This is a genomic window from Paenibacillus sp. QJM3NY_38 (assembly GCF_056173265.1).
Genome location: NZ_CM149665.1, coordinates 390,687 through 448,357, shown reverse-complemented (window position 1 = coordinate 448,357; position 57,671 = coordinate 390,687). Strand labels below are relative to the sequence as shown.

General features: G+C 52.7%; 32 protein-coding genes (1 of these 32 only partly in view). 6 read left to right on the top strand and 26 right to left on the bottom strand.

The features are described 5' to 3' along the window. Window positions 1–180 precede the first annotated feature (180 nt). Genes AC0VZ8_RS01995 through AC0VZ8_RS01980 form a run of 4 tightly spaced genes read left to right on the top strand, consistent with a single transcriptional unit; the run spans window position 181 to window position 4,617 of the window. A complete protein-coding gene (locus tag AC0VZ8_RS01995; RefSeq protein WP_071219195.1) occupies window positions 181–1,071 on the top strand; it encodes a DUF8171 family membrane protein in 891 nt (296 codons plus the stop codon). After that, entirely contained in the window at window positions 1,064–3,022 is a 1,959-nt protein-coding gene (locus tag AC0VZ8_RS01990; protein ID WP_475485882.1) for an ABC transporter ATP-binding protein, read from the top strand. Before AC0VZ8_RS01995 ends, AC0VZ8_RS01990 begins: the two co-directional genes overlap by 8 nt. Then, entirely contained in the window at window positions 2,997–3,806 is an 810-nt protein-coding gene (locus AC0VZ8_RS01985; protein ID WP_475485881.1) for an energy-coupling factor transporter transmembrane component T family protein, read from the top strand. The genes AC0VZ8_RS01990 and AC0VZ8_RS01985 overlap by 26 nt, the downstream gene beginning before the upstream one ends. A gap of 34 nt (window positions 3,807–3,840) precedes the next feature. Further along, window positions 3,841–4,617, top strand: a complete 777-nt coding sequence (locus AC0VZ8_RS01980) for a PHP domain-containing protein (RefSeq protein ID WP_071219197.1) — start codon at window positions 3,841–3,843, stop codon at window positions 4,615–4,617. Between the two features lie 217 nt (window positions 4,618–4,834). Here the strand turns inward: AC0VZ8_RS01980 and AC0VZ8_RS01975 are convergent, their stop codons facing one another. The 12 genes from AC0VZ8_RS01975 to AC0VZ8_RS01920 all read right to left on the bottom strand — a co-directional run bounded on the left by AC0VZ8_RS01975 (window position 4,835) and on the right by AC0VZ8_RS01920 (window position 30,129). After that, window positions 4,835–9,787 (bottom strand): pullulanase, encoded by a 4,953-nt coding sequence (locus AC0VZ8_RS01975; RefSeq protein WP_475485880.1) that lies wholly within the window; start codon window positions 9,785–9,787, stop codon window positions 4,835–4,837. 438 nt (window positions 9,788–10,225) lie between these two features. Next, window positions 10,226–10,714 carry an IS200/IS605 family transposase gene (gene tnpA, locus AC0VZ8_RS01970; RefSeq protein ID WP_071223663.1) on the bottom strand — a complete coding sequence of 163 codons (489 nt, stop codon included), beginning with the start codon at window positions 10,712–10,714 and terminating at the stop codon, window positions 10,226–10,228. Between the two features lie 251 nt (window positions 10,715–10,965). Beyond that, window positions 10,966–13,644: a family 78 glycoside hydrolase catalytic domain gene (locus AC0VZ8_RS01965; RefSeq protein WP_475485879.1), complete on the bottom strand. Its 2,679-nt coding sequence runs from the start codon at window positions 13,642–13,644 to the stop codon at window positions 10,966–10,968. A 48-nt stretch (window positions 13,645–13,692) separates the two neighbouring features. Then, window positions 13,693–17,526, bottom strand: coding sequence for a DUF5722 domain-containing protein (locus AC0VZ8_RS01960; protein ID WP_475485878.1), 3,834 nt, complete (start codon window positions 17,524–17,526; stop codon window positions 13,693–13,695). A 131-nt stretch (window positions 17,527–17,657) separates the two neighbouring features. Further along, window positions 17,658–20,117: an alpha-L-rhamnosidase-related protein gene (locus tag AC0VZ8_RS01955; protein ID WP_475485877.1), complete on the bottom strand. Its 2,460-nt coding sequence runs from the start codon at window positions 20,115–20,117 to the stop codon at window positions 17,658–17,660. Then, entirely contained in the window at window positions 20,045–22,189 is a 2,145-nt protein-coding gene (locus AC0VZ8_RS01950) for an alpha-L-rhamnosidase C-terminal domain-containing protein (RefSeq protein WP_475485876.1), read from the bottom strand. Before AC0VZ8_RS01950 ends, AC0VZ8_RS01955 begins: the two co-directional genes overlap by 73 nt. A gap of 27 nt (window positions 22,190–22,216) precedes the next feature. After that, on the bottom strand, window positions 22,217–23,047 hold the full coding sequence (locus tag AC0VZ8_RS01945) for a carbohydrate ABC transporter permease (protein WP_119850413.1): 831 nt from the start codon (window positions 23,045–23,047) through the stop codon (window positions 22,217–22,219). Between the two features lie 12 nt (window positions 23,048–23,059). Next, window positions 23,060–24,970: an ABC transporter permease subunit gene (locus AC0VZ8_RS01940; protein WP_475487630.1), complete on the bottom strand. Its 1,911-nt coding sequence runs from the start codon at window positions 24,968–24,970 to the stop codon at window positions 23,060–23,062. A gap of 101 nt (window positions 24,971–25,071) precedes the next feature. Further along, window positions 25,072–26,742, bottom strand: coding sequence for an ABC transporter substrate-binding protein (locus AC0VZ8_RS01935; RefSeq protein ID WP_475485875.1), 1,671 nt, complete (start codon window positions 26,740–26,742; stop codon window positions 25,072–25,074). A 158-nt stretch (window positions 26,743–26,900) separates the two neighbouring features. Next, window positions 26,901–27,917 (bottom strand): LacI family DNA-binding transcriptional regulator, encoded by a 1,017-nt coding sequence (locus AC0VZ8_RS01930; RefSeq protein WP_475485874.1) that lies wholly within the window; start codon window positions 27,915–27,917, stop codon window positions 26,901–26,903. Window positions 27,918–28,383: 466 nt separating this feature from the next. Further along, a complete protein-coding gene (locus tag AC0VZ8_RS01925) occupies window positions 28,384–28,836 on the bottom strand; it encodes a hypothetical protein (protein ID WP_475485873.1) in 453 nt (150 codons plus the stop codon). Between the two features lie 105 nt (window positions 28,837–28,941). Continuing rightward, window positions 28,942–30,129, bottom strand: coding sequence for a SpoIID/LytB domain-containing protein (locus AC0VZ8_RS01920; protein WP_475485872.1), 1,188 nt, complete (start codon window positions 30,127–30,129; stop codon window positions 28,942–28,944). Window positions 30,130–30,469: 340 nt separating this feature from the next. Between AC0VZ8_RS01920 and AC0VZ8_RS01915 the strand changes: the two genes are divergently transcribed. Further along, window positions 30,470–32,386, top strand: a complete 1,917-nt coding sequence (locus tag AC0VZ8_RS01915) for a family 20 glycosylhydrolase (protein WP_475485871.1) — start codon at window positions 30,470–30,472, stop codon at window positions 32,384–32,386. Between the two features lie 111 nt (window positions 32,387–32,497). Here the strand turns inward: AC0VZ8_RS01915 and AC0VZ8_RS01910 are convergent, their stop codons facing one another. Further along, on the bottom strand, window positions 32,498–33,814 hold the full coding sequence (locus AC0VZ8_RS01910; RefSeq protein WP_475485870.1) for a sulfatase-like hydrolase/transferase: 1,317 nt from the start codon (window positions 33,812–33,814) through the stop codon (window positions 32,498–32,500). Window positions 33,815–33,967: 153 nt separating this feature from the next. Between AC0VZ8_RS01910 and AC0VZ8_RS01905 the strand changes: the two genes are divergently transcribed. After that, entirely contained in the window at window positions 33,968–34,843 is an 876-nt protein-coding gene (locus tag AC0VZ8_RS01905) for an AraC family transcriptional regulator (RefSeq protein WP_475485869.1), read from the top strand. Window positions 34,844–34,978: 135 nt separating this feature from the next. Here the strand turns inward: AC0VZ8_RS01905 and AC0VZ8_RS01900 are convergent, their stop codons facing one another. The 13 genes from AC0VZ8_RS01900 to AC0VZ8_RS01840 form a co-directional block, all read right to left on the bottom strand. After that, window positions 34,979–35,965: a hypothetical protein gene (locus tag AC0VZ8_RS01900; RefSeq protein WP_475485868.1), complete on the bottom strand. Its 987-nt coding sequence runs from the start codon at window positions 35,963–35,965 to the stop codon at window positions 34,979–34,981. Further along, on the bottom strand, window positions 35,965–36,453 hold the full coding sequence (locus tag AC0VZ8_RS01895) for an RNA polymerase sigma factor (protein WP_475485867.1): 489 nt from the start codon (window positions 36,451–36,453) through the stop codon (window positions 35,965–35,967). Before AC0VZ8_RS01895 ends, AC0VZ8_RS01900 begins: the two co-directional genes overlap by 1 nt. Before the next feature lie 555 nt (window positions 36,454–37,008). Continuing rightward, window positions 37,009–43,281, bottom strand: a complete 6,273-nt coding sequence (locus tag AC0VZ8_RS01890) for a 5'-nucleotidase C-terminal domain-containing protein (RefSeq protein WP_475485866.1) — start codon at window positions 43,279–43,281, stop codon at window positions 37,009–37,011. A 182-nt stretch (window positions 43,282–43,463) separates the two neighbouring features. Beyond that, a complete protein-coding gene (locus AC0VZ8_RS01885; protein ID WP_071219219.1) occupies window positions 43,464–44,417 on the bottom strand; it encodes an ABC transporter permease in 954 nt (317 codons plus the stop codon). A gap of 6 nt (window positions 44,418–44,423) precedes the next feature. Continuing rightward, window positions 44,424–45,479, bottom strand: a complete 1,056-nt coding sequence (locus AC0VZ8_RS01880; RefSeq protein WP_216534982.1) for an ABC transporter permease — start codon at window positions 45,477–45,479, stop codon at window positions 44,424–44,426. Further along, complete coding sequence (locus AC0VZ8_RS01875; protein ID WP_260066836.1) at window positions 45,472–47,004, bottom strand: ABC transporter ATP-binding protein; 1,533 nt, start codon at window positions 47,002–47,004, stop codon at window positions 45,472–45,474. The genes AC0VZ8_RS01880 and AC0VZ8_RS01875 overlap by 8 nt, the downstream gene beginning before the upstream one ends. Window positions 47,005–47,401: 397 nt before the next feature. Beyond that, a complete protein-coding gene (locus AC0VZ8_RS01870) occupies window positions 47,402–48,514 on the bottom strand; it encodes a BMP family lipoprotein (protein WP_216534984.1) in 1,113 nt (370 codons plus the stop codon). 377 nt (window positions 48,515–48,891) lie between these two features. Then, window positions 48,892–49,080 carry a hypothetical protein gene (locus tag AC0VZ8_RS01865; protein ID WP_220686864.1) on the bottom strand — a complete coding sequence of 63 codons (189 nt, stop codon included), beginning with the start codon at window positions 49,078–49,080 and terminating at the stop codon, window positions 48,892–48,894. A 376-nt stretch (window positions 49,081–49,456) separates the two neighbouring features. Then, the gene (locus AC0VZ8_RS01860) at window positions 49,457–52,357 is read right to left on the bottom strand and encodes a DUF4855 domain-containing protein (RefSeq protein WP_475485865.1); all 2,901 of its coding nucleotides are present in this window, start codon (window positions 52,355–52,357) and stop codon (window positions 49,457–49,459) included. Window positions 52,358–52,667: 310 nt separating this feature from the next. Next, window positions 52,668–54,212: an extracellular solute-binding protein gene (locus AC0VZ8_RS01855; RefSeq protein ID WP_475485864.1), complete on the bottom strand. Its 1,545-nt coding sequence runs from the start codon at window positions 54,210–54,212 to the stop codon at window positions 52,668–52,670. A 108-nt stretch (window positions 54,213–54,320) separates the two neighbouring features. Further along, window positions 54,321–55,187, bottom strand: a complete 867-nt coding sequence (locus tag AC0VZ8_RS01850) for a carbohydrate ABC transporter permease (protein ID WP_475485863.1) — start codon at window positions 55,185–55,187, stop codon at window positions 54,321–54,323. Window positions 55,188–55,372: 185 nt separating this feature from the next. Next, window positions 55,373–56,308, bottom strand: a complete 936-nt coding sequence (locus AC0VZ8_RS01845; RefSeq protein ID WP_113059096.1) for an ABC transporter permease — start codon at window positions 56,306–56,308, stop codon at window positions 55,373–55,375. Between the two features lie 174 nt (window positions 56,309–56,482). Then, window positions 56,483–57,671, bottom strand: partial view of an AraC family transcriptional regulator gene (locus tag AC0VZ8_RS01840; protein ID WP_475485862.1) — the 3' portion only. 1,037 nt of this gene lie beyond the right edge of the window; 1,189 of the gene's 2,226 nt are visible here — the last part of the coding sequence; the start codon falls outside the window, past its right edge; it ends in the stop codon at window positions 56,483–56,485.

Below are 57,671 nucleotides of genomic sequence, written 5' to 3'. Positions count from 1 at the left end.
CTACGATCAGTCTTCAGCGTTCGGTATGAACTCATCATACGCCGTGATTGTTATGTAAATTTTATTTCATTATCACATCTATGTAAAAAATATTACAATGCGTTGACATAGTACTCCGTTCATTTTAATAATCGCCTCCTATACTGATAACAAATCCATTCCCAAGGAGGCTTCTTTTTAATGGCAAGCAATTCACGGGTCTATACCCTAACGTCTTCGCAGAAAATGATGATTTTTGTGTTGTCCATGTCGCTGTACGGCCTATCCAACATGTTCACTGAGCTCATCCCCGCGTTCCGCCTGGGTCCGATCGAGCTGTCCGTCGAATATTTCGCGTTCATCCCCTTGACGCTCTGCATGCTGTTCCATCCTTTTTACGCGGCTGTGGGGGCAGCGCTCGGCGAGGTCATCTTCGGTGAACTCATGCTCGGACAATTCGGCGGCCTCGGCGAGCTGGAGAAGTTTCTTACCTTCTCCTTCGCCATGTACGTTGCCGGCCGCATGGTCAAAAATCCCCTCAATCGCGCCCAGGTAGGCATCGCCGCCATGTCGGGCGTCATCATCCATCAGCTGTGCAGCTCTCTGGTAGACATCGGCAAGGTCTGGATCGGCGTCGAGGAATTCGAAGCCGTACCCGGGCTTGCACAAAGCGTGGTGCTTGTCGAAGGCATCGGTTTCCTGAACGATGTGCTGTTCTCCGGCATTCTGTTCGCTCTTCTGCCTACATTATATCTGGTTCCAAGGTTGTATGGAAAAATCGAACCACTGCTCGGCATTAAACCCCGCCAAAAGCTTACCAAATACGAAGCTGCCGGCATCATCTCGCCCAAGCTGGTCCTGGCTGGAATCGCTTTGGCGCTGGTTGCCTTCGGAGCGGAATCCCTTTCGGAAACGGACTGGAACTTCGGCGAGTGGGACAGCGGATTTGCAGACCGGTTCGGCATCGGCGCAATCTGGATCAGCATCGGTGCAGCCGCCATCGTTGCCATTGCGGCCTTGACGTTCATGCGGGCCAGGAGAAACCGCGGTCTTCAAGAAGAGAAAATGTCGGAGAACCCGCCTTATGTCTAAACCGTTCGTTCATGACAACCCGGCAATCCGAATCGCAGGCGTCACCTTCGTCTATCCCGGTTCGGAGCAGCCCGTGCTAAATGAGGCGTCCCTGCATATTCGCCGCGGCAGCTTTACGGCGATCATCGGAGGAAACGGCTGCGGCAAATCCACGCTCTGCAAGCTGTTCAACGGATTGATTCCCCACTATTATGCAGGCGACTTCACGGGAACCGTTGAAATCTGCGGGGTTTCCGCCGAGAACCGGACAGTCTCCGAGTTGTCGCGTATGGTAGGGTATGTCTATCAGGATTTTGATAACCAGCTTGTCCGTCCGACGGTCATGGATGAAGCCAACTTCGCTCCGCTCAATTACGGACTCCCGGACTACCGGGCCATGGGCTCGAGGGCACTCGATATGTGCGGATTAACCCATCTGAAGGAGCGCTATATCTGGGAGCTGAGCGGCGGGCAGAAGCATCTGCTCGCCTTGGCGGGAGCCCTCTCGCTGGAACCGGACATCCTCGTGGTGGATGAGCCGGTATCCCAGCTCGATCCCCAACACGCCAGGCAGGTGTATGATGTGCTGCGCCAATTGAATCAGGTTCATGGAAAAACCATTATCGTGATTGAGCATCATACGGAGTTTATTGCCGACTACTGTGAGGAAGTGTGCCTGATGGAGCAGGGGAAAGTACTGTGGCAGCGCCCGGTCATCGAAGCGCTGAACAGCCTTGAAGATCTGGAGCGGCTGGGCATCCAGCCGCCCCAGGTGACCAAAGCAGCGGTACAGTTGTCTGCGATTCTGCTGAATGGCGGTATGGCTCCCCGCAGCCCGCAGGATGGACACTCGATAACGGTCGGCTCCGGCTCTCATGCTATGGGATTGCCCGGATATCAGCTGCAGCAGCCTTACCCTATTACGGCTGAGGAAGCAGAGGTCTATTTTGGAGAACTTCTGCAAAGGCACACGGATACCCCGTTGCTGTTTGATCATACACCAACCGGCGCGAGAGCTGACGATGCTTCACCGGCTGACACAACCGTGAAGAACCCGGATTCCGACCAGCACAGTCCTCGACAGGAGCCTGAAATAGAACGGCAAATGGAGCATAGCACGCTCGTACATTTTAACCGATCCGTACTGCGCTACCGAACGATTCATAAAGCAGAGCACGAGGTTCTCCGGGGCATTGATCTTCGCCTATATGAAGGGGAACGCATCGCGCTTGTTGGCAACAACGGCGCGGGCAAATCATCTCTTCTGAAGCTGATTGCCGGCATCGCCAAGCCTTCCGACGGCTCCGTCTCGATTATGGGTAGGAATACCAAGGATTTATCAATGGAGCAAATATCCGCTAACGTGGCTTATGTCTTCCAGAATCCAGAGGATATGTTCATTGAAGATAATGTGTATAAAGAAGTGGCCTATGGCTTAAAGAGCCGCCGCCTCCCGGAAGCTGAGGACAGGGTTCATCGCATGCTGACCCATTTCCGGCTTGAGCCTCTCAAGGAACGGGACGCCCGTCTCCTCAGCGGAGGCCAGCAGCGCCGCGTATCCCTGGCCATAGGAGCCGCCATGATGCCCCGGCTGATTCTGCTCGATGAGCCAACGGCCAATCTGGATATGTCCACTCGCGAGGAGCTGATGAATACGCTGCAGGAGCTGGAGGACCATGTCCGTACCGTTGTCATCGCCACCCATGATATGCAGCTAGTTCACGAATGGGCGACTAGAGTGATCGTCTTAAATCAAGGCGTCGTGGCCGGCGACGGCACCGTCTCCGAGATCTTCGCCGATTCGGAGCTCATTTCCCGGGCCGGTCTCGCACCGACCCAGATGATGGATTTATCGACAAGGCTGGGCGTCATGCCCCCAACCAGCTCGCCGGTCGAGTTTGCGCAGCATATGTACGGCATTATGAGCGGAAAGGAACTTCACCACCATGCAGTTAGTCCGCAACTGGTTTAACAAGATTACGATTGAACGGATTCAACTCGAGTTGATGAATACCGCCTACGGAAGCGGCCATGCCTCCCTTTCCCGGTTGGACCCTCGATGCATGCTGATCTGGTACCTGTTCTTCGCTATCGCACCCTGGTTCATCTCCAGCATCACCGTGCTGGCCGGATTGTTTCTGATGATGGTAGTTACCACCGTTCTGTCGCGGGTAACGCCGTTTATTATCATTGTGCTATGCCTGGGCTTGATCGGCCAGGTTGGCTGGCTGTTTATTGTGTCCCTCTTTTTCGGCGGGGACATCAGTTCCGCGCTACCGTTGCTGAAGCTCACCTTAAAGCTGTCGGTTGTATCGCTTGCGAGCATTACGGTCTTCTCCGGGATGGATCCCGAGAAAATCAGCGACGGTCTGCTTGCGCTCGGCATGCCTGCCGCCTTCTCATTCAGCTTGTCATACGGTTATCGGATTCTCCCCGTATTGTTCGAAGAATTCCGCAATGTAATGCTCTCTTACCGATTGCGGGGAAAAGCGCCAGAACGCCCGGGTTTTCTCTACTGGCGGCTCGCAGCCTATTATATAAAGCTGCTGGTGCTATCCTTCTTCCCCTTGATGCTGGCTACCGCCAAACGTTCCCGCACGACGGTAGAAGCGCTGGAGACCCGCGGGTTCTCCTATGGCATGAAGAATCCGGCCGCCAAGAAGCTGAAGCTGTCCCACCTGATCCTGTCCGCGAGGGATGTGCTGTTCCTGTCCGGGACGGCAGTATATACCGCATTATTGTTCTGGATCGGCTGACCTTACCACTGACTTATACAAGGAGTGTTCGAATATGAAAATTGATCTTCATACCCATGCCAAATTGTCCAAAGCGTCCGATTTCTCAAAAGTTTATTATGAAGAGATGATTCGGGAGGCGCTGGACAACGGCCTTGATGCGCTTGCTCTGACCGAGCATTTCAATACGCGCCATTTTGAAGAAGTGTACCAGCAGCTTGACCGGATGTTTCCCTACAATGGCGAATACTACGATGCAGACGGATTGAAAATCTTTCCGGGCATGGAAGTGGATATTCGGGAGACCGGTCACATTCTGCTAATTGGCCGGAAGGAGTATATTCTGGAGACCCGCCGCCAGCTGGATGGATATACAGAGAAGGGCTCCTTCATTCCCTTTGATGATCTGATGGACTTGGCCGAAGCCTTCCCGCTGCTCAAGATCGGTGCCCATCCGTTCCGGGAGAGCACGCCGCTCCACCATCTCACCCGCAGTCAGTTGAGCCGCCTGGACGCCTTCGATCTCAATGCCAAGGATATGTATCAATATGGCAGCGAAGCCAATCAAGATCAGGTTCAACGTTTCGCTGCCGATCTCGGCAAACCTGTTACGGCGGGAAGCGATACGCATCAATGCCTCCAATTCGGAAGCGTCTATAATGAGCTGCAAATGCCTTGCGAGTCCGCCGACGAGCTTAAAAGTGCCATTATGCAAGGCGCTTACCAGCTTCATGTCTCGGACAGCCTGCCCATTAAGGTCAAAGCCTCCGTCATGCTGAAAAAGCTCATGAAGGAGATCATCCGGCTCCAATCCCCCTCTGCCGTCATCTAGGTAAAGGTTGAAACTGCTCCAAAGTTCAAAAGGCACCCCCACTGAGTATTATCCATGTACATTCATGGACGAAAAAGGAGCCTGGGCATGTATCCATGTCCAGGCTCCTTGCGTTTCCGAAAGATTGTTATATTGCGACTCGATCCCATGTCATTCCCGCTGCAACCGGCCCTCTAACCCCATTCCAGCGTTGCGCGAATCGGCGGGATGGGCGGAATTACTGCAGCCGGTCCAACAGATTCAGCATGGCTTGCGCGCTTTCCGCACGGGTGGTCTTGGCTTGAGGCGTAAACATGCCATTCGCATGCCCCTTCATCAAGCCAAGAGCCAGGGCTTCATTCACCTCTTGGAGTGTCCATGGAGAAATTTGCTGCTTATCTTTCAGGTCCGGCGCTCCCTCTAAGGAAGAAGCGTCTCCCTTAGTCTGGTAAGCACGATAGAGCATGACAGCCAGCTCCTCGCGGGTGATCGCCGCGTTCGGTGCGAACGTCTCCTTGCCTCTGCCGTTCACCAGCCCGTGCTGGGAAGCCGCCGCAACCGCCGAAGCATACCATGCATCGCCGTCCACATCCGTGAAGGCCGCACCTTGCGTGCTTTCAAGGCCCAGGGCACGAACGAGCATCGCAGCGAACTGCGCGCGTGTCAGCGGCTGATGCGGATTGAATTTCGTATCGCCGGTGCCATTCACAATATGCTTGGCTGCCAGCTCTTTTACCGCTTGCTCCGCCCAATGGCCGGCAAGGTCGGCAAACGATTTGCCGTATTCCAGCACGGCATAGTAACTCAATTGACTGACCTCAGCCGTCAGCTGCCTGTTTACCGGCTTGCCGCCGGCATATTTCAATAGACCCGTATCCGAGATATGATAGATGCCGGCCAGCTCGCCATGAGTGGTGCTGTCGACAGGAAAAGCAATCGATACAGGTGCTACGAAATGCTCCAGCTTATATGCCTTGCCGTCTTTTGTACGGACGTTAAGATCCAATTCGTACATCTTGCTGCCCTGCTTCAGTTTAGCCTTCTCGACAGCAGCTGCTTTGGCTACGAGAGAGGCAGCTGTCTGCGATCCAACCTCATCCAGCTTAAACGAAATGACTGCATCCTTAGCCTGCTCGGCCGGTACGAGCTGGCGCAGCGCTTTGAGCAGTGCAGACGGAAGCTGTACCATCACGCCGTCCTGCTTCAGTTCCAGCGGCTTCGTCCCCAGGATGTCCCCTGCCGTCAGCGGCAGGAGAACTTCGATATCCTCGGCACCGAGCTGAATCGTCACTTTTTCTTGCCCGCCGCGCAGCGATTCTTCGTTAACAATCCGCTGACCTTGATTTGGCTTCGTTCCCGGATCGGCAGGCGGATTGCCGCCTGTTCCCCCGCCTCCGTTTCCACTGCCGGGGTTGCTGCCGTTGCCGCCGTCATCGATCTTAGCATTCATTTTAATCACAACGGCCGTCAGAGGTTCCAGCGTGATCGAGCCGGAGGTTAACGCGAAGCCGGACTTCGCTTTGACGCCGGTCGTGCCGGCTTCATCGTTATCGACCACCACCGTGCCGGAGCTCAGATCTTTGCTTAGCGTCAACGTTCTCGACTGGTTATCCGCATTAACGAACACATAATAATGGCCGGTTCCGTCCGTCGCTTTATTCTTATATGCAATGACCAGATCCTGCGCCTTTACTTCGGGAATCTGCAGCAGCGTTACGTTCGAATTCACCATCGACTGATCGCCGAGACGGAAAGCGTCGGACGATTTTCTTAACTCGATCAGTCCGGTCGTATATTCCCGCGTCTTGTTATTTTCCGGATATTTGGCTTCATCCGTCGCTTTCTCCCAATCGAACATGTTGATGGCGTCGGAGGAGTCGTAGGAATCATGGATGAAATAACCGAAGCGGTTTCCTGCCTCGTCCTCTAATTCATGGTATTTCTGCTCGGGAACCCCTGGGCCCAGCCATTGCTTGGTCCGCCCGTACTCCTGTCCTGCATGGAGGAACGCCGTTCCTTGAGAGGTCAAGGTGAGCAGGTTGCCCAGGCGAATGCGCTTATGGATCTCCAGATCATTCGCTGCAATCGACGGGTCCTTTTTGATGGACTGCGCAATAATGTCGTACAGCGGCAAATTGTCATGGGCTTCGATGTATTGAACCATGTCACCCGGATCGTCTTCCTTCGTGTTGCTCGGCTGCGCTTTGATATTGTTGAAAATGGTTTGGATGTCGCGCGCGCCGCCCGTAATGAATCGCGGCTCGCCTTCATTGCCGAAGCCGGATTTCAACTCGTTGCGGAACTCATCGGAGAAAACGCCGACGTCGTCCGTTTTGTCCATCCAATTCTGGTCCGCCCCCTTGCCTGCCAGGGAGGGATCCGACAAATGACCGCCGAACGTGACCCAGCCTTCGCCGATAAACAGCGCTTTCGGGTTGATGGCTGCAGCGGCATCATAGGCGTTCTGCACGGCTTCATAGGTGGCATCGCCCATCATGTCCCAGCGCATGCCGTCGATTTTGTATTCGTCGAACCAATATTTCACCGAGTCCACCATCAGCTTCTCGGCCATCTTGTGGTTGGTCGCCAGATTGTTGCCGAAGCCGCCGATGAAATTGCCGTTGGCATCCTGGAAAGCATAATAGTTCGGCACGATATCATTCAAGAAATCGGCCTTGGCCATATGGGTGTAGACCACGTCCAATACGACGCCCATGTCCGCCTCGTGAATGGCATTGATCATCGCCTTCAATTCTTTGATGCGAAGCTCGGGATCCGTTGGATCCTCGGAGTAAGCACCGTCAGGGGAGAAATAGCCGTGCGGGTCATATCCCCAGTTGTACTCATTGTCTTTGGCCGAATAATCCAGCTCCCTGTTTTTCATGGCCGCTTCGTCACCGTAATACCAAGCCATCACGGGCAGCAGCTGAACATGGGTGACGCCCAGGGACTTGATGTATTCGAGCTTCTCTTTGAACGCGTCGTAGGATCCCCAAGTCGCGTTATGCAGGTCATTCTCAATCGTCGGATCCGACGTGAAATCCCGGACGTGAATCTCCCAGATGATGGCGTCTTCCCGCTGCTCATAGCCCGGAATGTCCGCAAAATCCAAGCCGGCGGGATCCGTTTGACTCAAATCGACGATCGCGGCTTTGCCGACGGTATCGCCGTCCGGTCCAACTTCGCCCTTGGTGTTCACTCTGAATTGCGCCATGGATTTGGCATATGGATCCAGCACGGTTTTCGTCACGCCGTTGTTGGTCACTTCGTATTGATAGAAATATCCTCTAAAATCTTGGATGCCGAGGTCTCCTGGATTCAACTGAACCGACCATACCCCTTTGTCTCCCATTTGGAGGGCGACGTTGCCGATAAACTGCGTGGCATCATCCTTGCTGTACACATTTGCGGTGACTTCGGTCGCCGTCGGTGCCCACAGCTTAAGCTCGGCTCCTCCAGCCTGATAAGTCGCCCCGAGGTCATCGCCGTCGTAAGCGTACATCTCATCCAGCATTCTCCAGCCGGTGGAGGCGGATACGGTTTTTCCGGCGTAAGTTACGCTTAGCGGTATCTGATTCAGCTGAAATGATGCCGACACTTCGATGGTCGTGTTTCCGGTAATCTTTACGTTTTGAATGGCAACCGTATGGCCGTCCTTATCCTTAATCTGCAGCTCATTCTTCAGCGTATCCGCTTCCAAACCATCGGTCATGGTAAATCCGAGCTGGAGCTTTCCGGGAGCCAATACCTCGGCCGAGACCAACCCGGTAGGCACTTCCCCATACGGAGATGTGTAGACGGTGTTGTCGCCTTCTTGAATGAACAGATGCTGGTATCGGTCTACCAGGGTGAAGCCTTTGTCGCCTCCGTCTTTGCCGGCGTCTCCTTTGGCCGGATCCAGCACGAGGAAGTTAATCTTCTGGGCCCCCGGCTTCATCGGAACGTCCACGTATGCGCCATATCGGTCGGTTTGGCCTGATGGGAACATGGTAGCCCCCGTCGGCCAATCCTTCGAAGGCGCAGCGACATCGTCGCCCCATATCCACAAACCGTACGGATCGTAGTTCTGATCCTGCCGTTGATAGTGGATGCGCACGGTATCCGCCGGCAGGTCAACAGGCTCAAAGCTGTATACCGTATCGGAGCCTTCCTTGAGCCATACTTCGTTCATGTCCGGCGAGGCTAGGGTGAATTTCTTGTCGCCGCCGTCTTTATTGCCGCTGATGCGATCGACAACGACGATGCCGACTTTTTGGGCGCCGTCCTTGAGCGGAATGTCAACGAAGGCCCCGTAGGCGTCCTGCTGCCCGCCAGGGAATGGCGTTGCGCCTGCCGGCCAATTGGCGGACGGGGATGCGACGTCATCGAATATCCACAGTCCGACGCTCCCGTAATTAGCGTCAGCCCGGTTGTAATGGACGCGCAGATGGTTAGCCTGCACCGGCGTTCCCGGATCGGCGGGTACCGTGAAATGAGCGGCAACGCCGTGATTGGCCGCATCGTAGCTGAACGTAACCTTAACATCCTGCGGCAGCTGAAGCGACTCCCGATTAGCGGGGTGAACCGGACTTGCCGCATCGCTGCCCAAAGCGATTTGGTACTGATGATCCCCTTCGTACACGTCGGCCGTCACCGTGTATACATGGTCATAATCGGAATCTTTCATGATTAATCTCGCATCAGCAGGCGACCAGTCGGCCGCTTCGCCGATGCCCGATTGGAAGCTGCCGATCACTCGGGGAAGCTTATCCGCCTCGATCGGAGCGTAGTATGTAGAATCCGCGATCCGGTGAGTCCCATGATTGTAATAAAAGGTAACCTGGGAATCTTGAGCGAGCGTTATGAGGATGTTGCCATCCTTGTTTGCTCCGCTCGGATTGGAATAATGGGCGGAGCCGTAATTCTCGTCCCACTTGCCGTCGATCGCAATCTTGTATTCGTACGATCCCGCGGGCAAGCTGCCGGTAAACCTGTATTCTCCGTTCCCCATATCGTTCATGGTTGTCGCGGCGGCAGCCGGATCCCAATCCGCGCTATGGCCTAATTCGGATTGCAGAGTCCCCACCAGCGTAACCTGGCTTGGCGCGCTATTGGCATCGGCCGTTGATGGCGGAATGCCGAGCATGGAGAAAATCAGCGAAACAATCATGATGATGGACCAGGTTCGTTTGCTTGAAACCGTCATTCTCATGAAACAAATAACCTCCTTCTGTTCTTGGATTAGGTATAGCTGATACTGAGTTGATGCCAATCGCTGCGCAAACGATTGCATAAACAGGTTTGAGCTTCCATCAAGTAAAGTACGACAATTACTGACAAGAGTTAGAGAATATGTTCGAAATATAGAATAAAACAAAAATAGATGAAAGCGATTACAATGGAAACGTTTGCATCATTTATTGTAGTATCGAGTCTCCTTCTCGTCAACCACATTTTGACCTGTTTTCATGATGAATTTTGCGGCTCAAGCGGGTTTTCTCCAGCAACATCCATCTCTAACAAATCAAAACCACCCGTGTGAACGGGTGGTTTGCTCTGCGGCTGAAAGCCTTTGTTACTGGCCAGCCCTAAAGGGCATTGAATCGTTCGCCAACCGCACTACTTTTTCGGCTACCCCTTAAGGGGCCTTCTAGTTCTTCTTCTTTCGTTTGCTTCCTGTTTCTTCTCCTGTGAATGGATCTATATACTCTTCCAGCGTCATTTGCTCTGCAACCACGTCTTCTTGTAACTGATTTCGTATATACTCTTCAATCACTTTCTTGTTCCTTCCTACCGTGTCCACATAAAACCCTTTACACCAGAATTTTCGATTCCCATACTTATATTTTAAATTTGCATGGCGATCAAATATCATTAAGCTACTCTTCCCTTTTAAATACCCTATAAATGATGACACACTTATTTTCGGCGGTATACTTACCAGCATGTGTATATGATCTTTACATGCCTCTGCTTCTATAATTTCTACACCTTTTCTTTCACACAATTGTCTTAGTATTTTTCCTATATCTCTTTTCAATTTCCCATAGATCACTTGTCTTCTGTACTTTGGTGCAAACACTATGTGATACTTACAATTCCATTTTGTATGTGCTAAACTGTTCACATCAGATGCCATCTGATCTCCTCCTCGTGTTTTAAATTTGGTTGGCGAACCGAATTTATCTTAACACTTCGGAGGATTTTTTTTATACAACGCTTAAGCTATCCTGAACCATACGCATAGCGTATGGTTTTCTTTTTACAATAAAGGGAATCCGTCATCCAGATGACGGATTCCCCTACTAAGGTTTACATGCATGGTATGGCCGTTGCCCCTAAATAGTGCTTGGAATTGCTGAAGCTGGTCGGGCGCAAGCACAACGCTGCCTAATAGCGAACCGTTAACTCATAACGCCCGGACAGCAGCTCAAGTTCAAGCATGCTATCCTCCAGGCCGCAGCGGACGATGCCGTCCGGCATACAGCTTGAAGCTGATCCTCCCCATATCTCTACACCATCGACCAGAAGACTGGTAATGGGGCGGGAGCTCGGTGATGCCAATGCAGCGGTAGCGCTCATCGTGCAGGGCAGCTCAAGCCGCAGCAGGATGACGGTTTCGCTGACTCGCTCCCAGCGTACGGCGATCTTGCCTCTTACGGTCGAAACGGAAGCCTCGGCAAAGTCCAGATCCGGCGCGAAAAAGGGGCGAATTTGTGCCGTCGCGAACCCGGGAGCTCCGCTCTGAATCCCGCAGACATACTCCTGCAGCAAGCGGGCGGGATAACCGTTCCATGCATGGCAATGGGACTCGATATCATCCCAGCCTTCCCACATGGTCTCCGCTCCTTGTGCAATCATGTAGCCCCACCCCGGATCATCCGGTTTACTCAGCAAATGGTAGGCCTGATCCTGCAATCCCTCCTCGAACAAAAGACGGAGCAGCGGGAGCGACAAGACCGTCTTGCTCTCCCACGGCTTGCCTGCCACGGCCTTCAATGCAGCCTTCCGGTCTTTTGCCGGCAGCAGCCCCGCATATAATGCCAACGCATTAACGCCTTGATGGGTGGCAGTCGATCCCGAGCTGTCATGCAGCAGCTTGCCGGAGCCATCGTACAGCCCATTCAGGACGCTGACTTGCAGCTTCTCGGCATGGGCAGCATACGCTGCACGGTCATCTGCCCGGTTCAGCAAGGCCGCGGCTTCGGACAGAATGCGCAACGCCTGCCATGCCTTGATCTGCTGCACGGCCAGATATTCGCCTTCATGCTCGACCGTCGGATAGGGCCAATCGCTAATATGCCATCCGCGGCCGACCGGAATCAGGCCTGTTGCCGGCGATATCAGGGATAGATAACCCTCCATCATGACCCGGAGCGGTTCATAATATCGAGAGAGCAGCTCCGTATCTCCGCTAAACTGGTAAAGCTTCCACAGCAAGGTCGCATAATGCAGGTCCCATTCCGGGATTTGAATGAAAAAGTCTGGATGCTCGTAGTTCGATGGGAACACAAAAGGGAAGGAGCCGTCTTCCAATTGGCCGTCCGCAAAGTCCTGCAGCGTCTTATCCAATACCGAATAGGCATCGAAGTTATAGAGCAGCGTCTCGGCTTGGAGATCGGTATCCGCGAGATACTGTGCCTGTTCCCGATGCGGGCAATCGACCACCTGGCCCAGCACATTGTTGCGCTGCGTCTGCAGGCAAACGTCGTACAGCTTGTTTAAGAATTCAGACGAACACCGAAAATGCCCCGTCCGTGCCATGGCCGTACCCGCTGAGCAAATTCGCAGCTGGCCTTCCTCAATCGGTTGCGGATAGCCGGTAACCTCCACATAACGAAAGGCTTTAAAGCTGAAATCCGGCTGCCAATATTCAATCACTCCGCGTCCATGCATCGTATACAGGTCGTAATAATGATGCGAAGTCTCGTTGCATACTTGATGGACAACCCGCCCGCTGCCATCGAGCGTTTCGGCATACCGCAGCCGTACTATGACGCCTGCCATACCGGGCAAGGCCAATTGCGGCCAGCCCGATATGATTTTGCCAGCGTCGAATACCTGAATGAGCCCCTCTTCCCCATTTACGAACGACGGCTCCGCTGCCACGGATGGAATGATGGACTCCAGCTCTTCCGCCTCGGGGAGCCGCTGCCAATGGAGTGACCATTGCTGTACGGATGGATGAGCAAGAACAACCGAAGTACAGTGTTCCTCCCCAAAATCGGGTTGCAGCCAGTTCGGTTCCAGAAGAGCCGCGTCATAGTCCTCTATGGCCGATAAGCGGCGGTTCTGCTGACAAGGAGACCCGATGCGATGCGGAATCTGCCTTAAGGCCTGCCATGTCAGATCCGATACAACCAGCTGCTCCGTCCCGTCCTCATGCTCCACGTGCAGCTGGAGCAGCATTCCCGGCACACCGTTCACATAGTTCTGGCCGCTCCCGCCCAAATAATGAGCGGCAATGCCGATGCAGTTGGCACCGCTCAACAAGAGGGGGGCCACATCATAAGCCAAATAATATTTGCGGTGTGGCACCCCCGTCGGAGCGGGTGAACCATAGCCTCCAACCCGTTGTCCGTTAACGAACAATTGGAATACATGGTGGGCGGATACGAATATTTTGGCCCGCGCAATGGCTCCCCGGAGATCAAAGGATTTGCGGAAATAGGCAAAATCATTAAGCTTCATCTCCTCGGACCGCCAGATCCATTCAGCACTCCAATCGCCGGGAAACAAGCCCGTATCCCAATATGCCGGTACGCTTTCGCTTTCCTTACCCTGACGGTCCCAGACCGTAACCCGCCACCAGTAACGCGTATTGCTCTGCAGCGGCGGACCGTCATACAGAAGGCTTAGGCTTTGGCCACTCCGCCTGCCGCTGTCCCACACCAAATCCCTGTTAGAGAGACCTTCCGCGGAAAGGGACACCCACACCCTCACCCTGTAAGCCGCGAACGCCTCTCCGCGCCGATCGTTCTCCAGCAGCCAGGAAAAACGGGGAGAAGACACATCCAGCCCCAATGGATTCTCCAGACCATGCACAAGCGGTTTTTGTATCGTAAGCACGTTGCTTCTCCCCTTCCAGACTGTCTATCGGGCGTTAGAATCCATCCATCATGGATTCGAATGATCATGCGGCACGTTCACCTGGGTCACGGCCGCGGTTTCATTGTCGGCTTGATCCGTGACCGTATACGTGATCGTGTAGATCCTGCCGGAGTCTGCACCCGATCTTGCCGCGCGCAAGCTGAACGAGGTATCCATCGTGCCCAGCTCCGCACCCTGAATATCCTCCGCTTGCAGCTCCTCATTACTTGTAATGGAGGACAGCACGACGGAACCGATATCCGAGCCCGAATCGCTGGCGTCGACGAAAGCCGTGACCTGCACCAGCCTTTGGTTAGGCGGCCACAACTTAACCGGGTCCGCCGTTACGGTCGCCACGGGCGCGGTCTGGTCGATCTTCAAGGTCAAGGACTTGATGGAACCCGGTTCCCCGGCTGGACTCATCGTCCGATAGTCCAGCCCATGAATCCCGTCCGTATCCATGATCATTTCGGAACCGTACGTCTGCCATTCTCCGTCATTCACGCGAAACTGAATGCCGTAGCCGTCCGGCAAGCCATTCGCTGCCCCGAGCTTGACGGTTACCGGGCTTCGGTACCAGCCGTCGTTGCCATCCGGCTGCTCCGGCGTCAAAGCGGCGGTAAGCTCTGCCGCCTCCATGCCGTTGGCCAAACCGATGCCGTCCACATGGAAATATCCTCCTTGCCAATGCACCCGGCTTGCCGGCACAAGCCCGATTTTAATTTTGGTGATCCGGTCCTTATAGGCCCAATCCCCTAAGTCAACCGCCAGGTTGCTCCACTGCTTCGGCGGAACATTCCCCTCTGCTTCCAGCACATGCTGATCGCTGTACACCTTTACCTGAACGGTATAGGATTCGGCCGCAGGCCCGTTCGAAGGATTGATGCCAAAGAACAGGTAGGGTTTGCCCTCGGCATTCAGCGGCTCGTCGAACCGCTTGGCGATGCCTTTGCTGTCGCCCAGCTGCTCTCTGGTCATCACCGTAGCCTTGAGCGTTTGACTGCCGGTCCAGGTGACGGAAGCATCGGTTTCGACGCCAGATACATACTCTGCATGGGTCCAGCCCTCATCGCCGTTCTCAAAATCAAACTGCATTTCCGCCCCCTCCAGCTGCTCCGGAGGAAGGACAGCCGCTGGCGCCGTATCCGGTATCTCCCGCCGAGCTAGCTTGCCGGCATCGAAGGATGGCGCGATATCCTGCCAGTCGGCGATGCCGATGATCGGCTTCGCGAATTCCGTCACCTCCAGCGAACGTTCCGTATCGATATACTTAAAGACATCGTACACCAGCTTGTGCTCCGCAGGGATGCTGGCGCCCCTGCTCGTATCCGGATCATGCGTCCACAATCCGAGATTCAAGCCGTACTCTTCGGCATGGTCCACATGCCGGTGCAGAATGAAGGAGTCGATGCCGTCCAGGAAGTCCGTAATGTAATAGGCATACGCATAGGCTGCCGCCTGCAGCTGCTGGCCTTCCGGCGAATTGTCGCCGCTGTGGAAGCCCTGCTCCGACAGAATAATCCGGCGCGCCTCATCGCCGTACATGAACTTCGGCTGCTTCATGTAATCCACGAGGACGTGCAGGTTTTTAAACGTGATTTTCGGCGTATCGAACTGCTCGAGCGACTGCGGCGCAACCCAGGCTCTCGGATCGAACAGGTTTTCCGGGTAAGGATGATAAGCGATATGCCACGGAATGTCGCCCTCTGCAGCGATCTCCGCCTGAAGCGTATCGATGATCGATCGGCCGTCGAACGAGCCGATCTGCGTGGACGGCAGCTGCTGATCCCAGTTATGCGTCAGTGAAATATACACTCTGGCGTTGCTATAAAAGCTTTTTACGACGGTATTCGTTATTCTCACGGTCCGGGCATAGTCCTGAACGAATTCCCTGACCGTTTTATCATTGCCCATATTATACCAAGTCTCCCCGGCATCCACCTCGTTGCCAACGATGTAATTAACGGCTCTGCCGTACTTCTCGTCCTCGCGCGAGTAACGCTCCGCCAGGAAGGCTGTGATGGCTTTATAATACTTCGTCCCTAACTCATCCGTCGTGTTAAATGCATAGACGATGCCTTCCGTAGCATCCGGATGGAGCAAATACCGGTTAGGCGTGGTATCGTCCATTCCCCCCTTATACATGAGGAGGATCAGGGATACCGTCACTCCGTTATCGGACAAACTCTTGATGGAATTATCCCGCTCCTCGATCCAATCCTTCTTGAAGTAGAAAGTCTCCCCTTCGTAGGAATATTCGAACGTATTGGCCGGATTGACGGCCCCGTTCATGTACAGGGCACTATTGTAATCCACGTTCAGCGCCGCATGACTGATGCCGAGGTCCTCCGCATCGCCGACCATCTGCACCTGCAGCCCCTTCTTGCTCTTCGCCACAGGGAACGGATACGTATTCGGCGCAAGTATCTCGGTGTTGCTCACGTATTTGGCGCGATCCACGAGCTCCAGCGATCCGTCCGGAAGCATGGCCGCGACCGCAAATTTGGATTGCAGGCGGGTACGTCCCTCTTGCCCTGCCAGATCCAGCTCAAACCTAAATTGATCTTGTACCGCTTGCTCGGCAATCGGCTCTCTGTTCGCCAGATCCCTCTCGGATTCATAAGGCTGCAGCTCAAACAATTGGAGCTCTCCGCCTTCATAAAGCTCCGCTTCCCCAGGCTTCAGTGCACCCTCGATCACGATCCGATCCCGGGAGGCCGCGATCTCATGCCTCGTAAGCTCGCCGGGGAACACTTCAATCGGGGCCAGCTGCTTGAATCGAATCTGATCGATGCCGACTTCTCCCGTGCTTGCCCCTCCGCCATTCAGGAACGTCAACCGGAACTGCTTCAGGCTGCCGCTCCACTTCGGATGCAGCGACAGATTAAAATCTTGTTCAACGGATTGGCTGTTATTCGCTTCGATGTCGAACACCTCCGACTTCGTTTCATCCCAATCGGGGCTTTCCTCCGTCATCCATTCGACCTTCACTTTGTTGAATGGCGACTCGTTCCTCCATTTGACGCTTAATGTATTGTAATGATCGATATCCTGGATGATCACCGGAGATTGCAATACGGGAACGGCACTTGTCAGTGCCAATCGGAGCTCTCCGCCGGCTGCGTCCACCTCGGCGCCTTGGGCGGTAAACCCTTCCGTTTCCCCGTCCACGTTAAAATCCATGCCGATGGCGTTGGATCCGCTGAGATAATCGATCTGGTAATTGCCGCCCCAGAATTCGTATCCCGGATCGCCCGGCTTCAGTCCGCCGTGATCGAAGTTGAGCATGAACGCGAATTCGATCTTGGTGACGTAGTCCCGCTGGGCCCAATCCTTGACGGACACCGCCACTTTGCTCCAGCTGTTCGGATTGATTTGGGCAATGCTCTCATAGGAATCTTCGCCGCTGAACAGGGTAACCTTGATCAGATAGTCCTCCGTCTGCCACCCGTAGCAATTGGCCGCAAACGTCAGATAGTTCACGTCCGACAAGTCGAGCGGCTGATCGAAATCCCTGGATACCGTTCTCCATTCATAAGCCTTGACTTCATCCGACCATACCTCGAGCACATGGCTTCCCTCATATGGAGAATTCGGGCCGTTGGCATAACGGTCAGCGTAGGTGACTTTCTCCGCTCCCGCTCCGCTGGTCCATTTTCCCGGCTGGTTTACCGCATCGGGCTCGTTAAAATCGTCAATGACAATCGAAGGCGTGTAACCCGTCACGTTCAGCACATGGGGAGATGCCTTTAAATCCGGATCATACGTGCCCGCAAACACGATCCCGGAGGGATACGCTTGCAGGATGAGCGCCAGCAGGACGGAATACAGCAGCAGCCTTTTAAACCCCTTCAACTTCATTACGCTTGTTCCTCCTCAAAATGGATTCTGTTGATACGATTACCGCAGTTCGACGCCATTCACCCCCTTTCCAAACCCCTATTCGCTCGTCTCCAAGCCGATCGCCTTAATCTCTGATTCTAAGCACAAGCTCAGTCCCGTTCGATCGCTTTCACGGTAATTCCCTCCGGAACCGTCAGCTCGTATTTCAGCTTCCCTCCCTTCTCTCTCTTCCAGCTTGCTTCCATCATGCCAAAGCGCGTCGGTACAGCGCCTTCCGCCCAATCGAGATCACCGGCATGCGGGGCAAGATATACCTCCTGATCGCCGAGTCTGCTTAAATCAAGGCCCAACACGGATTGCGTCAAAATATAACTCGGCGATGCGCCCCAGCCGTGACTAAAGCTCACGGGAATATGATCAACTAAATAAGTTGGCGTATTGCCTTGATAAGCGCTCGGCACGGTACAGGCCGGCGTTGACGGATCATACGTCTCCCACCAGGTCGTCGCTCCCCTGTCCAGCATGCCGCCCCAATAGCTTCTTATGATTTCCAGGGCGCGGTCTACGCGTCCTTTGCTCATCAGCGTCTCCAGAACCACATGATAGAAAAAAGCGCCTTTTAACGGCGGCAGCTTTCCGCCGTCGTACCATTCGTCCAGGAAGCGGTCCTCTTCCGCCGGGTCCATCAGGCCGGACCATATCGCCGCAAAGTTGGTCTGAGCCGTGATCTGCTTCGATAATCCGTCCGATCCGATGCAATCCGCAAACACGATCTCGCCAGGGGGCCGCATCTGCTCCCTTATGGCAGCGCGAAGCCGGACCGCCTGGTCCTTCCACTGCCTTGCCAGCTCGGCGCGTCCGGTCTCTTGCGCCAGCTCCGCCGCCAACCCGAGCGCCTTGTAATAGAAGCAGGAGACGGCCGTCACCCGGTCGCGCCGGTCGATGTAATCGGCCCAGTCGATAAAGCACCACCAGCCAGGCCGGTTGGCGCCGGCAAACAGGCCATCCCGATCCTCCTGCAGCGCGAACCACGCCATCAGCCGTGTAATGGCCGGCCAGATTTCTTCCAGGAAATCGCGGTCCTTCGTATACCGCCAGTGGGAATGCACGCCGAACAACCAATGCGCGCAGAAATCGGGCAGCAGGAACGAGTTTCGTTCCGGGCCGGTACCGGGTATGGAGCCGTCGCCATTCTGAATCCGCGCCCCTTGCAAGAGACATTTGCGCAGCAGCCGATCATCGCCGAACGCGTGGTAGATGACTTTGCCCATGACCACGGCATCGGCTACCCAGAGCGCCTTCTCGCGCAGCGGGCAATCCTCCAGATGATCCTGGCTGTTCACCAGCGTCGTATACGCCCCGACCTCCCAAATCCGGTTCAGACGATCATCGCTGCAACGAAAAAAGCCGGATTCGTCAAACGGATAGTGGACGGATTCGACGCCGAAGCGCGATATCGTCAGCGCGGCCGGCGTCGCCTGTGCCGTAACCTGAAGGAAACGGAAAGCCCGGCGGCCAAAGGGCTTCAGCCGATTTCGCCCTTTGCGCAGGATGAAGGTATCGTACAATTGCAGCTCCAGCGATTCTCCGTACGACAGTTGGATCACGCCGCCCGCAGGCGCGTCCAGCTCCAGCTCGGGATACCCCACGATTTCGCTAGCAAAGTCATATACAACACCCGGCAGCGAGCCGGGCATGCTGGCATCAAGCGTCCAGCCTGTTGTACCTGCCGCTAACCGACCTGGATCTCTTTCTGTTTCCGCCGAGTCCTCTTGCAAGCCAAACGCTTCTTGACCCCGAGGGGCACGCTCCGGCGAACCGAACGCCTCCGTGCTGCCCCCACGATTCCAAAGCATGCCGGACTCCCCCAGGCTGACGCCGAAATTGGCTTCGGTCCGTACGATCGCGGCCGGAATGACCCATTCCCTGTGCAGCGGAGGAATCTCCCGCGGTAGCAGTCGCGGCCATGGCGAATCCGGATCCCATGCTTTGGCGATAACCACCGCCCCGCTCCATGAGGAATCGTCGTAAGCGGATTCCGCCCATCCGTCCTCCTGCTCCGCGAGATAAATTTCGCGGAATCCGTTCCACTGATGCTGGCGCGACACCTGGGCCATCCATCTTGGCGATCGCCGGACCTTCCAATCCGCATCCGTGGCGGCCACGGAGAACACTCCGTTCCCCTGCTCGATCTCAAGCTCGGCAATCAATCCCCCCGGCCCTTGCATCTGGCCTGTCACGATATCGGTCGAACCGAAATTGTAGGCGACGATGGCCAGCACATTCCTACCCACCGTCAACAGCGGGGTCACATCGATCTCGTCGTAATACTTCCACTGCTGATCGGCAGGTGAGGGGCCCCTCCCGACCACGGCCCCATTGACATAAAGCAGGTACTCCTGGTTGGCTGACACGTACAATCGGCCCGCCATCGGCGCTTTCTGCAAATCAAAGCTCCTTCTTGCTTCCAGATACACGTTGGCCGTATTCGGGGGGAAATCTCCCCAAATCCAGCTCGCTTGCCAGTGCTCTTTCATCATGCCCTCCCTGCCAGCTCGGCTTCCCCGATGCGAGCTGATTTGATCATGCGGCCATGCTCCAGCTTCCACTCCACCTTAATCAAGCCCCTGGGACTTGGAATCACGCCCCGTGCGGCCGTGAGCCCCCCGATGGCATGAGGCTCAAAAGCGATGCGGGCATAACCGGGCTCAAGCGCGCGAATCCCCAGGACATACCTGGCAATCCAGACCACCGGCGTGCTCGACCAGCTGTGGCACAGACTCATCCGATAGGAATCGTACGCGGTATACGTGGTCAGGGCATGGTGAATATCGCTGCTCGGCGTCAGCCTGATTCCCTCCCAGAAAGTGGTTGCTCCCGCATCCAGCATCGTTCCCCAGACCGTAGCGATAACCGCCCACGCCCGTTCATGCATGCCGTACTCCGAATAGCATTCCGCCAGCCAGTAGGCGGACAATGGCGTGAGCGGGTCCCCCAGCCGATAGTCGAGGAGAAATCTGCGTGCGCTGTCTTCTCCCACATACCCGCTCTTAATGCCGATGACCGAGGTGAGCAGCGCGTATGACGGCCCGATGAACTGCTCCTCCTTAAGCTCCGCTTGCGGTTCATCCCAATGGAGCCCGAGCTCCGGCATGTAATCCGCCAGCTGTTTCATTTGGCTCTTCGTCATGCCGTAAATCGCGTTCAGGCACGCCCACGATTCAGACGTCCCCATGGGCGACCATTCGATAAAGGAATGTGCCTCTCTGGCATCCGGCATGAAAATCCCGCTGCACGGATCCGCATTCGCCTTCACCCAAGCGATATGCCGCTGCAGATCCTCCCGGATTTCCCATACGAATTCCCGGTCTCCCGTCTCGAAGTAGTAATCCCATATGCTGCTGAGCCACCACAGCGTATAGGAGGGGAGATTGTTCATCCAATAGCCGTAAGGGGTCCGCCCCAGCTCCCGGAGCGACCGCTTCAATACCGAATAATCGTCCCAGAGCGAGTATTCGGTTTTGGCGGCCAGGTAAATATCGTAAGCCCAATTCAGGCGATCCCGTTTGATGCCGTCCCACAATCCGATTTGATGGCAGACCCGGCTGGTATGCACCGACACGTCATAGATGCGCTGCATAAGGTCGTTGTCCGTCTGCAGCTGCCCCGCTTGGTTCAGCGCGGCGCCGGCTGCCTCCAATCGGAGCTCGAGATGGAATGTTCCTCCATCGTCCCCGCTTACGTAAATTTGCACGTACTGCATGCCCTGGGGATTCGTTGCCGACAGGCTCCCCGGCGGAATCGCCAACCACTCGGTCATGCATCCGTCATAATGCCGCAGCTCCTGCAAGGATTCAGCGCCATTCCACAGCAAACCGATCTCGGAATCGCCGTGGTTGGTCACCTGCATCCGCACATTGAGCTCATGGGGCAATTCCAGCAGCAGCTCCGGCATCCGGCTCAAATCCAGCTCTTTCTGCTGAGTCCTGCGTTCCTTCCATTCCCCCTGCTTCAGAAGATGATAAAAAATATGCCGTTCATTCCGGGACTCCACTTCGCCTAGGACGATTCGCCCTCCGGCCGTTCCATTCATCTGAATTACACCATCTATGCCGCTGACCGCTTCCACTCCGGCTGCGGACATGACTCTTATGCCTTGGACAGGCTCGACCGCGATATCGCCGTATCCTCCGGCAATAAACCAAGGAGGCGCATGATCCAGGTCTCCAAAAGGCTCCTCGCCCCAAACGCATACCACCTCCGCCGGGCCGTCCCCGGCCTCCCAGGTATCATCCGTTGCCAGCCATAAGCCTTCGCTTCCGCTCAAGTAGGCGATGCATCCCACCGAGCGGTCATGCAGATGCATATTGATGGGATGCATCGGCATCGGCTCCGTATTACGGAGCTCGATTCGGAGCGTATAGGCTCCAGGCTCCAAACCGCCGGGGAGCCCCGCTACCGGATAAAATGCGGACGTGTGCCTGGCATGCTCCGGGAAGTGGCCGATCACGGCATCGTTCAGCCTGATCTCGGCTTCTCCCGTACAGGCGATTCTCATCTCAAGCTGCTCAACCGCTGCATGCAGAACAAAGGATTTTTCCAGTACGACATGCCGCCGACCCTCGCGTTCCCTGTGCCAGATCCAGCTGGGTATCTTCTCCGCTTGTCTGTGTATATTCATCCATCTCTCTCCATTTGGTCCGTCGTTTTATATTTTTAAAGCCCCTTGCGTAACGCCCTGGATGTAATACTTCATCCCGAAGCTGAACAGCAGTACTAGCGGAATCGCCGATATGATGTACGCCGCGAATTCCACGCCCATGTTGGAGATGCCGAACTGGTTCGTGAATTGCGTAAGCCCGACGCCGATCATCTGGATGCTGTTCGATTTAATGGTCAAAAGCGGCCAGATGTAATCGTTATAGATCCCGACGGACTGCATGATCATCAAGGTCATGAGAACGGGAACGGACAGAGGCAGCACCATTCTCGTGAACACCACGAACTCTCCCGCACCGTCGATTTTGGCGGCATCAAACAGCTCGTTGGAAATGCCCGCCATGAAGCTCCTGCACAAAAACGTGCCGAAAATCTGACCGCCCGCGGCCGCGCTGATAATGATGACCCACGGCGTATTCACCAGCCCCAGATTCGCATACAGCACGTAAGAAGGGATCAGCGTCATAACGCCCGGTATCATCATGATGGCCAGCATCAGCATGAACAGCACCTCCTTGCCGAGAAAGTCCTTCTTGGCAAAGGTATAGCCTGCAACGGCGGACAGGGCCACGACCAGCGTGCCGCCCACCGCCGCATAGAGCACCGTATTCAAGGTGTACCGCCAGATCGCCGCGAAGGCTTCCGCATAATTCGCGGTCTGCGCCGGGATGGGCATCGTCCAGATGCCTCCCAGAATCTGCGCGTTATTTTTGAAGGATGAAATCAGAGTGAAGGCGATGGGGGCGAGGGTCAACGCAACAAAAACGATAAGCAGCACATAAAGCGCCGACTGCTGAACGAGTCTAGCCTTTGCATTCATGCCGTTCCCCTCCTAATCCGTATTCGTTTTGATGAATTTCATATTGATGACCGTAATCACCATAATGATGGCGAACATGCTGACGCCAAGCGCCGACGCATAGCCCAGGTCATTGAATTTCGTTGCGGCAAAATACATCTGCAGCGCAGGTACATAGGTCGAGTCCGCAGGCCCCCCGCCAGTGACGATCAAGATAGAGCCGAAGTCCTGAATGATGCCGATCAGCGCGAGCACGATCAGCAGCTTGAATTGCCCTGCCAGCAGCGGCAGGTGAATCGCCCGGATAATGCGGAAGGATTTGGCGCCGTCGATTCTCGCCGCTTCGATCACTTCTTCCGGAATGGCGATCAGCCCCGAGTACATTACCAGCAGCTGCAGGATGCCGACGAACGGAAAGCCCATCATAATGATGGCCCACAGCGCCGTATTCGGGTCACCCAGCCACGGATGGCTTAGCGAGCCGAGTCCGATCATGCGCAGCAGCTGGTTCACAAGGCCGATGTTCGGATCGTACATGTCCTGCCAGACCAGCAGCATGCCGACGGATGGAATGACCATGGAAATGACGAAAAACGTGCGGAATACATACTGGGATCTTTTGTTTCTCAGATGATAGATCAGTTCCGCCACGATCAGCGGCGGAATGAGCGCCTTGAACAATCCGGTGACGATGAGGATGAGCAGATTGCCTACTCCCTTGGTGACGTACGGATCATTCGCCATGCGCCTGAAATTGTCCAGCCCGATAAACTCGCTTCGTGCGCCCGGGTTCCAGTCGTACAAAGAGTGAATCAAGCCGGAGAACGCCGGGATATACAGGAATATGATAATGAGCGTAAAGCTGGGGAGCAGCATGGCATACGCCAGTTTGCTCTTCCACAGCCGGTGAAGAATATATGGCTTCTTGCGCCACAGCCAAAAGAATAACAGTACCGTCAGCAGAACGAATACGATCACGGCCGCTACCTGTACCACGGTTTTGACCATGGCCGCCTGCTTGCCTTGCTCCAGCAAGGCCCCGACTTCATATTGGAAGACAGCTCCTTTGTCCGAGCCTGCGAAGAGTCGCGTGCCGTCTTTGCTGAACCGGATTTGCTGACCGGCTCCGGCCTCCTTCGTGCTCCACAACAGTTCGCCGCCTTGATTGGCCACGTAATAATTGCCAGAGTAATCCGCTACCCCGATAAACTCCCCGTCATGGGTGACATGAACGGAGGTCACTTTATCCTTGGTCAACAATTCGCCAAGCCTACTGCCCTCTGCCGAATAGAGGACCGCTTTATTGCTGGTCGTTCCGACCACCATCGTTCCGTTATCCGCAACGGAAGCATGAAGAATGTCGCCTTCCAGCGGCACCTGAAATTGCTGCTCACCGCCTGGATTGAACAAATAGGCGTACTGATTCGCGGCCCCGGCTGCGAGCCATTGCCCGTTCGGGGATACCGCCGCGCTCTTCACCGCGATGCCGATCGGAATTTCACGCAGCGTCTGTCCTTGTTCATCGAGCACATGCACCAAACTTTCGTTATGCAGCGTCACGAGAGCCAGCTTGCCGTCGGGCGTTGCCGACAGATTTTTGATCATTTTCTTAAAATCCCGCTTCCACATCTCCTTGCCGTCAGCGCTCAGCATATAGAGATGCCGGTCATCGGAGGAAACGAGCATCCGTCCGTCATTCAGAAGGGCGACACCAGTCACGACGTTGTTTGCCATGAATTCGAATCGCTGCGTGCCGTCACGCTGAAGAAGAATGGCACTCGCATTCTGCGTACCGACTGCCACCAGCTCGCCGTCTTCTGATATGGACAAGGCTTTGATCGTAAGGCCCTGCTCCATCGTCCAGATCGGCTCAGAGGCATGGATCGGCTGGGCATATAGAAACAGCAGCAGCGAAGCCAGCAGGCAGGAATATATTGTTCTCATCACCTTCGTGTTCACACTCCCTTCCATGCCAAGTGAACCCGCAGGACTCCTCCGATGAAGGCGAAGTCCTGCGCCTTACAGCCTTTTACAGCCTACTAATGCTACTGTCTGACAGGCGGCTGACGCTCCGGATTCTCGATATCGGAGAGTTCTTTTTTGCGTTCCTTGAGCATGGCTTCGAATTTGGCGTCAATATCCGCCTGGTACTGCTTCAGCAGCTGATCCACATCGATTTCATTGTTGAAGTATTTGGAGATCAGGCCGATATAGCTCTGCACGGATGGCTGATAGTCATGGAGTCCGCGGGCCAACACGTTGCCCGGGCTGTTCAGTCCTTCCGTGTTCCCGATCGCGTCAAACGATTCGAACGTCTTCTTCATTTCTTCCGGCAGCTCGATGTCGTTAAGCAGCGGCGCGCCGTTCAGGGAGGCGTCTTTGGAATTCTGGACGGCTTCCAGGTACACCTTATACCCTTCCGGGCTGGTCAAATACATCATGAAATCGACGTTCAGGGCGGTTTGCTCCGCATTCTTCTTCACGAAGCCGTAGAAGCCGGTGTAGATATGAATCGTTCTCGCCGGAGCCTGGACGAGCTTCCCTTCCATGGAAGGCATGTTAAAGAATCCGAAGTCGAAGGATTTCACGCCGCCGCTCTCTCCCGTTTTTTCCGCATCGGCAAAATCCTTCGGAAGCTGCCAATAGGAGGACGGAAGCGCGACCATGGTTGCGGCCTTGCCTGTCAGGAAGAGCTTGTAGGCCTGCTCCTCGGACATGCCCATGAAACCGTCCGGCGCGTAACTGAACAAGGTTTTCAGATTTGTCATGACTTCGCGCCAGGCCGGATTGCCCTCGACTTTATACGGGCCGACTTTGTTCTTAATGGCCTGGTACATCCGCAGCTCGTTCGTTGATACTTTGGAACGGGAATCGTTGTACGGGTCGCTCAGGTCGAACTTCCAGTTATCGTCGATGTTTGGCATGTACGTATAATCTTCCGGCTTTGATTTGATCAGCTCCACGTAATCGCGGAAGTACTGGTCCGGATAAATGCGCATGAGCCAGCCCGCCTGACCGCTCCACAGGGAGAGCGCGTTGCCGCCGATCGTGAACGGGATATAACCCGCCGCCTTCAGTTTGTCGTAGGTCGCGATGAGTTCATCGAATGTTTTAGGGGTATCGGTAATCCCCGCTTTCTCGAACATCTCTTTGTTGTACATCCAGAGGATTTGAACCGATTCAAAGTTAAGCGCTTGCAAAGTTTGCAGGTTAGGGTCATCCAGATTGACGCCCATGCCGTCCAGGTTGAAACTTTCCTTCCAGAGCTTTCCGGTATAGGGGTTCTCCGTCTCCAGCCAAGGCTTGAAGTCCACGAATTTCTGGTCTTCGTTCAGGTCGCTGTTTTCATTCGTGTTCACAAAATCGGCTTCCGGCTCTCCGGCGGCAAACTGGGCCTGCAGCCATTCGCGGTAGCCCTCGGCCGGCTTGATATCCACGACGACCTTCACGTCCGGATGCTTAGCCATGTAAGCGTCGGCTACCTTGCCCCAAACCTCGGCTGAGGCACCGCGCAAGGATATTTGGATCGTGCCGCCTTTAGGTTTTTCCGTATCTTCTCCGGCTGGTTCGGCTGGTGTTTTGTTATCCGTTGGGGTAGGCTGTTCGGATGGTGACGGGCTGGCGGTATTGGGTCCGCTGCTGGTACAGCCCGCTGCGATGATGATCATTAGTGAGGAAATCAAAATGAGGCTTACGATCTTTCTAAAATGGATCATGACGTTCACTCCCCTAAGCGTTTAATGAATTCGCTTACATTTATGTGAAGTCTTAGATGTCTAAATTGGACCCGCATCACTCCCTTCAAGGATAACAGGGTGCAAAAACGTTTTTGCACCCTTCAAAAAAAAGAATCGTCCAACGAAAATATCCGTTTTCAGGTCGATTCTCTTTCAATGACGGTACACGGCAAAACGATCGTCTGAATATCGTCAAAACGAATTTCGCCGTCAATCAGCTGCATTAACAGCTTCGCTGCTTCCAGGCCCATCTGCCGCATGGGCAGCTCGATCGATGTAATGGATGGCCGGGCCAACTGGGACACGGCCGTGTTATCGAATCCGATCACCGCCAGGTCCTCCGGCACCTTGTAACCCAGCTCCTGAGCCTTCTCGACGACGCGGGAAGCGATCACGTCGCGTCCGGCGATGATGGCGGTAGGACGCTCGACTCCGTTCAGCAGTTTTTCCGTTTCCGTATACCCGCTGTCTTCTTCGAAGGAACCGATCTCCACCAACCGCTCGTCGAACCCGTCGCCTAATTCCTCCATGGCCTGGCGGTAGCCGTTATACCGGTCCAGCGAGGCATCCACTTCCAGCGAGCATGGGGTGATGAGCGCAATCCGGCGGTGACCTTTGCCGATCAGATATTTAACGGCTTCATAGGCGCCCTGCTCGTTATCCGCATTGACGCTGTGACACACGCCTGGCATCGTCGGCCTCCCGAGCAGGACAAAAGGAAACCGGTTCTTGATCAGCTCCCCATACGGCTGGTTAATGGCCGCCCCCATCAGGATCAGTCCATCCGCCGATTGCTTGCGGTAGACGTCCAGCAGGTGATCCGCCAATTTATTCGTACTCGGCTTCTGAAAGGACAGCAGCAAATCGTAATTGTTGTCTCCCGTCGCCTCCCCAAGTCCCTTGACGACGTCGAGGAGAATGGTATTCTCCAAACCGTCCACCGTATCCTCGACCACCAGGCCGATGTTGTTCGTCTTCTTCGTGACCAATCCGCGCGCGGATTGGTTCGGCCGGTAATTCAGCTTCTCGATTGCATCGAATATCCGCTTCTTGGTCGCTTCCGCTACATGCGCGGAGCCATTGACCGCAAACGACACGGTACAAACCGCTACGCCGGCCTCCCGGGCGACGTCTTTTATGGTTGCTGCCATCATGATCATCCTTATCCAAAATTATAGGAAAACATTTGATTAGACTATAAATGCAGAGCTGTAAAACCGCAGAGTTCAAACCACTTATGTAAACGCTATCAGGTATTAGCCGATTACGGCGTTATCGCGTTGAAGAAAGAATCGCCGAATTGATGTTCTCGTGATACAAAACGTTTTTGCAAAAACGATTTGTATATAAAATACACCGGGTTATCGGCAGTGTCAATCCTGCTTTTTGTTCTTTTTTTATCTAATTCGTAATGAATAGCTCGTCCACGAACCGGTGTACGTTTGATTCAATCACGTTAATGCTTCTATATTCGCTAACTTGCCCCTGCTGTCGAATTGGGAAGTGTTGAAATGAAATAAAGGGAATCAGTCATTGGAATGGCTGATTCCCCACCAGACTCGTTTCAGGTATGAGCTTTCTTTGAAAGTTAATGCCGGATCTCCATACCGTTGAAATATCTTAATCCTCCAATGTATGCACATTAAACGTCTCGGTGGCTAACGATATACCGTCAATACCTAGTGCCTGAACATCTATATGGTTATGGAGTAATTGATCCTTGATATTCCATTCAAATGACCAGCCATCTTCTCCATCAATATCATATCCTATGAGTTTCCGTTCTTTACCAACCTCCGTACCGGTAGGAGCTGACCAAAATAAAACGGTGTCAGCATGTTGTGCCTCAACATAAATGGTTATTGTGTCGGCATCTCTAGGGACAACCCACCATCCATATTCCTCCTCGGCATCTGTATAGACCTTATCAATCATCACCGGTGTTTTGCTGATTCCGGAAGGACCATCTGAACTCACTTTGTCTGGAATTGTTTCAGGTTCCTCGTTGCGAGAGCAAGCTGATGTCAGAATCATGGTAAGGATAAGAATAAAAACTAATAACATCTTTTTCATATATATCCCCCTTGTGTGTAATTATCTTTGTTAGCATGCATACGGAGATTATTGAATACTTGGGTGAGCGATTGTTTGGTTTGTTTTATTGAAGAGCCGCTTGTTTTAGAAAACTTGAATATAACCACTACTTTTATCAGAAAAATTATAATAATATCCGAGGATCGCCTTGTAATTCCAATTGGGATAGTTTGTTGCTAAGTACTGTGTTCCATGTTGTGAAAGAATCCCTCCGCTTTCGGTCCCGCTTTGTCCTGAAGTCCCTGCTCGATACTGAGTATCGAAAACGACTCCATTTGAATTTCTCATAAAAATCCCATAAACATAATCAACCGCGGCATCCGTATTGGGATGGTTGGAGCCTTCGACGTATTTCTGATAATTGCGCCAATTATCAGTCAAATGGGCACCATGCTGTTTTGCTGGCTGTCTAGGATATGTGACGTTATACCAAGCATATGATTTTATAGCTACTGCCCCAGCTCTTAATGCTTCAGCTTTCCACCCTGCTATCCATTCATTAGGCAACACATTTTTCGCATAAGTATCAAAACCAAGTGTTTTATTTGTGCCTGTTGCTTCAATATGAAGTATTAGTCCGTTAGGAGGATTAGTAGCACTTTGCGGTGTTACTCCAATACTATCACTTGTGTAACTTTTTATAGGAATCAGCTCATTATTAAAATTCACAATTCTCCCTATCTCTTTTTGTTCAATTACATTCTTTGCTTTTTCTTCAGATATCGAATCAAATGTATAACCGAAATTTTTGAGCTTGTCAAAATTATAGACGTATTCATGGCCAATTATGTAGTCAGTGCTATTTAAGTTTCCAACTGCGATAAGCTCATACATAACACCATTATAGTAAAATTCATTTTCTTGGTGGACCTTATAATTAAAACCAATATAGAAATATCTAATATTATTATATAAGAATTCATCAAGTTCATTGAAATATGGTTCGATCTCTTTGATATGAATTTCTGGCAATTCTCTTATCTCGGAAATTGCAATTGAATCAACTGAAAGTATTCCAACACGATCTAGCAATTGTTGCTCACTTGGAAAGTTTGTCGGTTGTTTGTCTGGAGCATAGGATTTTACATAACCGTCCCAATCCTTATCATTAATGGAGCGAATGTATTGATAAATAACTTCTGGTATTTCTTTATTGGAATTTTCGACGTTTGAATTTGAAGCATACAATAAATTAGGGAAGACCAAAGCAAACATGAGTACAAGCGAAAACGTTAAGCTCGATATTGATATTAGCTTTTTAAATTGATACAAAGCAGTCACGCTCCTTTTATAAATTATCAAATCCAAGGTAAATAGTGTTAACTTTTATATTCACCTCTATTTTCTCCTAAAATTTTCCTTTCATATATTTAAACTCTTAAAGTCGGATAATAGTTACGCAATTTTTTTAAATAATTATTTCATATTGTCTTGTTATTCAATGCTTTGCTTGAGCTAGAAGTATAATAGATACAGCGTTTTTTCGAGATGAATTGGTAGACCGATTTTTGCAAACAAAGGATTGATTTCCAGCGGCGATTCCCATAACATTAAACATTATAATGATATAATGTTTAATGTTCGCAAAATCATGGATGCAGGGGGATTTCATATGAAATTTCGTTTCGAGGGCGCTGTTACGGATGTCACGCCAGGCATTGAGCTGCTGCTGGAGGAGCTTGGCGTCGAACTCGGGGAAAACGGCATTCCCGTTGAGGTAGCCTTGTCCGATGGCGATCTGGAGGTCGGCAGGGACCGAGACCGCGCCTATATTCGTTACGGACGAAAACATCAATTTTTCCGGGGACTCGGCTTGCTGGTTCAACATAGCCGCCAAAACGATACGTTCCACCTTCACGAACGCCAGCAATTTGACCAAATTGGCCCGATGTTCGACCTGTCCCGCAACGCCGTGCTGACCGTGGACAGCTTCAAGCTCATGCTGAATAAAATGGCCCTGATGGGAATGAACAGCGTGATGCTGTATATGGAGGACACCTACCAGATCGAAGGCGAGCCGTATTTCGGTTATATGCGCGGTCGCTACACGCAGGCGGAGCCGAAAGAGATGGACGATTATGCCGATCAATTCGGCATCGAGGCTTTTCCGAGCATCCAAACCTTGGCGCACCTAGAGGAGTTTCTGAAGTGGGAACCCATCAAGCATTACCGCGATACGAAGGGTGCCCTGCTCGTCGGCAGCGAGCTGACCGACTCCCTGATTGAACGGATGATCGAGGCCGCCAGCGCTCCGTTCCGCAGCAACAAGATTCATATCGGGATGGACGAAGCGGAGGAGCTCGGACGAGGTAAATATTTGGATCACAACGGTTACGTGAGCCGTTTCGACATCATGATCGCCCATCTGGACAAAGTCCTGGCTGCCGTCCGCAAGCGCGGCCTGAAGCCGATGATGTGGAGCGACATGTTCCTGAAGCTCGCTGCCGGCGGAGGCGGCGATGCGGCGTATTACGACAAGGACACCTCGATCCCGGAGGATATGGCCCGCCGCATCCCGAAGGATGTGGACATGGTGTACTGGGATTACACCCACATGGAGCCGGCGGACTATGAGAAGCTGATCGCCAATCACCGCCCGCTGGGCTGCAACCTCGTGTTTGCCGGAGCCGTCTGGATCTTCAACACATTCGGCGTCAACTACGGGTTGTCCCTGAACGCTTCAAATGTTGCGCTTCAAGTGTGCAAGCAGGAAGGAATCCGCGAGGTATACGCCACGATGTGGGGCGACGACGGCAACGAAGGAAATCCGTTCGCGGCGCTGCTCGGTCTGCAGCTTTATGCCGAGCATGCCTACTCGGAACAGGAGCCTTCCCCGGCTCAGTTGGCGGAACGGGTGAAATTCTGTACGGGCATCGATATGGAGGCGTTCCTCCTGCTGAAGGATCTGGACGAGATTCCCGGCCAGGAGCCAAACAACGCCAAGCAGAGCAACCCGTCGAAATTTTTGCTGTATCAGGATGTGCTCCTCGGGATGTTCGACAAACAGATCGAAGGCCTGGACCTCTCGAACCACTATGCCGAGCTGGAGCAAAACCTGCGCGCGAAGCGCGATAGCGCCGCAGAGCTCGACTATCTGTTCGAGATGCCGGAGAAGCTCAGTGCCGTTCTCAAACGCAAGAGTGAAATTGGCATTCTGCTGAAGCAAGCCTATGATGCCAAAGACACCGATACTTTGAGACATATGGCCAAGAACGTGCTCCCTGCCATCTCCAAAGCCGTGAAAGAGCTGCGCATTTCCCACCGCACGCAGTGGCATCGAATGTTCAAGCCCTTTGGCTGGGAGGTCATCGACATCCGCTATGGCGGCGTCATCACCCGCCTGGACACCGCATCGTTCCGCATTCTGGAATACGTGGAGGGACGGACGGCACGGATCGAAGAGCTGGAGCAGGAACGGCTGGTATTCAGCACGACCAACCGCGACAACCACAAGGGTGTCGGCTGGTGCAGCCATTATTACCGCATGGCTTCGCCGAACGTGTTCTACCATGTGCTGAATCCTTTTTAAGGGTTCCGGCTGGCCTTTATCAGTTCATACCAATCACAAAAGCATAATAAAAGCCCCGGTGCCGGGGCTTTTTTGCATTTATCGCTGAGGCTTGGATGATATATCTGATCCTCACTCAGGATCAGTCACTTCCTCATACCAGGCTCGCACATCCCGGCTAAGCCGTTCCACGATCTCCGGGTTACGGTCCGCCAGGTTGATGCGCTCTCCCGGATCCCTGGACAGATCGGACAGGTGAACCTGATCCGGAACCACGCGGTCGAAATCGAGTTTCCCGTTCAGCACCAGCTTCCAATCCCCTTCCCGGACAGCCAGCTGGCCTTGATACTCCCAGAACAATTGCTTATGCGGCGACGGCTCGCGCATTAACAGCATCTCCTTCAGGCTGCTTCCGTCCAGCGCAACGCCTTGAAGCGGTCCTGCCGCCGGATCGACGCCGGCCAGATCCAAAAAGGTCGGTGCGATATCCATCATAGCCGCCACCTCATCGCTCACTTGTCCGCCTTTCCAACCGCTCGGCCAGCTCAATATGGCAGGTTCGCGGATTCCGCCTTCGAACAGGCTTGCTTTATGCCCCCGGAAGATCCCCGCGCTTCCCCCGTAATACACGTCTTCCGTTCCGTCCAGCCAGTTCCGGCTCTCGGAGGACGGTCCGTTATCACTGGAGAAGAAAATGACCGTATCCTCGTAACAGCCGGCTTCCTTCAGGGCCTCCACGATCTCCCCGACGCCGTCATCCACCGCGGCAATCATGGCGGCCATGACCTGCCGATCCCAAGGCAAATGCGCAAACCGGTCCATGTATTCCTGCGGGGCATGCATCGGGTAGTGCGGCGCATTGTACGACGCAAACAAGAAGAACGGAGCGGCCTGCTCCCGCGACCGCTGGATGAAATCAACCGATCGTTCCGTGATCAGCTCGGTCATGTACCGGCCGTTCTTCCAAACCTCCGTTTCGTTCTCCCATAGATCATGCAAGGGGTTGACGCCATGGGCTTGGCCCCAATAAAAAATGTGCGAGTAAAAATCGACGCAGCCTGCCTTGAATCCGAAAAACTCATCAAACCCATGCGCATTCGGGCTGGTTTCCTCGGACAAGCCCAGATGCCATTTTCCATACAACGCCGTCCTGTACCCGGCAGGCTTGAGCGCCTTGGCCAACGTCACCTCGTCGGCAGGCAGTCCGTGCGAACCGCGCTTTGCCCCCAGAATCTCGCCGACTCCCGCTCGAACCGGATACTTGCCCGTCAATAATGAGGCTCGTGACGGAGAGCAGACCGGGGAATTCGAATACCAATTCGTAAAACGAATGCCTTCATCAGCCAACCCGTCCAGGTGCGGGGTTTTCACGGTGTCCGAACCGTAGCATCCAAGATCTCCATAGCCTAAATCATCGCAATAAATCACGATAAAATTCGATTTTTTCATATCTCCATTCACCTCTACTATTCTCGACTTGTTCCTCATCATCTTACCTTTTGGCGGACGAATACGGAATGCTCCATCCTTGCAATCGTTATACAATATGTTGCATCATAGCAATAACAAAAGAAATGATCGGTAAAGGTGAAAGGAGGACATATGAGTTTAACAGTGAATCAGCGGCCATCCCGAGAAGAATACTTTAACAACCCGGCTCACTTTGAGACACAACTGGGATTATGGATATTCAAATCCGGATCCCACCCCTTTTTCACCGAAAAAGTCGGTCCCCGGTCCGTCGAATTTTATAGTATACATTTCGTTGCCAGCGGCAAGGTGAGGTTCGGATGGGACGGCAACAGCGTCTCCCTCTCGGAAGGCGACCTCTTCTGCCTCTTCCCCGGCTCGGTCTATACGTATGTCAAGGACTGCGACGAGCCGTCTACCACAATCACTTGGACAGCCTTTATGGGCGAGTTGATGCCGTCCATATTGAAGCATGTCGATTTATGTCCGGAGCGACCCTATCGACAAAATGCCTTCAGGGACGATACCTTGGATGTCATCAAGGACATACAGCGATTGCTCCGGCAACCCCAGCAGGACCATAGCCTTCAGCTGATGTCGCTGGGATTCCAGTTGATCCACAGCATCGATCCCAACCGGGACCAGCACCTTCCCGCTGCTTCGGCTGCTTCGGACTGGCTCGAGTCCGTCCCCGGATATATGGGGCTTCATTGCACGGAGAACCTGTCCGTGGAGGAGCTTGCCGCCTGGGCCGGCGTGCATCGCAGTCACTTCACCCGCGCGTTTACCCGCCGATACGGCATCTCTCCGTCCCGCTACATGCAGCAGTTGATTATGGAGAAAGCGACCCGCCTGTTAACCGCCGAGGGAACCAGCATCACGCAGACCGCATTATCCCTGGGGTATTCGGATTTGTTCACGTTCTCCCGCGCCTTTACCCGGTATTTCGGAATGACGCCGAGCGCATTCGTGAAAGCGAACCGCCCATCATCGAGAACAAGCGAATAACAGGGAACCGCCATACGATAAACGATAAAGGACTCGCTGTAATCGATCCTACAGCAACGAAAAGAGGCTATCCGATTAGGGATAGCCTCTAGCTTTTTACATCACCTTTTAGGCTACGATAAACGGCAGGATAACCTACTCCTCCATCAGCCCCCACAGCGTGGTAAATGCCTCACCTTCCAATTGAAAGAACACAGGCGCATTGGCATATCGCACATATTGGCCGCCTTTAAACAGTCTTAACTGGACTTCCGTCCCGTCCTGCAGCTGGATATACAGAAATTTCTGCTCGCTAGGCCCGGTCTCGTAGATCCCTTGCTCAAACAAAGCATCCGCCGCTACCGGCTTTGCCTCATATAAAGCCTCAACGAAGGCTTGCACCGCCGTATAGTCCGCAAGCTCGCGCAGCTTATTCTCGCCCATGTTCCAGCTGTCGAAATCCTGCCATTTAACCGAAGTCATGTTCCCCATCAGATTCAGCTTGCCGATGATATCCTCGCCCTTGGCCACTGTAATCCCGTTGAGGTGCTCATACAATTCGGCGTAGACTTCCCCGTCATGCTCCATGTAGGACATAATTCTAAACTCGGCGTCATATCCCTTCACCGTGAAAATGTCCATTTCTCCGACCGTCGAAGCAAGTTCCGTATAATCATCGGCGGAGCTCCATTCCGTAATTCCCGATTTCGACCGTCCGAGCTTATCACCACGCAGCTGTTTGGCGATTTCCGGCGTGATTTGCGTGCCGGTTTGGGTGTAGATATTGCCCTGGTATACAACCAAACCGATCATGTCGGCTTTGACGTTGCTGTCCTCCGGAAGCTCGATCCTCGGTATGGTTACCGGATCATGATCAACCTTCGCTGTCGGCGGCGTATTCTCCCCGGTCCCTTGTTGAGCCACCGGGATATCGCTGACCGCTGGCTCGTTCTCAAGATTCAATACCAGCGAAGCCACTACCACCAGCCCCAGCATAATGGCCGCGGTGACGCCGGCGACCCCCATTCGGCTCATTCTTGTCGTTTGACGCTGATTTTGTTTCATTCCTTTCATAATCCGCTCCTCCAATCCTTTATCAGGTTCGATTCGATCTATCAATGATTTGTAGTCATTCCGATTCATCAATCGTCCTCTCCTTCCAGGTCCATGCGCAGCAGCTTCCTGCCGCGCTGAAGACGCATCTTGACCGCAGACTCGTTAATCTGCAAAATCGCGGCGATTTCCTTAACGGAATAATCCTCGTAATAAAACAGATGGATGACCGACTTATACTTGAACGGCAAACTCATGACGTTATCCATCAGCGTCCGTTCCGACGGTTCGACAAAATAATCGTTCATATGCTCCATTTTGGTTACCCGCTTGCGCCACAGGCTCCCTTGCATGTTCTTGCAATGGTTCGTAATCACCCGAATGAGCCAGGCTTTCTTATGCTCCTGGTCGCAGAAGTCAGGCGCTTTATATATCAGTTTAATGAACGTCTCCTGAATGGCTTCTTCGACATCCTGTTTGTTCCCAAGGTACACCATCGCTATTTTAAAAAGCATATCGCCATATAATTCATAGGTTTCCGTAATATCTCCGCCCGGCCGGAGCGAATCGATCTGCATCGCCTAGACCTCCTTTTACCATTAACACAGTTATGGACGTGAATCGGTCACATTTTGTTTATAGTTTTTTCGGCAAAAAAAAAGAGGATGTCCCAAAAGACCTTAGACTGGTGGGATTCCTCTTTCTGTTAGGAGACGCTCCGTGTACGAATCGTTCCTCCCATCGCTGTTGTCCCCACATTTCTTGGAATGATTTAAGCAAGGAAGAAATTTGAGAACAAAGCATATGCTTTCGATGCGTGCTTTCCGTTGGAAAGCTTTCAGGCGACCGTTGGCGCTTTTACGGAATCGTTTCGTCCTCTCCGCTACCCTCAGAAAATGACTTCATTTAGACATATGAAGAGAACCACATCTTCACAAAATGGATGTGCGACCTATTTCGAAAGAAACGGTGTAACGAACCAAAAAAGCAAAAAATGGCGGTGCTAAGGATGATCCCTAGCACCGCCATTTCTATATTTTCAGCTTTTTTATCGATTGGAGTGTTCTTCAGCAGATTTGCTGTTGACCCCCCTCGTATATCACAAAGATGCAAATCCAATATACATCCTGCCGCTATACAACCTGTTTATTTACATACGTCAAATCCTGCATCAAACGATGGAGCACAGCGGCGCTTTCGCCGCGGGTGGCATTCGATTTAGGATTGAAGCGCTGCTTCGGATCTCCGTTCAGAATATCAAGACCCGCCAATTCATACACCGCCACCTGAGACCAAGCACCGATCGAGGACGCATCGGCAAAATGGGCTTTTGCCGCGTCGACTGGGTTGTATCCGGCATACTCCAGCGCGTTGTAGGCCATCACAGCCATCTCTTCGCGCGTGATCGTCCGATTCGGCTTAAAGGTGCCGTCCGTGTAGCCGTTAATGATATCGGCATTGACGGCTGCCTGGATTGCTCCGGCGTACCAGTCGGATGAAGCCACATCCTTGAAGCTGCCTGACGCAGCGTCTGCAGAAAGTCCCAATGCCCGGACGACAAGCGCTGCGAACTCGGCCCGGGTGACCGAAGCGTTCGGAACAAAGGTCTGCTCCGTGCGCCCGGTCACGATCATTTTGGCCGCAAGCGATTCAACGTCGCCCTTCGACCAATGCGACGCGATGTCCTGGAACGTTACCGGGTTCTGCAACACCAGGTACGTGCTGTTCGTGCGGCTATAGATATCGATTCGTTGACCATTCACCTTAAATGGAATCGGCGTGTATATGCCGCCGTTTCCGTCCACCCGAACAACCGCGATATCCGTCAAAGCATGCGATTTATCGACATTCAGGGACCTCTTCACATACGTTTGGAATGAATCCAGCGTGAAAGTCTTGCCATTGCCGGACTTCACCGTCACGGTGTAGCTCACAGCTTGTATTGCATTATATCCTTTGGATGCCGCTGATTTAAGGGCATCCGCATCGATAGCAAGCTGAATGATCAATTGAAGGCTGTTCATGTCCGAGCCAGCTTGGGCTGCCAGCGCTTGAAGATCGATCTCTGTTTTCGGAAGCTCATAACTTCCGTAAGGCGTCGCTACCACCAGCACCTGCGCGCTTGTTTGATCAAGCCACGCACGCAGCGCTTCATTCTCGATGGTAACGGATGAAGAAGAGATTGGCTGCGTGCTTGTTACCTCCACGGTAACTTTTCCGCCAACAGGCTGTTTCAGGGCTTCCTTCATGGCAGCTCCGGTCACGCTGCCTGCCGCCGCGCCGTTCTCCACCTTAACCGGAACCTTGACCTTGCCCGGTTCTGCCGGCGGCGTGGTGCCTGGGTTCGAAGGATTCACGGGAGGCGTCGTCGGCCCTGGATTTCCAGGCGTGCCCGGATTTCCAGGGTTGCCCGGCCCAGGCTCACCCGGACCACCCGGAAGCGGCGCTCCCTTCAAGTCCGTAATCCGTCCTTCGACAGCGGAAGTCTTGGCCGTGATGGTACCTACTTTTTTCACGTAATTCGAGAATACTTCATAGTCAGGCTTATAAAGCAGGTTCACGCGCCCTTCCAGATAAGCCTTCTCGAGCGAAGCATAGAAATCGCCGCCCTTAGCGGTAAATGCGTTCGTCGCTACCTCATACGATTTATTCATGTCGATCGGCTCATATCCGTTCTTGCCTTTCACCTCGATGCGGAGCACCCGCTGCCCGGCCGGTTTGGTCGAATCATAGAAGAACTTCATACCCGCGATATGCGGGAAGCGGCCATCCGCAGCAGGCGTCTTGGAAACCCCGTTCTCCATGGCTTCTTTGATCTCGGCGCCCGTCAATGTGATCGTGACCAGATCATTGTTAAACGGAAGCACCGTCATGACGTCACTCATCGTGATTTTGCCTGCTTCAATAGATTCGCGGATACCGCCACCGTTCTGCAGGGCGATGACCGCATTCGTTCCGGCGGCTTGCGCCGCATCCAGCATGCCATCGGCAATCAGATTACCGAGATTCGTTTCCTTCGTGCGGACATCGGCGCGGACGCCGTTCAGCTTCACTTCGGTCGTACCAACCTCCGTTTGTTTTAACTGCTCCACACCCGGCTTATATTTGGTATTCAGAATTTGCAGCGCCTCTTGATCCGGCTGAATCACATATTGGCCGGCGCTATCTTTCTCGTCAACCGAAATGAGGTTACTGTTCCACTCCTGCAGGACACCCTCATCGTCAAATACGACCTCAAGCTGACCTAAGAATTGACCTTTTTCACCTGTCTGCACAATCAGCTTCGGTTCGCTGTCCGAACGGTCTACAACCGCCTCATCCAGCTTGGTATGACTGTGACCGCCCACGATGATGTCGATGCCTTCGACTTCCTTGGCAAGGTTGACGTCCACATCATAACCGAGGTGCGACAGTACAACGATTTTGTTGATGCCTTCCTTCTGCAGCATCGCTACGGTGTCTTTTGCCTTTTGCACCGCATTCTCAAAAGTTACGTCTCCAGGCGAAGCGATGTTGGCCGTGTCTTCGGTTGTAAGTCCAAGAAGGCCAACCTGCTCCCCGTCTACCTCCATGATGATGGCCGGGTAGATGGTTGCATCCTTGGCATCCCGGGTCACTTCATTCTTGAATTTCTGGGTCAATAAAGCATCGGCCGAAAAATTCACGTTCGAGGAAACAAACGGGAAATCCGCATGCTCGATGAAATCGTTCAGCACCTCGGAGCCTTTATCGAACTCATGGTTACCGAAGGTCATGGCATCATATTGAACCAAATTCATGAACTCCAGATCGGCGAGTCCTAAATATTGATTAAAATACAGCGTGCCGGAGAATACGTCTCCTGCATCCACGAGCAGAGGATTGACCGCGTTCGCTTTAGCTTGCTTGATCGCCGTAACCCTGCGTACAATGTTATCCGGCGAGCTTACGGTATCCAGATTGGCATGCGTGTCATTGGTATGCAAAATCGTCAGCGGGAAGCCGTCCACGGCTTCTTCCTTCAGGTCAATCTGGGCTACGACCGGATCATGATCCGATACGCGGCCCTTGGAAGCCGGGAAGTCGGCGTTCAGATGCACGACATCGGCTTGCGTAGAGCGAGTCAAATTCTTGCTGACGAGAATATGATCCAGCACCTGCGAGTTCCCGTCATACGTGTAGGTATACCTCTCCTCAGGCGGAAGCGTATCGATCAGATTGTCCAATTCGCTGCCTTTCAAAATGTTCGCCGTCTCGGTAAATTGGAAATCATTCAAATCTCCCAGAACGACGACGTTAGCGTCAGGGTTAGCAGACACAACGCTTTTCACGAATCTGTTCACAACCGCTGCAATCTGATGGCGCTGCGTTTCGCTGGAGAGAACCGGCGGCTGGGTATTGCCGAAAGGTCCTTGATCTCCGGATTTCGAGTTAAAATGATTCGCAATGACGATCACTTTTTCCCCTTGGAATTCGAACTGCGCGGCCAGAGGTTTACGCGATGCGTTGAATGCAGGGTTCAGCGGTTCGATTCGGCCCGGATTCAGAGTCAACTGATCCTTCACCGCATCATAAGCCACCGATTCAATCGGTGATCCCTTCTTGCCGTTTACACTGTCCGATAACTGGACACGATCGGCGTTATAGAGGAATCCGACCCGAATGTTTGCTCCCGGCGCTCCCCCGTCGTTATTATTCACCGGATCAATATCGGTAAAGCTGTAGGTTGGTCCACCGGCTGCCTTGATGGCGTTAATCAAGGTCTGGTAGCTTCGATCTGCCGCGGTAGTTCCGTTGTTCTGCTCTCCGTTGTTATCCTGTACTTCGACAAGACCAATAATATCCGGAGACTTGATGTTGTTTACGATCGACTCCGCCAGCTTGTTGATTTTGGCGGAACTTACGCCCGGGTAGAAATTTTCAATATTATACGTCGCTACTCTGAGCTGTTCATCATTCACGTCGATCGTGGATACCTCTTGTTTAAAAGAACTGCTGTGGATTGCAGGCAATTCGCCTTTAGCCGGAATCACCTTGAAATTGCCACTGTTATATCCGATTACGCCGATCACATCATCGGCAAACGTATCGCCTGTGCCCACTTCTTGTCCCGGATTGCCGTAAGCAATCAGGAGACGCTGCGGGTTGAAATTACCCTGCTCTTTCAGAACCAGTCCGCCGGCTGGCGTAATGACATCCGCGGTATCGTTCTCAACCCGGGTCGCAATGTTGTAGGTACCGCCGCTTGTCCAATACGGACTAATGATCGTTGGGTGCGGAAGTCTGACCAGCATGCCTTCCAGAGATTCGTAGAAGTCGATGGCATCCTCCTCCGGATCGAACGTTGCCATGCTGTCATTATCGATAATGGCGGCAGGAATCGGGCGCCCGCCTTTACCTAAGGTAACAGGGTCCGGCAGTTGTTGACCCTGACCCAGATTCTTGATGGATTGCAGCTCGATTTGAGTGGAGGTCAGGTTGCTGGAGCTTCCCTCGTTATACTCGGCCACTTTTCCGGTTACACTCACCAGATCTCCGATTTGAGGACGGTTTGGATCCGTGGAATACACAAAAATCGCATCTGAGGTATTCGGATTGGAATCCGGCTTCGGATCCTGGATATAGAATCCCTTGATATTGCCGTTAGAGAACGTATATCCGTACTGGGTTACGACGCCTTCAATATCGGTTACCGTCTGTCCGGTATACAGCGAAGTATGGTCCTCGCCTTGAATATCCGCGATGCGCGGCTGCTGAGTGGCCTTGTAAGCAAATTCGTATACCTTGCTTACTTCTTTACCCGAGACGACGATCGCCTTAATGGTCGTATCTTGGTCAATCTGAATCGGCGAGCTATACAATGTGCTTGATTGCGTTGGAACCGAACCGTCGAGTGTATAATAAATACTCGCCCCTTGCGTAGGGCTGGACAGCGCAACCGTCCCCCCGATGATTATCGGTCCGGCTCCCGGACTTGCGATCACGGAGAACATCTCTTCGATTAAGGCATTCTCGCCTAAAGGAATCAGCTCATAGATGTTGCCAAACTGCTTCACCACTCCCGTGACGCGGCTGAAGGTTTTCACCGTCTTCAGTTTGGACAATCCGGAATAGATGATGAATTCATGCCCGCCTTGCTCAGCCGTATATTCCCCAGGTCTGTTTTCGGACTTGATGGTGACATCGTCCAGGTAGACAAGTCGCGCTTCATAAGTCTCCCCTGCAGGAAAAGATAGATCAGCTCCGGTGATTTGTTGAGCCTGCGGCACTCCTGCATTTGCACCCGTTACGTCATGCGGCAGCAGGGCATGCGGTTTGATCTCCTGAAGATTGTTGTAAATCTCCATCACGCCGGCCACGCTCACCCGATCGCCAACACTGGCATTAAGCGGGTAGTCATAGAGCACGATACCGGCCGTGTCATCTTGAATGTAGGTTTCTCTGCCTTCGATATGCGTAATAATGCCTTCCGTCCATACATGCTCGCCTTTTGCCTTGCTGCGGGCATCAGCGACGGACGTTTGCGTTAAAATATCATATTGGAACGAGGAGACCGGTCCATCCGGCTGGCCATCTTGAGCTGCATAGGCATCCACCCGCGTAGGCTCGTTAAGGATGATCGGGCCGTTGACGAGCTGGAAGCCGGACCCGTTTCCGCCGGACCGATACACATCCGCATAAACGGAAGCGCCTACCGTAGGCGGATTCAGCGTAATCTCCGTTCCGGCTGGCCAGGCATTAGGCTCCGGATTGGCCGTTACGGCTCCCAAGCCCGAGCCAGGCGTGACCGGCGTAGCGGGACTCGAGCTGTTCCGAGGTTCCGGTGTGGTAACGGTGAAATCCGCTACATTGTTATCCGTGTCGAGGCCGCGATCGTTTTGACCATAGGTCAATTCCTTGCGGATCGCCGCCGTACTGCTGGATAAAGCAGCGGTCGGACTCGTCTCAGATTCTAAAGCAGATCCATAGCCAACGAGATCGATACGATCGCCCGCGGCGTTGACCAGATCTACTTTTCCATTAGAGCCGCCCATACTCAATTTTCCTTGAACGTCAGGTGTCGGCAAAAATGATCCTGTGCTGCCGCCACTCTGTTGGATTAATAAGTACGAATAAGGCTTAATGATACCGCTTAAAGAGGTTATGTTATTCGAACTGAAATCACCTGTTGCGCTTGCATAACGTACCTTCCAGCCTGTCAGGTCGATCGGACTGCCTGTCGGATTGAACAATTCGATAAAATCATGCCTATACGTGGCCCCGCTATTCCCGCCGCCACCGTACACCTGGCTGATCACAACCTGGTCATGCCGGGGGGAAGCCTCCGCTACCTTCACGGGGCTGAAAGGAACGATGATACTCAGAAGCATCACGATTGCCAGAAGCATGCTTAACGGCCTTTGGCACCGATGTAATCGAATGCGCATTCAGGTTTTCACTCCTCTATTCTATTAAATTTTCTTACCTTATTTACTATATATACCAGATATGTTTTGGGAGTTCTAACCTAAAGTATGCTGGATGTAAAAAAACCTCCGATAGACCTAAACCCAAAGCTGGATAGGCATATCAGAGGTTCTATTTGGCTTACATCGACTTGCGCAATACGTTACCGTTTACCTGAATCGAACGGCTCCCCTACGGCTTTCGGCGCATTCGAGGATTTGGAGAAAATCACGAGCGCGATCAGTGTCACAACATAAGGGAAAATCTTGAGAATGACCGGCGGAATTACCGCCAAAGACGGAATGACCTGTGATACGTTGGCTACCGTCGTGGCAAATCCGAAGAACAAGGTGGCCAGCAGGATGCCGAGCGGCTTCCATTGTCCGAAGATCAAGGATGCCAGAGCCAGGAACCCGAGTCCTGCCACGTTCCCCGTAAATTCGCCGGAATACGTCAACAGAATGACAGCCCCCCCGAGTCCGGAAAAAGCACCCGAGATCATGACGCCGACATACCGCATGGACTGTACCTTAATGCCTGCTGCTTCGGCCGCGTGCGGATGCTCGCCGCAGGACCGGAGTCGCAGACCGAACGGCGTTTTGTACAGTACAAATGCACTTACCAAAAGCAAGATCAGAACCAACCACGTCGTGGCATAGGTTTTCGTGAAGAATAAATCCCCGATGATCGGAATCTTGGACAGACCCGGAAAATCAAACGGTGCAAAACCATTCGTGATGCTGATCTTGCCGCTCCCCGTAATGTTACGGGCAAGGAAAATCGTCAGGGCACCCGCGATCATATTAATCGCCGTACCGCTTATAATCTGGTTCGCACTGAGATTAATGCTGGCAAAGGCATGCAATAGCGAGAATAGCGCACTCGCTGCGGCCGCTGCCAATAGTCCTACCCATAATACCCACGATTGGCCGGGCCATTGGGCCTGCATTTTGAATATGACAAAGGCTCCGATGAAAGAACCGACAATCATCAAGCCGTCAAGGCCGATATTGACGACCCCGCTTCGTTCACTGAACAGCGCGCCCAGGGCGGTAATCAAAAGCGGGATCGTGTAAGCGATGGCATACGGAAAAATCTGTTCAATCGTTGTCCACATATGTCCTTACTCCCCCTGCTTTTTATTAGCCGCGCGACGCAGCTTCAATTTACGGTATAGTCGTTCGATCAAGATGCTGGTTGCCGCAAAATAGATAATGATAGCGATGATCGAATCGGCGATTTCCGGCGGAATCTCCGTCATGGCATTCATAAACCCTCTGCCCGAGTAGAGAATCCCGAAGAACAGTGCCGATACCAAAACACCGATAGGTGCGTTGATTCCGAGCAGAGCGACGGCAATCCCGTCAAATCCCTGGCTCGGCAGAATGCCGATCTGCATGCTGGAGGCATTCCCCGCATACTGTGCAACTCCCGCGAGGCCCGCGAGGCCGCCGGAGATGAACATGGACAGCACGATGCTGCGTTTGACAGCGATACCCGCATATTCGGAAGCGTGCCGGTTGAATCCGACCGCCTTCAATTCGTATCCAAGCGTTGTTTTGTTAATAAGGAAAGCGACGACCAGAACAGCAATGACCGCGATAAAAAAGCCCAGATTGACATAAGAACCTTGGAACATATCGCTGAGCCACTGCTGATGCAGCATGGCTTCCGGCGGAAGCTGACGCGATTCCGTCTCCAGACTCGCCCCTTTGAAGTAACCCGGAATGACATAATAAACGGTCCAGTAGGCGGTCCAGTTCATCATGATCGTGGATACGACCTCATGCACGTTATATTTAGCCTTCAGGAAACCGGGGACAACCGCCCATAGCGCACCGCCGATAAACCCGACCAGTACCATGATCAACAGGAGCAGAGCCCGCGGCAGGTCCAGCGAGAGGCCGACAGCCGTCGCGCAAAAGCCACCGAACAGCATCTGGCCCGCGGCACCGATATTAAACAGTCCGGTACGGAAGGCAAAGGCCACGGACAAACCGGTCAAAATAAGCGGAGTCGCCGTCGCCAGCGTATTTCCGATCCGCTCCGGGTTCTTGAGTCCACCCTGGATGAGATACTTATACCCTTCTACCGGATTATGTCCGGTCAGCGCCATAAGCAGTGCCCCCGCAATGAGTCCGAACAGGACGGCAAGCAACGATTTTACGCTGTTATTCATGTGGTGCCTCCTCTTTTTGATACCCGGCCATCATCAGTCCGAGCTCTCTTTCGTTCGTTTCGGAGGTTTTAACGATACCTACCAGTTCACCGTTATTGATAACGGCAATGCGGTCCGACAAATTCAGCACTTCATCAAGCTCCAGGGAAACCAGTAGAACGGCTTTCCCCTTGTCCCGCTGTTCGATCAGACGACGGTGAATATATTCAATCGAGCCTACGTCAAGGCCCCGGGTCGGCTGAACGGCAATAAGCAGATCCGGATCGCGCTCTACCTCACGGCCGATGATCGCTTTTTGCTGGTTACCGCCGGACATCGAACGCACGATCGACCGGCCGCCCGTTCCGGAACGCACATCAAAGCTCTGTATGATATGCTCCGCATGCTTGCGGATCGCTGCCGGCTGCAGCAGCCCGTTCTTGGAATACGGTGGGCGGTTGTACACCTCGAGGATCAAATTCTCTTCAATCGTATAATCCAGCACGAGTCCCCTCTTTTGACGGTCCTCCGGAATGTGGCCGATTCCGCTTTCATTCCGTTGACGGACAGATAGACCGTTGAGTGTTTTACCATTCAAGCTCACCGTTCCGCTCTCGGCCTCGCGAAGTCCGGTAATGGCTTCGATCAGTTCCGATTGACCGTTACCATCCACGCCTGCAATACCCACAATCTCCCCGGCATGCAGGTCCAGACTAAAGCCTTTGAGCGCATCGACTTTCTTGCTGTTCTTGACCGTAAGCGATTTAATCTCGAGAACGGTCTTGCCCGGGCGACTCTCCTGCTTGTCCACCTTAAAGGAGACGCTGCGGCCCACCATCATTTCGGCCATAGCCTCGCGGCTCGTGTCTGCCACTTCAACGGTGCCGATGGTCTTGCCTCGGCGGATGACGGTGCAACGGTCCGCAACCGCTTTAATTTCTTTCAATTTATGGGTGATCAGAATGATCGATTTGCCTTCATTGACCAGGTTTTTCATAATGCCCTGCAGATCTTCGATTTCCTGAGGGGTCAGCACCGCGGTCGGCTCGTCGAATATGAGCACTTCCGCGTCGCGGTACAGCATTTTGAGAATTTCCACTCTCTGCTGCATCCCGACCGAGATATCCTCGATTTTGGCATAAGGGTCTACATTGAGGCCGTATCGCTTGGACAACTCCTCGACCCGTTTGGCAGCCGATCTCACATCCAAGCCGAAGAAGTACTTGCGCGTCTCGCTGCCCAGAATAATATTCTCGGTCACGGTAAACGGCTCGACCAATTTAAAATGCTGATGCACCATCCCGATTCCGAGTTTGTTCGCGACATTCGGATTCGAGATCCGCACGTCCTTGCCGTTGACTTTGATTACGCCACGGTCAGGCTGATACATGCCAAACAGGATACTCATCAGGGTGGACTTGCCTGCCCCGTTCTCACCGAGCAGCGCATGAATCTCGCCTTTCTTCAGCCGAATCGTAATATCGTCATTAGCTACGATCCCGGGAAATTCCTTGCGGATGCCCACCATCTCGACAACATAGTCCATGGTTTTGGGTCCTCTCCTTCTTTTGTGTTGAATATCTTCCTGTGCATAAATTGCTTTAAAAAAACGCGGATCGACTCACTTCCAAACAGCCAGAACGCAGTTACATAGATTGAATTCTACATTCCATATCAGGATGCAATCGCTTGCGCCGGTGATACGGTCTGATACCTAAAATAGCTCCACAAAGTGGAGCCTATGCTTCGATGCTTGTTCCAAATACTTTGCGGGGGCCCCAAAACATATAAATGCGATTACAGAATTGCTTACGCTTCACTGAAATAACCTATAAATTCTAATACCTTAAAAAAAGACGGAGGGAATCCGTCTTTTTTTTCATGCGGTATCGCTGCTTTTCAAGTAAGTCTATCCACGTTGTAGATGACCTTGGTATCTTGGATTACTTAATCAAATCGCCTTGCTCAGCGGCTACTTTAATTTCGCCGGCTTTGATTTTGCCAAACACTTCGTCCACTTGCTTAAGAACGTCATCGCTCAGGTTCGGGTTCTTCTCAGGAAGGCCAACGCCGTCATTAGTTGCGTCCAGCGTAAGTGTCTGTCCGCCTGGGAATTTACCTTCCATTTCAGCTTTGATCATATCGTAAGCCGCATGGTCGATTTTCTTCACGGCCGAAGTCAGGACAACGGATTTGTCGCCTTCATAAACGCCATCTTGATACTGGTCAACGTCTACGCCAACGATCCATACTTCAGATCCGTTCTGTACGCGAGTCTTCGCTTCGTTAATCGCACCAACGCCCACGCCGCCTGCTGCTGCGAAGATCACGTTCACGCCGCGATCATACATTTGAGCCGCCAATTGGCTGCCTGCTGCAACATCGTCAAAAGATCCTTGGTAGACAACGTTCTCTTTGTTAATGACCAGTTTCGTGCCGAGATTCTCGTTGGCATAAGCTACACCCTGCTGGAAGCCCCAGTTGAACTTTTGTACAGGAGGGATTTCCATGCCGCCGATAAATCCAGCTTGTCCATCCTTCACATGAAGCGCAGTCGCTACGCCAGCCAGGAAGCCGGACTCTTGCTCAGCGAAGAAGATGGATACGGTATTTTCCTTAACTACCGGTGTTGCGCCCTCTTCCCCGGAATGAGGTGTTCCATCGATAATTACGAATTTAGCATCTTTATACTTGTCTTGTGCTTTAAATACGGCTGTTTCAAATTTGAAGCCTGGGGTTACAATGAACTTGAATCCGGCATCATACAGGTTCCCGATCTCTTTTGAATAGTCGGCTTCTGTCGTTCCGGCCGGCTTCAGGTATTTATACTCCATTTTGAAGTCCTCGTTGGCCTTCACGATACCTTCATATGTTCCTTGGTTAAACGACTTGTCATCAATGGTTCCTGCGTCCGTAACCATCCCTACCTTGAAGTTTGCCTTAGGTGCGTCGCCGCCTGCGCCGCCGCTTGGTTCCGACGCCGGTTTGTCGCCGCAACCTGCCAGCATTGTGACAGATAACGCCAAACTGATTAAAGATATGACCCCTTTTTTCATTAAGGATAACCCTCCTAGGTATATATGCCCGAATACTAGATTCGCGCTATTTACAATATATTAATAAAACAGACCCTTTTCAACATAAATTTGGGTGAATCTGTCAAGCTGCATCTGTGCCGCGGTGAAACGTTTAAGACATGTTTTATACCAAATCTAGTAGGGATAGGAAACCGCAGATTGCGTGGCGTTGATAACACGGTTTTTATAGATAACACGGGGGTTACAGTGGGTGTGATAAGTCAAGCGCGCAAGTGATCAGATCCTTCCATCAGGAAAAAAATAACTGCGCTTTATGAAAAGAAAGCACCTCGGCAAGGTGCTTACAAACATGCTGATTATTTCGATGAATGCTATGAATGATTATTCATCATTATTCATTTACGACGGGACTTCATCATGCGATTATACGTAATTAATCCGGCAATAATCATGGCGACAACACCCAAACTGCTTGCCGACTCCGGCGTCATGCCAAATACTCCCGCCAAATTCGTAACCAAACTGTTCGTAAGCAGCGCTACCGCAATTAGCATAATTGGCCGCCACACGTTATACCTTCTCATCCTCGCAACACCCCCAAGCCAGATTTACAGCATTATAAGAACCCCAAATGACTAAGATCACCTAATCTATTAGAAGCATTATACCATGAATAAGTATGCGTTTACATTAATCTCCTTCATTATATTAGATGTGTTCATTAACATCGAGATGCGTCACATATTCCTCATGCGCTCATCAATATCGATTCAAAGTAAAAACCACGGTCACAACGTGGACATCTCGCGCTGCGACCATGGCATATTTTACGAAACATTAGTTATCATGTATCAGTATGGAACGGCAGAATTTTGTCATGAAATGCCCTCAGCCTAAGTCAACTTCTCAGAAAACAGGCCATACGCCATCGAAATCTGAGCTCATGCTGGACATAACTCATCAGTCCTTTTTATTGTATTCGAATGAGATCTTAACGGGATCCGACATTCCTTCCATAGACAGATAGGCGTCGCAGGCTCCCTTTAAATTGCCGGTAAGCTTGATCGTGAATTGGAAACTTCCCGTTTCCGTACTGGTCGTCTGGCCTTCGTACCGAACTTTCCCTTTCGAATCGAGTATTTTCAAATTCACTTGGGACTGGCTGCCGTTCACGACCAGACCCTCGATCGTCAATTTCTTCGCAGCGGCATCCACCACGGCTTTTGCTCCGTCGATTGTAGCGTCGCCCCCCGCATCGCCGTCAATGCCGAGAACTTCGATTTCATCAAGAAAGACCCAGACGTTGACCGGGAATTCGACTTTCACGTAGCGGGCAGACACTTTATCGGCTCCCGCTTTCCCCGGCACGCCGTCTGTTATCCCGCTCCAGCCCACGAACTCGGCCGAGGCAGCATCCTGTGCCGGTGGCGGAGAAACGGTTGCCAGCGTACTCCAGGATTCGCCGTCAGATGAAACGGAAAAAGTGACGTTCTGAGGGAAATAGATGCCGGGTCCTTTATCTTGAAGAAAATGGGCTCTAATTGCCCCGATCGATTTGTTGCCGCCCAAATCAAATGTGATGGTGCGGCTTCGTTCGTCAGGGTAGTCGCTTCCCGCATGGGCCTGCCACTGCTCGGTGCGGTAATCCGTCCCGCCGAATCGGCCGTCCGTAAGTTCGTTCCCGGAGTCGGGATAGTTGCTGTTAGGAGGCAGCGAAACCGTGTAATTTTTTCCAAGAACCAGATTGCTGAGTCCCCCTCCGTCAGACCAGGTTTGAATGAGAACTTGGGCGTAGGAATCAAGCACCGTTGCGGCCGGGACCGAAATCAACCCTTGCGCTTGGACGGCCGGGTCGTGAATGTGCGCGAGAAAATCCTGCATATACGTCACGGCTTCTTTCGGCTTGTTATCGTCCAAAAGAAGCTTGATGGTCTGCAATCGATACGTCAAATCATTACCAAAAGCCGGCTTGATTTCGTTCGATGCGACATAACGCTGTACAACCTCCGCCATCGTCTCCGGCGCCGGGCTGCTATCGATGGCGTACGTTCCGTTCAAATACTGGTACAGCCAGTCATACATTAAACGTAAATCGGGATCCTTGCTTACCCCTAAGTTGTATACTGCATTATTGCCTTGATAGTGAGCTCTGAAGCCATTTTGCATCAGACCGGATCTGACGCCGCTGTCCAAGTATTCGACAAAACGCTGACGAAGTACGGGATCTGTCAGCATTCCGTCATCAAATTCAACTTCGTTCCCCATTCCGTATCGCTTTGCAGTATCCGTAGCATCGTCCAGACGGTCGGAATCCATTCCGCCGAAGAAATAGTTAGGCTGAAGCGCCGCGGCATCGAACCCTACGTCTTTCCACATAAACATTTTGTAAGCATAGGAGTGTGGAATCCAGAAAACCTTCATGTTCATGGCGTGCACTTTATCCGACACCATGCGAGCTATGTCCGGTCCCGATTCGGATATGTCGATTTGTTCCGGCATCCAGTACATCCCGACAAGCTCAAGATTAGAGTAATTGGCAGCCTGCCATCTTTGCCGGGTCTGGTCCAGCCACCACTGCACCGCTTTTCCTCTGTTTTCAGACGCTTTTTCTTTGCCTACGACGGAGTCGTTGAAATTTAAGGAACCGCTACCGTCAATGTCGCCAAAATCGGTTAAGGATTCCCCTGGATTCGGAATCATTAACACAACCTTGACTTGATGATCGGGCTGTTTCAGCTTGGCCCCAACTTCCTTGGCAGCCTCATTCAACTGCTGCATATCGCCCGTGGCTGCAAATGTTTTATCCAAATACCATTTCCAATCGTCCAGGTTCGTTTGTCCCTGACCGAAATCGCGGCCGGCAGGCGAAGCAATCCCGAGATATAGAACGCCGTCATAAAGCCAATCGACCGGCTCGCCGTCTTTATTTACATAACTGATATTAGGGATAATCCGTTCCTTATTCCAATCGCCCAAACCATTCGCATATTGTCCGTTATACAGCAGATTCAGATTCCGGATCCCAGCCGTAGCTTCCCCCGGCTCCAAAAAACGAGGCTGCTCGGCAGGAACCTTTACCGCCCCTTCAATCTTGCCGTCCATACCCATAATTTCGATTTCGTCAATGTATTCCCACTGTGTAGGATGCATATAAAAGGTCACCTTCACATAACGGGCATAAGCCAGCTTGCCTTCCGTATTCCCGCCTTTGATTCCATCCCGGCTGCCATCCCATTCAAAGGTCTCCTGTCTGGGCGGTCCTTCTCCCCACAGAAGCTGCGTAGCGTTATGGGAAAGCAGCCCCCAATTTTCCTTATCGTCGGAGACATACATCGATACCGACAGCGGCACGAGAATCGAATTCGTAGGAAAATCTTGAAAGAAATTGGCCGTGATCTTTCCAATTGACTTTTTCTCACCGAGATCGAACACAACTTCGCGAGCCTTTCCGCGCAGATGCCCTACCCATGCCGGGTCGTTCATATCCAATGCGCCGTATTTTCCGTCCGTAAGCTTGTATCCGTCATCGGGATGCGAAGCTTCCGGAGCTTCAGACCATTCATACGGAAGGCCTGCCGCGAGATTGCGAAATTGCTTCTCCCGCACTGCCGAAGATGCTGCCGCTTGATTTTCGTCTATTGCTTGTGGTGCCTGTTCCGCTGCCGGTTCACCAGCATCCGTCAGTTGATCTAGTTCGACCTGTGGATGACCTGTATCCTTTCCTGCTTCCATCTGGTTTGCACCTGCCGCCTGCAGGATGGTCACATCCGGAACAAGCGATTTCGCCTGAACCGCAAAGAGCGGAGACAGTAGTAATGCCGCTGCCATTAATCCGGATAACCATTTTTTAGTCAAATTCATTAAGGCCAGCTCCTTTTCTTTATTCTCGAGTACAGAAATATCAAGAACCTTTAAACCCTTATTTCTGTTCCGGTTGAACGCTAGATTTTAATCCCCCCTTTCGCGAAATCTGATATAAGCAAGCAGCAAAGCGTATAAGATCGGCTTCCTCCGGAAGAGGAAGCCGTCACCGCCGCATCCAGTGCCGCAAGCGGTGCGGAGGTTCCATTGGCAACAGCAATAGTACAGCGCAGCCAAACACTCCGCACTTCGGGCGATCTGAAGAATGGATTAGCAAACTTCGGTTTATCCGTGTTCAAGTGATTCTGTTCTATTTCCCCTTCGTCGCCAGGAACTCGTCAATTTGCTTTTGCAGTTCCTGCTGAATTTTTTTGAGGGCAGGGCCGGCTTCCGCTTCAAATTTCTTCAATGTCTCGTCCGGATCGATAACCCCGTTGAACAGCGCCGTGTAGTATTGCCCATCGACTGTATTGTACTGGCTGACCTCGTTTTGCACCGGGGTACTGTCAAATTCGAAGCCGGCCAAAATATCGGTCGTGAACATGTCGGCATCCTTAAGCACAGCGTTCAACTCCTCATTTTCGCCCTTCACATCACTCCGCTCATCGACGGGATTCCACAGCCAAACATAGCCGAAAGCAGAGTAGCCGGATGTATCCAGGGTTTTCATTTTGTCGTCGCCTACCGCTTCCCAATGCTTCCCTTCGATTCCGTAAGAAAGCAGGTCGTAGTTTTCCTTCTCATTCGCCCAGTTCAGGAACATAATCGCCCGCTCCTTATTCTTGCTTACCTTCGGAACGGCCAGAAAGTTCCACTGTTTGAAGTCGGTGATGTTCGCGCCCTTCTCCGGATTAAAGAAGGTGACCGTCTCCAGCTCGCTGTCCGGCACATTGTTCTTTAACGTGTTCTTGAGGGAATCGCCGATGCCGAACGCGCCGTTCGTGACGATTGCCACTTTGCCTGCCGAGATCGGCTGATGAAAATCTTTTGTCGTCAAAATGTCCTTGAAAATCAGACCGTCAGTAAACCATTTGCGCGTGTTCGCCAGCCACGTTCCGATCGGCTCCCGATCCTCCAGCAAATTGTAAACTTTGCCGTCATTGTTCTTGTAATAGAGCATCAGGCTGTTGCCCAGGGCGTGGGTCGGTCTGACATGGGTTTCGTAATCGTTCAACGCATGGTGGGCGACAAATGAATAAGTGCCGGAGCCTGCGGTCATCGGGATGATGCCTTTCTCCTGCTCTTTCACCTTGTAGGCGAAAGCGATCAAATCTTCATAGGTTTTAATCGGCGCTACGCCGAGCTTCTCGCGAATATCTTTGCGCACCATGTAGGAATTGCCGGACATGTAGCTGACGCCGAGCGGAACGGCCATAATTTTGCCGCCGTATTTGTTATAGTCCCACATTTGCTGCGGCCGTTTCTCCAGCACCGTTTGGCCGTACTGGGCCAACAGGTCATCCAGCGGTTCATAGAATCCGTTTGCAATCATCTGATTGATGTGCAGCCATGGCGCATCGAAAATGAGATCGATGTTTTCGCCGGAAGCAAGCGTTACCTGTGTCTTTTGCGCCAGATCGGACCAGGGTACAAAGACGACGTCGAGTTTGACGTTGATCGTATCCTTCATTCGCTTTTCTGCTTCAGCGATGACCAAATCCATATCCGACGGCCGATCGCCGGGAATCATGATTTTCAAGGTCACCTCTTCAAGTTTGGCGTCACCGCCGGCGCTGTCTCCGGTTTGACCCGACGCTCCGGGCGTCTTCCCTTCCCCTTCGTTCTTGCCCGAACAACCTGCAATCGCGATGAGCGCGACCAATAACACAAGCGCGATGGACAATAATCTTTTCATGGTTCCTTCCCCCTGAATCAATAATAGAGAAAATAGGCGGATGAGCCGGTTCGAAAACCGCAGCGCTCGAAAGCTCGAACCGGCCAAACGCGCTTCCCGCTTGTCGTTCTACCCTTTTACCGAACCAAGCGTCAAACCTTTTATAAAGAAGCGCTGGATGAACGGATAGACGAACACGATCGGGCCGATGGTAACACAGACGATTGCCAGCTGCATGCCATAGGTCGGCACGACGACGTTGTACTGCGTCTGGCTCCCGCTCACATAAGCCATAACATTCAAATTGGACATAAGCTGGCGGATCATCATCTGCAGCGGCAGCATTTTGTGATTGTCGATAAACAGCAATGACAAGTACCAGTCGTTCCAATATTGCAGCGCGTAAAACAGGCTCACCGTGGCGATAACAGGCAGCGCAATCGGCCAGATGATGCGAAAGAAAATATAGAGATCATTGGCGCCGTCCACAGTCGCAGCTTCATTCAATTCATACGGCAGCGTCCGGTAGTAAGAGACAAGAATGAAGGCATAGAACGGATTAAGCAGATAGGGCAAAATGAGCGCCCACACCGAGTCTTTCAGATGCAGCCAGTTGGCGATCAGCATGTAAAAGCCGACCAGTCCTGCGCCGAACAGCATCGTCAGGAAGGTTAGAAACGATAAAATATGGCGGTACTTCACTTTCCGGTGGCTCAGCGTGTATGCATAGGCAGCTGTCAAGAGGACGCCCAGCGCCGTGCCGGTGATCGTCACGATAATCGTAATGCCGTAGCTTAGAAACACCTGCTTGCCGGAAAGCAAAAATTTGTACGCATGGAGGCTGAATTTGCTCGGCAGCAACTGGTACCCCGCCGTCTGCAGAAGCGATTCATCGGCGAACGAGTTGATGAACACAATCCAGAACGGAATGAAGCAAAACAGCGCAAAAGCGCCCAGTACCGCGTACATCAAAACAAGAAACAACCGTTCTCTCACTTCGATCACACCTTAACTGGTTGGGACTGAAGCAAAGGGCCGGTTCGGAACTGGAGAAACGCAAGTGGTCGCCTTTGTTCCCGAATCGAATCCGCTTAACGAGCTTATACGATCATATCGATTCGGGAACAACAGCGATCGAAAAGCCCGAATCCGGCCTCATGCCAACTCGCCCAACCTTCCTTTTAGAATAGTCTTGAATCCGCGTCCACCTTGCGCGCGATCGCATTGAAGATCAGAATCGTGACAAGCCCCATGCAGGACTGGTACACGACAACGGCGGCGGACATGCTGAAGTTCCCCAGCTGCCTCAGCGCACGAAACGCATACGTATCGATGACATCTGTCGTTGGAAAGAGTATGCCGTTGTCTCCGATGATTGCGTAAATCATGCCGAAATCGCCGTAGAAAATACGGCCAATGCCAAGCAGCGCCAATATCATCACGGTCGGCCGCATCAACGGCAGCGTTATGTAGAGCATCTGCTGCATCCGGCTCGCGCCTTCTATACGAGCGCTCTCGTAATATTCCGAGGAGATGCCCGTAATGACGGCCAAAAAAATAATGGAATTATAGCCGGCAATCTTCCAGGCGCTAATAACGGTTAAGATATACGGCCATACGCCAGGCGTCAAATACCAGTCCACTCCTTCGTAGCCAAGGGCGGCAAGCGCGCGGTTAATGAGCCCCTCGGATGTGCTGAATAGCGTCAACGTCATCATGCTGACGACAAGCCAAGAAATGAAATACGGTAAAAAAATAAACGATTGCGTGATTCGCTTGAACAGCCTGTTACGGATTTCGTTCAGAAAGATAGCGAGCACGACCGCGCTGCCAAGACCGGTTACGAGAAACAGTGCATTCAGGAAAACGGTATTCAGCGTCACCCGCAGCCAGTCTTTCCCATTGAAGAAAAACTCGAAGTTTTTAAATCCGACCCATTCGCTCCCCCATATTCCATCGGATAGCCGGTAATCCTGGAAGGCGAGCAGATGCCCAGCCATGGGCATATACGCAAATACGACCAGAAACGCAATGCCGGGCAGCGCTAGCAAGTATAAATACCGGTTCCGCGACAGCTCGCGCACAAACGACCCGCCGAACCTTCTACGTCGCTCCAAATAGCGTCCCTCCTTTCTTGTGCGGCTTGCAGGATTCGAACGGAGCCATCGTAGCATTCACGGCTGCTGCCTGCCTAGTTCTCATTGGCCGGATTCGGTTCTCGCGCGGCCGATTCGCGAGCGTTCGGCCGGTTGTTATTGGTCTGGCCGGTTCTCAATCGCCCGCTGACCTTTCTAATTCGCAGAGTTCCCGGCTATCTGCCGCGTCCGCTCCATCCGCTCGCCCGCCTTGCTGTCGCGGTATTGGCTTGGCGTCATGCCGGTCGCTTTTTTAAATGCGGTGAAAAAGTGGCTTTTGGTCTGAAAACCGGACTGCTCTGCAATTTCGGTAATCTGCATGCTGGTCTGCTCCAGCAGTTCCTTAACCTTCCCGAGCCGCTCGTTCAAGATGAAATTCGATAGAGGCATGCCATAATGTTCGTGAAACAGCTGCCGGACGTATTTGGCCGACAAAGCGATATGGTCAGCAATATCGTCTACCGACAGCATCGGGTCATGGGTGTGATAACGGACGTACTCGATAATTTCTCCAATCAGCTTTTCCTTGCGATTGAATCCCTTTTGGTCGCCAAGCTGCCGGATCATCCGCGCGGTCTCTTCCTTCAGCCATTCACGGACCTCGGTAAGCGTGGTGAACTGCCTCAAGTGGCGCTCAATCCCTTCAACACTCTGGATCGACATCACTTTGCTGAACGACTTGACGATCGCAAACAGAAGCAGCTTCAGTTGGAATTGGCACTCGGTATATTTCATCGTCTGCAGGCGCGTGAACACCTCGTCCAGCATGGCCAGCACCTTCTCCTCTTTGCCGCTTCGAATCGTCTGGATCAAGCTTTCATGCACAGCGGAGTCGATCGGCGCCTGTAAATCGGCATACCGTTCAAAGTCTTGTTCGACGTAGATTTTGTCATCACCGCTGACAAACTTGAATAATGTCAGTTCGTTCATATCGTCGTATACTTGGCGTAAATCGTCATGTACGCGCCGCGCTTCGCTTTCGGCGATCGTCACGTCCAGCTTTATGTAACGGCTGACCTGACGGCTAAACTCCTTTAGCTCTTTGGTCAACTCGGGATCAGGGAGGGAACTGGCCGTGCCAACCAGCACGACCAGATGGTCAGTCCCAAAATCGACCACCTCGATCGGCCGTTCAACTGTGCCGAGCAGCTCCTCTGCGATATTGCCAATTGCATACTTGAGCAGCTTGCGAGAGGAGAAATCATACCGCTCGGATATCTCGTAATAGGAATCGATCTTGATAACAGCCAACCGAAGCCACTCATAGTCAAGCAGGCATGATTCGCGCGCAATCGCCGCTCTGGCGCCATCGCTCAGCCTGCCCTGCAGCAGCCATTGCCGCAAA

Bases quoted from the DNA above. Each gene is read 5' to 3' on its own strand.
- AC0VZ8_RS01935 (WP_475485875.1), bottom strand. From the start codon at position 26,742: ATGATCCATTTTAGAAAGATCGTAAGCCTCATTTTGATTTCCTCACTA.
- AC0VZ8_RS01980 (WP_071219197.1), top strand. From the start codon at position 3,841: ATGAAAATTGATCTTCATACCCATGCCAAATTGTCCAAAGCGTCCGAT.
- AC0VZ8_RS01910 (WP_475485870.1), bottom strand. From the start codon at position 33,814: ATGAAAAAATCGAATTTTATCGTGATTTATTGCGATGATTTAGGCTAT.
- AC0VZ8_RS01900 (WP_475485868.1), bottom strand. From the start codon at position 35,965: ATGAATCGGAATGACTACAAATCATTGATAGATCGAATCGAACCTGAT.
- AC0VZ8_RS01855 (WP_475485864.1), bottom strand. From the start codon at position 54,212: ATGAAAAGATTATTGTCCATCGCGCTTGTGTTATTGGTCGCGCTCATC.
- AC0VZ8_RS01875 (WP_260066836.1), bottom strand. From the start codon at position 47,004: ATGGACTATGTTGTCGAGATGGTGGGCATCCGCAAGGAATTTCCCGGG.
- AC0VZ8_RS01960 (WP_475485878.1), bottom strand. From the start codon at position 17,526: ATGAAGTTGAAGGGGTTTAAAAGGCTGCTGCTGTATTCCGTCCTGCTG.
- AC0VZ8_RS01905 (WP_475485869.1), top strand. From the start codon at position 33,968: ATGAGTTTAACAGTGAATCAGCGGCCATCCCGAGAAGAATACTTTAAC.
- AC0VZ8_RS01895 (WP_475485867.1), bottom strand. From the start codon at position 36,453: ATGCAGATCGATTCGCTCCGGCCGGGCGGAGATATTACGGAAACCTAT.
- AC0VZ8_RS01880 (WP_216534982.1), bottom strand. From the start codon at position 45,479: ATGAATAACAGCGTAAAATCGTTGCTTGCCGTCCTGTTCGGACTCATT.
- AC0VZ8_RS01915 (WP_475485871.1), top strand. From the start codon at position 30,470: ATGAAATTTCGTTTCGAGGGCGCTGTTACGGATGTCACGCCAGGCATT.
- AC0VZ8_RS01890 (WP_475485866.1), bottom strand. From the start codon at position 43,281: ATGCGCATTCGATTACATCGGTGCCAAAGGCCGTTAAGCATGCTTCTG.
- AC0VZ8_RS01995 (WP_071219195.1), top strand. From the start codon at position 181: ATGGCAAGCAATTCACGGGTCTATACCCTAACGTCTTCGCAGAAAATG.
- AC0VZ8_RS01940 (WP_475487630.1), bottom strand. From the start codon at position 24,970: ATGAGAACAATATATTCCTGCCTGCTGGCTTCGCTGCTGCTGTTTCTA.
- AC0VZ8_RS01985 (WP_475485881.1), top strand. From the start codon at position 2,997: ATGCAGTTAGTCCGCAACTGGTTTAACAAGATTACGATTGAACGGATT.
- AC0VZ8_RS01870 (WP_216534984.1), bottom strand. From the start codon at position 48,514: ATGAAAAAAGGGGTCATATCTTTAATCAGTTTGGCGTTATCTGTCACA.
- AC0VZ8_RS01975 (WP_475485880.1), bottom strand. From the start codon at position 9,787: ATGAGAATGACGGTTTCAAGCAAACGAACCTGGTCCATCATCATGATT.
- AC0VZ8_RS01930 (WP_475485874.1), bottom strand. From the start codon at position 27,917: ATGATGGCAGCAACCATAAAAGACGTCGCCCGGGAGGCCGGCGTAGCG.
- AC0VZ8_RS01945 (WP_119850413.1), bottom strand. From the start codon at position 23,047: ATGAATGCAAAGGCTAGACTCGTTCAGCAGTCGGCGCTTTATGTGCTG.
- AC0VZ8_RS01990 (WP_475485882.1), top strand. From the start codon at position 1,064: ATGTCTAAACCGTTCGTTCATGACAACCCGGCAATCCGAATCGCAGGC.
- AC0VZ8_RS01860 (WP_475485865.1), bottom strand. From the start codon at position 52,357: ATGAATTTGACTAAAAAATGGTTATCCGGATTAATGGCAGCGGCATTA.
- AC0VZ8_RS01925 (WP_475485873.1), bottom strand. From the start codon at position 28,836: ATGAAAAAGATGTTATTAGTTTTTATTCTTATCCTTACCATGATTCTG.
- AC0VZ8_RS01865 (WP_220686864.1), bottom strand. From the start codon at position 49,080: ATGAGAAGGTATAACGTGTGGCGGCCAATTATGCTAATTGCGGTAGCG.
- tnpA (WP_071223663.1), bottom strand. From the start codon at position 10,714: ATGGCATCTGATGTGAACAGTTTAGCACATACAAAATGGAATTGTAAG.
- AC0VZ8_RS01950 (WP_475485876.1), bottom strand. From the start codon at position 22,189: ATGAATATACACAGACAAGCGGAGAAGATACCCAGCTGGATCTGGCAC.
- AC0VZ8_RS01885 (WP_071219219.1), bottom strand. From the start codon at position 44,417: ATGTGGACAACGATTGAACAGATTTTTCCGTATGCCATCGCTTACACG.